Annotated in this window: 55 protein-coding genes and 1 tRNA gene (2 of these 56 cut by a window edge); 20 read left to right on the top strand and 36 right to left on the bottom strand. The window is 49.5% G+C overall.

Annotated features, from left to right (window positions below; genetic code table 11):
- The 3 genes in view from FEK30_RS15380 to tatA are tightly spaced (at most 38 nt apart) and all read right to left on the bottom strand, a layout consistent with a single transcriptional unit that may run on beyond the window.
- Positions 1–283, bottom strand: the start of a protein-coding gene (locus FEK30_RS15380; protein WP_445260585.1) for an ABC transporter permease. 512 nt of this gene lie to the left of the window's left edge; the window shows 283 of its 795 coding nt (coding positions 1–283); its start codon is at positions 281–283; the stop codon falls past the left edge of the window.
- Positions 270–1,247: an ABC transporter ATP-binding protein gene (locus FEK30_RS15375; RefSeq protein ID WP_138073659.1), complete on the bottom strand. Its 978-nt coding sequence runs from the start codon at positions 1,245–1,247 to the stop codon at positions 270–272. The genes FEK30_RS15380 and FEK30_RS15375 overlap by 14 nt, the downstream gene beginning before the upstream one ends.
- 38 nt (positions 1,248–1,285) lie before the next feature.
- Positions 1,286–1,462 (bottom strand): twin-arginine translocase TatA/TatE family subunit, encoded by a 177-nt coding sequence (gene tatA, locus FEK30_RS15370; protein WP_041443593.1) that lies wholly within the window; start codon positions 1,460–1,462, stop codon positions 1,286–1,288.
- A 164-nt stretch (positions 1,463–1,626) separates the two neighbouring features.
- On the opposite strand from tatA, the gene FEK30_RS15365 reads away from it, so the two are divergent.
- Positions 1,627–2,358 carry a phycocyanobilin:ferredoxin oxidoreductase gene (locus FEK30_RS15365; protein ID WP_138073658.1) on the top strand — a complete coding sequence of 244 codons (732 nt, stop codon included), beginning with the start codon at positions 1,627–1,629 and terminating at the stop codon, positions 2,356–2,358.
- Between the two features lie 15 nt (positions 2,359–2,373).
- Here the strand turns inward: FEK30_RS15365 and FEK30_RS15360 are convergent, their stop codons facing one another.
- From FEK30_RS15360 to FEK30_RS16795, 9 genes are all read right to left on the bottom strand, one after another.
- On the bottom strand, positions 2,374–2,703 hold the full coding sequence (locus tag FEK30_RS15360; RefSeq protein ID WP_138073657.1) for a DUF8822 family protein: 330 nt from the start codon (positions 2,701–2,703) through the stop codon (positions 2,374–2,376).
- A 133-nt stretch (positions 2,704–2,836) separates the two neighbouring features.
- A tRNA-Arg gene (locus tag FEK30_RS15355) sits at positions 2,837–2,909 on the bottom strand.
- Positions 2,910–2,940: 31 nt separating this feature from the next.
- Positions 2,941–3,156, bottom strand: coding sequence for a hypothetical protein (locus FEK30_RS15350; RefSeq protein WP_138073656.1), 216 nt, complete (start codon positions 3,154–3,156; stop codon positions 2,941–2,943).
- Positions 3,157–3,175: 19 nt separating this feature from the next.
- Positions 3,176–4,054, bottom strand: coding sequence for an IS982 family transposase (locus FEK30_RS15345; protein WP_138071026.1), 879 nt, complete (start codon positions 4,052–4,054; stop codon positions 3,176–3,178).
- A gap of 56 nt (positions 4,055–4,110) precedes the next feature.
- A complete protein-coding gene (locus tag FEK30_RS15340; protein ID WP_138073655.1) occupies positions 4,111–5,589 on the bottom strand; it encodes a hypothetical protein in 1,479 nt (492 codons plus the stop codon).
- 75 nt (positions 5,590–5,664) lie between these two features.
- Positions 5,665–7,359 carry a hypothetical protein gene (locus FEK30_RS15335; RefSeq protein ID WP_138073654.1) on the bottom strand — a complete coding sequence of 565 codons (1,695 nt, stop codon included), beginning with the start codon at positions 7,357–7,359 and terminating at the stop codon, positions 5,665–5,667.
- 75 nt (positions 7,360–7,434) lie between these two features.
- Complete coding sequence (locus FEK30_RS15330) at positions 7,435–8,412, bottom strand: ABC transporter ATP-binding protein (protein WP_030007300.1); 978 nt, start codon at positions 8,410–8,412, stop codon at positions 7,435–7,437.
- A gap of 193 nt (positions 8,413–8,605) precedes the next feature.
- Positions 8,606–8,803 (bottom strand): DUF2949 domain-containing protein, encoded by a 198-nt coding sequence (locus tag FEK30_RS15325; RefSeq protein ID WP_012307821.1) that lies wholly within the window; start codon positions 8,801–8,803, stop codon positions 8,606–8,608.
- A gap of 445 nt (positions 8,804–9,248) precedes the next feature.
- A complete protein-coding gene (locus FEK30_RS16795) occupies positions 9,249–9,386 on the bottom strand; it encodes a hypothetical protein (protein ID WP_157072221.1) in 138 nt (45 codons plus the stop codon).
- Here FEK30_RS16795 and FEK30_RS15320 point away from each other — a divergent pair.
- The 5 genes from FEK30_RS15320 (at position 9,385) to FEK30_RS15300 (ending at position 13,386) form a co-directional block, all read left to right on the top strand.
- On the top strand, positions 9,385–9,726 hold the full coding sequence (locus FEK30_RS15320; RefSeq protein ID WP_012307820.1) for a histidine triad nucleotide-binding protein: 342 nt from the start codon (positions 9,385–9,387) through the stop codon (positions 9,724–9,726). The two genes, FEK30_RS16795 and FEK30_RS15320, sit on opposite strands and share 2 nt — an antisense overlap.
- Before the next feature lie 49 nt (positions 9,727–9,775).
- On the top strand, positions 9,776–10,336 hold the full coding sequence (locus tag FEK30_RS15315) for a gamma-glutamylcyclotransferase family protein (RefSeq protein WP_041443592.1): 561 nt from the start codon (positions 9,776–9,778) through the stop codon (positions 10,334–10,336).
- A 42-nt stretch (positions 10,337–10,378) separates the two neighbouring features.
- Positions 10,379–10,867, top strand: coding sequence for an acyl-CoA thioesterase (locus FEK30_RS15310; RefSeq protein WP_012307817.1), 489 nt, complete (start codon positions 10,379–10,381; stop codon positions 10,865–10,867).
- 73 nt (positions 10,868–10,940) lie between these two features.
- Positions 10,941–11,927, top strand: a complete 987-nt coding sequence (gene bioU / locus FEK30_RS15305; RefSeq protein ID WP_138073653.1) for a (S)-8-amino-7-oxononanoate synthase BioU — start codon at positions 10,941–10,943, stop codon at positions 11,925–11,927.
- A 208-nt stretch (positions 11,928–12,135) separates the two neighbouring features.
- Positions 12,136–13,386 (top strand): RNA-guided endonuclease InsQ/TnpB family protein, encoded by a 1,251-nt coding sequence (locus FEK30_RS15300; RefSeq protein WP_138073652.1) that lies wholly within the window; start codon positions 12,136–12,138, stop codon positions 13,384–13,386.
- Positions 13,387–13,427: 41 nt separating this feature from the next.
- Here FEK30_RS15300 and cpcF read toward each other — a convergent pair whose 3' ends face one another.
- The 8 genes from cpcF to FEK30_RS15260 all read right to left on the bottom strand — a co-directional run bounded on the left by cpcF (position 13,428) and on the right by FEK30_RS15260 (position 20,557).
- Positions 13,428–14,045, bottom strand: coding sequence for a C-phycocyanin alpha-cysteine-84 phycocyanobilin lyase subunit CpcF (gene cpcF, locus FEK30_RS15295; protein WP_138073651.1), 618 nt, complete (start codon positions 14,043–14,045; stop codon positions 13,428–13,430).
- Between the two features lie 54 nt (positions 14,046–14,099).
- Positions 14,100–14,906 (bottom strand): C-phycocyanin alpha-cysteine-84 phycocyanobilin lyase subunit CpcE, encoded by an 807-nt coding sequence (gene cpcE / locus FEK30_RS15290; protein WP_138073650.1) that lies wholly within the window; start codon positions 14,904–14,906, stop codon positions 14,100–14,102.
- Between the two features lie 136 nt (positions 14,907–15,042).
- Positions 15,043–15,285 carry a rod-capping linker protein CpcD gene (cpcD, locus tag FEK30_RS15285; RefSeq protein ID WP_012307811.1) on the bottom strand — a complete coding sequence of 81 codons (243 nt, stop codon included), beginning with the start codon at positions 15,283–15,285 and terminating at the stop codon, positions 15,043–15,045.
- Positions 15,286–15,463: 178 nt separating this feature from the next.
- On the bottom strand, positions 15,464–16,336 hold the full coding sequence (locus FEK30_RS15280) for a phycobilisome linker polypeptide (protein WP_012307810.1): 873 nt from the start codon (positions 16,334–16,336) through the stop codon (positions 15,464–15,466).
- 118 nt (positions 16,337–16,454) lie between these two features.
- Complete coding sequence (gene cpcA / locus FEK30_RS15275; RefSeq protein ID WP_012307809.1) at positions 16,455–16,943, bottom strand: C-phycocyanin subunit alpha; 489 nt, start codon at positions 16,941–16,943, stop codon at positions 16,455–16,457.
- Between the two features lie 105 nt (positions 16,944–17,048).
- The gene (cpcB, locus tag FEK30_RS15270; RefSeq protein ID WP_062435379.1) at positions 17,049–17,567 is read right to left on the bottom strand and encodes a C-phycocyanin subunit beta; all 519 of its coding nucleotides are present in this window, start codon (positions 17,565–17,567) and stop codon (positions 17,049–17,051) included.
- 743 nt (positions 17,568–18,310) lie between these two features.
- A complete protein-coding gene (locus tag FEK30_RS15265; protein WP_168191154.1) occupies positions 18,311–19,840 on the bottom strand; it encodes an ammonium transporter in 1,530 nt (509 codons plus the stop codon).
- 474 nt (positions 19,841–20,314) lie between these two features.
- Positions 20,315–20,557, bottom strand: a complete 243-nt coding sequence (locus FEK30_RS15260; RefSeq protein ID WP_012307806.1) for a 2Fe-2S iron-sulfur cluster-binding protein — start codon at positions 20,555–20,557, stop codon at positions 20,315–20,317.
- Between the two features lie 226 nt (positions 20,558–20,783).
- Between FEK30_RS15260 and hemL the strand changes: the two genes are divergently transcribed.
- Both hemL and FEK30_RS15250 read left to right on the top strand, forming a co-directional pair.
- Positions 20,784–22,082 (top strand): glutamate-1-semialdehyde 2,1-aminomutase, encoded by a 1,299-nt coding sequence (hemL, locus tag FEK30_RS15255; RefSeq protein WP_030007293.1) that lies wholly within the window; start codon positions 20,784–20,786, stop codon positions 22,080–22,082.
- A gap of 129 nt (positions 22,083–22,211) precedes the next feature.
- Complete coding sequence (locus FEK30_RS15250) at positions 22,212–23,474, top strand: pentapeptide repeat-containing protein (protein WP_138073648.1); 1,263 nt, start codon at positions 22,212–22,214, stop codon at positions 23,472–23,474.
- Positions 23,475–23,495: 21 nt separating this feature from the next.
- Here the strand turns inward: FEK30_RS15250 and FEK30_RS15245 are convergent, their stop codons facing one another.
- Both FEK30_RS15245 and trpD read right to left on the bottom strand, forming a co-directional pair.
- Positions 23,496–24,098, bottom strand: a complete 603-nt coding sequence (locus FEK30_RS15245; protein ID WP_138073647.1) for a hypothetical protein — start codon at positions 24,096–24,098, stop codon at positions 23,496–23,498.
- A 106-nt stretch (positions 24,099–24,204) separates the two neighbouring features.
- A complete protein-coding gene (trpD, locus tag FEK30_RS15240; protein ID WP_138073646.1) occupies positions 24,205–25,239 on the bottom strand; it encodes an anthranilate phosphoribosyltransferase in 1,035 nt (344 codons plus the stop codon).
- A gap of 122 nt (positions 25,240–25,361) precedes the next feature.
- On the opposite strand from trpD, the gene FEK30_RS15235 reads away from it, so the two are divergent.
- Positions 25,362–25,859, top strand: a complete 498-nt coding sequence (locus tag FEK30_RS15235) for a pentapeptide repeat-containing protein (RefSeq protein ID WP_030007289.1) — start codon at positions 25,362–25,364, stop codon at positions 25,857–25,859.
- Positions 25,860–25,939: 80 nt separating this feature from the next.
- Here the strand turns inward: FEK30_RS15235 and FEK30_RS15230 are convergent, their stop codons facing one another.
- On the bottom strand, positions 25,940–27,244 hold the full coding sequence (locus FEK30_RS15230; protein ID WP_138073645.1) for an ABC transporter substrate-binding protein: 1,305 nt from the start codon (positions 27,242–27,244) through the stop codon (positions 25,940–25,942).
- 126 nt (positions 27,245–27,370) lie between these two features.
- Between FEK30_RS15230 and FEK30_RS15225 the strand changes: the two genes are divergently transcribed.
- Positions 27,371–28,825, top strand: coding sequence for a carotenoid oxygenase family protein (locus tag FEK30_RS15225; RefSeq protein WP_138073644.1), 1,455 nt, complete (start codon positions 27,371–27,373; stop codon positions 28,823–28,825).
- Between the two features lie 81 nt (positions 28,826–28,906).
- Here the strand turns inward: FEK30_RS15225 and psbD are convergent, their stop codons facing one another.
- On the bottom strand, positions 28,907–29,965 hold the full coding sequence (psbD, locus tag FEK30_RS15220) for a photosystem II D2 protein (photosystem q(a) protein) (RefSeq protein WP_012307174.1): 1,059 nt from the start codon (positions 29,963–29,965) through the stop codon (positions 28,907–28,909).
- 399 nt (positions 29,966–30,364) lie between these two features.
- On the bottom strand, positions 30,365–31,198 hold the full coding sequence (locus FEK30_RS15215) for an acyl-CoA desaturase (RefSeq protein WP_041443588.1): 834 nt from the start codon (positions 31,196–31,198) through the stop codon (positions 30,365–30,367).
- Between the two features lie 407 nt (positions 31,199–31,605).
- On the opposite strand from FEK30_RS15215, the gene FEK30_RS15210 reads away from it, so the two are divergent.
- Positions 31,606–32,835, top strand: a complete 1,230-nt coding sequence (locus FEK30_RS15210; RefSeq protein WP_138073643.1) for a methionine gamma-lyase family protein — start codon at positions 31,606–31,608, stop codon at positions 32,833–32,835.
- Here the strand turns inward: FEK30_RS15210 and rodA are convergent.
- The 4 genes from rodA to FEK30_RS15190 form a co-directional block, all read right to left on the bottom strand.
- A complete protein-coding gene (gene rodA, locus FEK30_RS15205) occupies positions 32,832–34,094 on the bottom strand; it encodes a rod shape-determining protein RodA (RefSeq protein ID WP_181445666.1) in 1,263 nt (420 codons plus the stop codon). The genes FEK30_RS15210 and rodA overlap by 4 nt on opposite strands.
- 64 nt (positions 34,095–34,158) lie before the next feature.
- The gene (locus tag FEK30_RS15200) at positions 34,159–35,304 is read right to left on the bottom strand and encodes a quinone-dependent dihydroorotate dehydrogenase (RefSeq protein ID WP_138073642.1); all 1,146 of its coding nucleotides are present in this window, start codon (positions 35,302–35,304) and stop codon (positions 34,159–34,161) included.
- A 93-nt stretch (positions 35,305–35,397) separates the two neighbouring features.
- Complete coding sequence (locus FEK30_RS15195) at positions 35,398–35,934, bottom strand: DUF2062 domain-containing protein (protein WP_012307793.1); 537 nt, start codon at positions 35,932–35,934, stop codon at positions 35,398–35,400.
- Positions 35,935–36,001: 67 nt separating this feature from the next.
- Positions 36,002–36,322 (bottom strand): 2Fe-2S iron-sulfur cluster-binding protein, encoded by a 321-nt coding sequence (locus FEK30_RS15190; RefSeq protein WP_012307792.1) that lies wholly within the window; start codon positions 36,320–36,322, stop codon positions 36,002–36,004.
- Between the two features lie 205 nt (positions 36,323–36,527).
- Between FEK30_RS15190 and FEK30_RS16790 the strand changes: the two genes are divergently transcribed.
- Both FEK30_RS16790 and FEK30_RS15185 read left to right on the top strand, forming a co-directional pair.
- A complete protein-coding gene (locus FEK30_RS16790; protein ID WP_012307791.1) occupies positions 36,528–36,704 on the top strand; it encodes a hypothetical protein in 177 nt (58 codons plus the stop codon).
- Between the two features lie 34 nt (positions 36,705–36,738).
- A complete protein-coding gene (locus FEK30_RS15185) occupies positions 36,739–37,740 on the top strand; it encodes a zinc-dependent alcohol dehydrogenase family protein (protein WP_138073641.1) in 1,002 nt (333 codons plus the stop codon).
- Here the strand turns inward: FEK30_RS15185 and FEK30_RS15180 are convergent.
- Positions 37,737–39,467 (bottom strand): ABC transporter ATP-binding protein, encoded by a 1,731-nt coding sequence (locus FEK30_RS15180; RefSeq protein WP_138073640.1) that lies wholly within the window; start codon positions 39,465–39,467, stop codon positions 37,737–37,739. The genes FEK30_RS15185 and FEK30_RS15180 overlap by 4 nt on opposite strands.
- A 135-nt stretch (positions 39,468–39,602) precedes the next feature.
- Between FEK30_RS15180 and FEK30_RS15175 the strand changes: the two genes are divergently transcribed.
- Both FEK30_RS15175 and FEK30_RS15170 read left to right on the top strand, forming a co-directional pair.
- Positions 39,603–40,808, top strand: a complete 1,206-nt coding sequence (locus FEK30_RS15175) for an aspartate aminotransferase (RefSeq protein ID WP_138073639.1) — start codon at positions 39,603–39,605, stop codon at positions 40,806–40,808.
- A gap of 202 nt (positions 40,809–41,010) precedes the next feature.
- Positions 41,011–42,186: a TRC40/GET3/ArsA family transport-energizing ATPase gene (locus tag FEK30_RS15170; RefSeq protein WP_138073638.1), complete on the top strand. Its 1,176-nt coding sequence runs from the start codon at positions 41,011–41,013 to the stop codon at positions 42,184–42,186.
- A 67-nt stretch (positions 42,187–42,253) separates the two neighbouring features.
- On the opposite strand, the gene FEK30_RS15165 is transcribed toward FEK30_RS15170, so the two are convergent.
- From FEK30_RS15165 to FEK30_RS15150, 4 genes are all read right to left on the bottom strand, one after another.
- On the bottom strand, positions 42,254–43,258 hold the full coding sequence (locus FEK30_RS15165) for a glycosyltransferase family 2 protein (protein ID WP_065711106.1): 1,005 nt from the start codon (positions 43,256–43,258) through the stop codon (positions 42,254–42,256).
- Between the two features lie 9 nt (positions 43,259–43,267).
- Positions 43,268–43,966 (bottom strand): C40 family peptidase, encoded by a 699-nt coding sequence (locus tag FEK30_RS15160; RefSeq protein WP_030006592.1) that lies wholly within the window; start codon positions 43,964–43,966, stop codon positions 43,268–43,270.
- 69 nt (positions 43,967–44,035) lie between these two features.
- Positions 44,036–44,485 (bottom strand): hypothetical protein, encoded by a 450-nt coding sequence (locus tag FEK30_RS15155; protein ID WP_012307783.1) that lies wholly within the window; start codon positions 44,483–44,485, stop codon positions 44,036–44,038.
- Positions 44,486–44,489: 4 nt separating this feature from the next.
- Positions 44,490–45,242, bottom strand: coding sequence for an ABC transporter permease (locus FEK30_RS15150; RefSeq protein ID WP_315862722.1), 753 nt, complete (start codon positions 45,240–45,242; stop codon positions 44,490–44,492).
- 284 nt (positions 45,243–45,526) lie between these two features.
- Here FEK30_RS15150 and rpmI point away from each other — a divergent pair, with 284 nt between their 5' ends.
- The 3 genes from rpmI (at position 45,527) to FEK30_RS15135 (ending at position 47,041) form a co-directional block, all read left to right on the top strand.
- Positions 45,527–45,730: a 50S ribosomal protein L35 gene (rpmI, locus tag FEK30_RS15145; protein WP_065711104.1), complete on the top strand. Its 204-nt coding sequence runs from the start codon at positions 45,527–45,529 to the stop codon at positions 45,728–45,730.
- A 78-nt stretch (positions 45,731–45,808) separates the two neighbouring features.
- Positions 45,809–46,159, top strand: coding sequence for a 50S ribosomal protein L20 (gene rplT, locus FEK30_RS15140; protein WP_012307780.1), 351 nt, complete (start codon positions 45,809–45,811; stop codon positions 46,157–46,159).
- A 99-nt stretch (positions 46,160–46,258) separates the two neighbouring features.
- On the top strand, positions 46,259–47,041 hold the full coding sequence (locus tag FEK30_RS15135; RefSeq protein ID WP_138073636.1) for a transporter substrate-binding domain-containing protein: 783 nt from the start codon (positions 46,259–46,261) through the stop codon (positions 47,039–47,041).
- Between the two features lie 20 nt (positions 47,042–47,061).
- Here FEK30_RS15135 and FEK30_RS15130 read toward each other — a convergent pair whose 3' ends face one another.
- Positions 47,062–49,734: a hypothetical protein gene (locus tag FEK30_RS15130; protein WP_138073635.1), complete on the bottom strand. Its 2,673-nt coding sequence runs from the start codon at positions 49,732–49,734 to the stop codon at positions 47,062–47,064.
- A gap of 610 nt (positions 49,735–50,344) precedes the next feature.
- Here FEK30_RS15130 and FEK30_RS15125 point away from each other — a divergent pair.
- Both FEK30_RS15125 and FEK30_RS15120 read left to right on the top strand, forming a co-directional pair.
- On the top strand, positions 50,345–50,923 hold the full coding sequence (locus FEK30_RS15125) for a hypothetical protein (RefSeq protein ID WP_138073634.1): 579 nt from the start codon (positions 50,345–50,347) through the stop codon (positions 50,921–50,923).
- Between the two features lie 313 nt (positions 50,924–51,236).
- Positions 51,237–51,767: a tetratricopeptide repeat protein gene (locus FEK30_RS15120; protein WP_012307776.1), complete on the top strand. Its 531-nt coding sequence runs from the start codon at positions 51,237–51,239 to the stop codon at positions 51,765–51,767.
- Positions 51,768–51,833: 66 nt separating this feature from the next.
- On the opposite strand, the gene FEK30_RS15115 is transcribed toward FEK30_RS15120, so the two are convergent.
- A protein-coding gene (locus FEK30_RS15115; RefSeq protein WP_138073633.1) for a DUF11 domain-containing protein crosses the window boundary here: on the bottom strand, positions 51,834–56,665 show its 3' portion. Its footprint extends 1,261 nt past the window's final position; the window shows 4,832 of its 6,093 coding nt (coding positions 1,262–6,093); the start codon falls outside the window, past its right edge — the gene reads right to left on this strand; its stop codon occupies positions 51,834–51,836.

The raw sequence follows: 56,665 nt of genomic DNA, 5'->3' as shown, positions 1-56,665 counted from the left end.
AGAGACCCATGGAGAGCAACGGCAACAGAAACAAGACTAAAATGCCCAGGATGCCCCAAAAAGCCTGGAGAAATTCCGTGGCCACATCAATAGGTGGTAAGGCAACGCCCATCTGTTCTTGGGTCGCGACAAAGGTAACAATGCCCTGGGGGCCAATCAGGAGCATCAGGAAGAAAAATCCCCCCAAAAACCACAGCAACGTCGCAAAAATATAGGCGAGAGGAGCGGTGAAGTAGCTCTGTAGTTCCCGGCGAAAAATCGCCACAATGTTATTCAGCATCAGCATGGAGTTGTTCAGACATCGGATCGTTCGCCTCAGCGTCTAATAATTCTAAAAAAACGTCCTCAAGGCTGGGGCGCAGTCGCTGCATTTCATAGAGACCGACCCCTGCATTGACAAGGATTCTGGCAATGTCTTTGCCCCATTCGGGATTGTCCGCAGTGGTGATCCGGAGGCGGGGACGACGGGGATTCATTGGTGCCAATGATTCGATATGAATAACACCAGGTAAGGGATCGAGGAGACGTTGGATTTGCGCTAGTTCGCCATCGGTCTCTAGTTCGTAACCGTGGTAATTGAGGAAATGATTCTGGAGATTGTGGGGGGTATCGGTGGCGACGAGGTGGCCTTGGTTAATCATTACCACCCGGTCACAGGTGAGACTGACTTCTGAGAGGAGATGGGTGGATAGCAAAATAGTGCGATCGCCGCCTAAGGATTTAATTAGGTGCCGCACTTCGATCATCTGGGCGGGATCTAAACCAACGGTGGGTTCATCGAGAATGATCACCGGGGGGTCATGGACGATCGCCTGGGCAATGCCGACCCGTTGCCGATAGCCCTTAGACAGATTACGGATGTGGTTGTTGGCTTTGGTTTGTAATTGGCACTGGGCGAGGGCAGCTTGGATTTTGTGGGGGCGATCGCCAGCATTGACCCCTTTGAGCTGTGCGACAAAATTGAGATAGCCAGCCACGGTCATATTGGGATAGAGGGGCGGATTTTCCGGGAGATAGCCCAGGTGTCGCCGCACCGTCATGGATTCGGTATGGACATCATAGCCCGCAATTTTTGCCGTTCCCGTCGTCGCTGGCAGATAGGCACTGAGAATGCGGAGAGTCGTGGTTTTCCCTGCGCCGTTTGGCCCCAAGAAACCGACAATTTCCCCTGTTTCTACCCGAAAACTAAGATCGGCGATCGCCTCTGTTTGGCCATAGGTTTTGCCAAGCTGCTCAACTTCAATCATGGTGCACTAAAAAATTCGCCAACCCCAAATAACTGAGCCTAACGTTGGTCGGAGTCAAGATAATCCTCTTCTGTCTCTGGAGTTTCCATTTCTTCTTTGAAGCCCCGCAGGGTTTTTCCTAGGGCACTGCCCACTTCAGGGATTTTCTTTGGGCCAAAGATCAACACCACCACCCCTAAAATAATCAACACTTCAGGCCAACCTAAGCCGAACATGAGCGTACCCCTCACAAACATTAATTTATGGGACAATTGTGCCGCATTTGCGGCGGTTCCAGTATATCTTTGGTTCTAAATTCTGGGTCTAGGTCACCACTCGCGTTACCTACAGGGATCTAGAACATTGTTTCAAACCACTTTTTAAGATTGCTTTTTCGCCCATGACTGCCCCTGCAACCAAGCCAAAATTTTATCCCCTCATCGAACAGCTCGCTGGTGTCATCCTCGAAACCTGGCATCAACACTTAGAGCTAGAACCCTTTACCCTGCCGGAAGGCCTCGGCTACATCGAAGGGAAATTAGAAGGGGAACGGCTCACCATCGAAAATACCTGCTACCAGAGCCAGCACTTCCGCAAAATGCACCTGGAAATGGCCAAAGTGGGCGAAAACCTCGATATTCTCCATTGTGTGATGTTTCCCCGCGCGGAATATGCCCTACCAATGTTTGGCTGCGATTTAGTCGGTAATCCCCGTGGTGTGAGTGCGGCGATCGCCGATTTATCCCCGACCAGTGCCGATAAAACTTTGTCTACGGCTTACCAAACACGACTACGACAAAATCAAGACAACTTAAACTTTTCCCAGCCCCGTGATCTCCCGGAATGGGGCGCAATTTTTTCGGAATTTTGCCTCTTTATTCGTCCCAGTAGTCCCAGCGAAGAACAGCAGTTTTTGGAACGGGTGCGGGAATTTCTGACGATTCATTGTCAGTTGGCCTTGGGTTTAGAAAAGCTTTCTCCGGCTGACCAGGCCATTTATCTGGCTGGACAACGGCACTATTGCCAAGAACAACAGCGGAATGACAAAACGCGCCGTGTTTTAGAAAAGGCCTTTAACCTTGACTGGGCCGAGCGCTACATGAGTCAGGTGCTGTTTGATATTCCAGCCTAGATCGCGAACAAAGCTTTAATTACCGCAGCAACGGTCAATGCCCAGGCTATCAAGGATTAAATCACTCACGGCATTGGCCACCGCAAATTCGCCATAAAACGATTCTTTAAAGTTGAAGGATCGCATTTCTGTGACGATGGCAATCACGAGGGAACCGAGGTCGTTTTCCCCTTCGAGACGTTGACGCACGTAAATTTCCCGGGCGCGATTGGCAATTTTTTTGTTGGCCGGTTCTGGTAAAAACTCCGTATCAAGCCAATGCTGTAGGGATTTTTCTAACCATTGTCCCTCAATGGCGGGATCAGTAATCGGTGGTAAGGTGATCGGCGGAATCGGTTCAGCCATATAAATTGCGAAAAAGGTGCACAGTAGCGGATTGACCCTCAGTATATCAATTTCCCTTAGACCTGGGGGCCTTTAAGAAAAACGACCTGCACCTTACGGAAGACAAGTCGTTGATGTTTTTTCTTTTTTTTCACGAGCACGGAGGGATTCGAACCCCCGACCCTCAGAACCGGAATCTGATGCTCTATCCACTGAGCCACGTGCCCATACAGGAATACAAGAATAACATGTTTTAGATCATTCGGTAGGGGTCGGCTGAAAAGTTTTCAGGTCGGACTGTCCGAGGCGTTGGATCTGTTGTTGCAGTCCCCAAAGACAACCGAGAATCATGCCCCACTGGGCGATCGCACTCCAGATCACCATACTGGGCACCGCCATGGCAACGGCACTGAGGGGAAACGCCGAAAAGAGGCCGAGGGTAATGGGCAAGGTAAAGCGTCCATGGAAGACCATAAACAGACGTGAGTTCGGGTTAAGCCGAAGGCTGTAATGCCCAGTCTAACTGTAGCGAGGGCTTTTTCGGCTGATGGCAGTAGGCGATTAAGCCACAAAGTATATTCACAAAGCAATTCACCGGACTACGATGGCGGGAATGCTCAATTTGTGAAATATTCTTTAACTGGTCAATCACTGTCTCAATAATGAAGCGCTTTCTCGATAATAATTTATCTGTCAAACGCATTAATCTGTTCTTCATGTTGCGTTTTGGCTTCGCAAAAAACTCAATCCCATAGGTTTCCCGTAACTTCTCCGTTAACGGTTGAGAAACGTAGCCTCTGTCTGCAAAGACTTTGCCAAATAATTGCTGCACTAACTCCTCTACGGGTTTTCTGTCATCTACATTACCTGCGGTGATTTGAACATTGAGCAACTCTCCCAGTTCATTGACCACTAAATGAAGCTTAAAACCATAGAACCAACCCACGGAAGTTTTGCCGAGAGCCACAAGACCATCAAAGACCTTGTGACTGTGAATACGCCTACTGTGACAGACTTTTAGGCTTGTCGCATCAATGAAACTGATACCTGTGCAGCTCCCGAAACAATGCTTTAAATACACACATAAAGGCACAATCGTCGAAGGTATCCACTCGATAAAACGCTGATAGCTGACGAGGTGTGGAAAGGCTTCTCGCCAATGTTGACAAACATACTTTTCGTAGAAATGTTTGAAATTACGGTAGGATTCGCGATGAAAGGAGATCAAGATTGTCAGAATTTCGCTGAGGCATAAACGACGGGAGCGAAGTCGAGTCACTGTACCGCCTTGAATTAACTCTTGATGCCAGAGAGGCTCAAAGATTTGACAGAAGTCATCCACATTACAGAAAAGTTCTTCTAGACTAGACATGGGGTGAGTAGATTGGTTTAGTTTGGACACTTCCAGACTACTCTACCCCTCTTCCCTTATCCCGAACTCACGTTAAACAGGATAAAAGGGACAACACTAGGCCCGATGACGGCAACGCCAAACCAAATGGCCCGTTTTTGACGACGGAGAAAGATCCATTGGGTTAAAACGGCCAGAAGGAAAAGGCAACCTCCCTGGAGTCCTAAAGCTGCGATCACGAGCAATTTTTGGCTGGGCAGGGGGGACAAGAGGACAATGACCATTTGGTAGCCCGTGGTGAGGAGCAACATCAAGGCGATCGCCCCTAGGGCCGGAGATCGATCCTCCCTGAAAAAAGACCATTTAAACCGTCGGTGAGAAGTATTTTGATGCCGAAATCTCGCCCAATCCTGTACCCGCTGCCGGGTCGGTGTTAACAAAAGAATTAACCCCAACATTACCACCCAATAGAAGCCTTGTAGGGTTTGAAAATTGGCAAACAGACGTTCGGGGCGATCGCCAGCCCAAACAAACCCAGTCATAAAAATCGTGCTGCTAACGGCGACCCCGCAGCCCATGACTTTCGTGATCATCGTGGCCTGGGGATCATAAAAACGCCGCCGAATCCCTTGCCAAGCCAAGGCCCCTAAAAGAGCATAATGGATCGCCATAAACCCAAGGCCCCCCAGCCCGATCACCCAAAGGGAAGAGCCATACCATTGGGTCTGAAACCAGTTGTGGGGTGAAAAATAACCGATGGTTTCCGGGGCGAGGGAATTTTGGTCAACGAGGTAATAAAAGATATTGCCCGGATAGAACAGCCGCACCCAATCAAAGGGGGTATAGCTGGGAAAATTATCCTCAAAGCAAGCCACAGACATCCCAAAGAGATAGAGGCCGAGGCCACCACTATAGAGCCAGGTGTGGAAGCCCCCCAACAGGTCGCGCCCCACGAAACTCCATAGAACCGCCCCCGTAAAGGCCGTGAAACTAGCCGCGATCGCCACCCCATAAAGCACCATTAGCCAACCCAGAGCAATGCCACCTTGAAAACCGAGCCACAGGTGCCAGGGCAGGACAAAAGCTAAACCAACATAAATCAGGCTAGGCACTCCCAACAGTTTACCGAGCAAAATTTTTGAGACGGGTTGGGGACTGAGGCGCACAAAACCCAGGGTGCCCCGTTGTTCTTCCTTCGCGACATCGGCCCCAATTAAATGGGTACCAACCACTAAGAGAATCCCCAGGCCGATCAGGGTCAGGGCCACAAACACATCAAAATGCCACAGTTGCCAGTTGATCAGCCAGTCGTTGCCATCCCTCAAACATTGATAGGTAAACCGCCAGTAGTCATCTTCCGGGCCGGTGCAGTAACGGTTGTAGGGTTGATCAACCAGGGCATTTGGCAATTCCCCCAGGTAGAAAAGGTACAGGAAGAATTGGGTAAAGCAAGCAAGACCAAAGGCGATCGCCACATTTTTACGGGTGAAGCGGCCTTTTAATTCCCGAAAAAGTTGGGGATTCCAATCACCGAGGGGGTTGAGGATTCTATCCATGGTTGATACCTGGGATTATGGTTCTTAGCAAGGGAGAAGCATTTTCGACCGACGAGACTTCAGGTAATTTAGGGATTAACCTGCTGGGGTCAGGGTTTGCTTTAGCTCTGAGGTGCTAAGCTGCTGAATCCGGCGACCCACAACCCGATGCAGCACGGCGATCGCCCCCATTTGGCCCAAAATGGTGAGAAAAATGCTGGCTAAACTGGCGTTTTCAGTGGCGACCATCGGGATAATTGTCCAGAACCAAGGGGCCGCCTGTAATTCTGGGTTAACGCCATTAATACCGAGGAAAATGAAGGGCAAAATCACCCCACTAGTGACGAGAATCGTGGCGCCGATGCCTTGCCGCTTGCCTTTTTTCAGGAGTACCCGCTGGGCCACAACACAAAGCAGAACAACCATTAAGCCCTGCATCACCACCCCAAGCGCAAAGGAGATTTTGTAGGGAGAAGCAACAATCACAGCCACAGCCAAGGCGATCGCCCCGGTGACAATGGCAACATTCATCATCACTGCACCAATGGCAGGACTTCGTTCCCCAAAGAACCAATCTTGCCATTCTCCTTTTTGGTAACGGCTCCAATCTTGGAGGGACTGGAACGACGGCGAAAGCACCGCCATCAGCGTAAATAAGTAACAACTACCGGCCAGGGAAAGCAGCAGAAAATTAAATAACCAATCGTTGTGGTTGGCGATCGCCCCCAGGGGAGATTGCACCGTAAAGCCAAGCCCAAAAATGGTAAGCAACGCCGTTAAGCCATAACTCTGTTTCTTGCTAAGGAGGGTGCCATTGAGATAATGAAATTTCCGGCGGAACGCTTGGAGAAACCAGTAGATCCCCATTCCATAAAGCAACAGATAAATCAGAGCGGCGATCGCCCCATTCTCCCAAAGATAAACCCGGAAAAAGGAAACATCGGCGAGGCTATCGTAGTTAAACGTGAGCAGTTGTTCCGCGGCGGCACTGGCTTGACCCAAATACACCAACATGTGCAGCGGATTAAACAAATTGACGCCATCCATGAGATTGCCGACGTGGCTATTTTCCTGGAGGAGAAACGTCGTGCTCCCCATCATCAAGTAAAAAAGTCCCCCCGTCGCTAACCAAGCTTTGAGGGCGGGTTGGGTTGGATTCACCAAACTATACAGCGCCGCACCACTATAGAAAAAGCCGTAACTAGCTGTGATCACACCGTAGAAAAGCAGGATTAACGGCAACGGAATGCCGCCCCTGAGTCCGGCCCAAAAGTGTAAGGGAAAAACCAAGGCCAGACCGACATAAATGAGACTGGGAACCCCTAAAATCTTGCCAATGGCGATCGCCTGGGCCGACTGGGGACTCAATTTGACGAAGTTCAAAGTGCCTGCCTTTTGCTCTTTGCCCAAATCTTGGATTAGTAAATAAACGCCCCCCAACAGCGCCACGAAAAATCCCACCACACTGAGGGTAATAAATAGGTCAGTCCACCACAGGGGCCAATTTAGGTTCAAATTTCCCGTCGCATCAGCCACACAAAAGTTTTGGCTATGGATTAAATGGCTATTGGAATCAAAGTCTGCCGGGGCGCGACCAATGCAGTAATGGTTGGTGGTGCTAATCCCAGCACTGGGGAGGGCGATTCTCAGACTTAAATAAAATATTCCCTGCGTGAAAAAAGAGGCGATCGCCACTAAACCGAGGGCTTTTTTAGACAGTCGGCCTTTTAGCTCCCGAAAAAGCTGAGGATTCCAGTCACCGATGCGGTCTAGCCATTGATGAAAAACCATGATGTTTTGGAGATGGAGATCAATAAACGATTAAAAAATGTGGGCAAACTTATAGATAAATTCAAACGGCCACTGCTAGGTTGTTTGTTGGTGGCCCAGCTTCAGGAAAATGCTTTCTAGATCCTCCGTTTTGCCATAAAACTCAGACACTGGGATTCCCGCGGCGATGAGATCTTTTAAAAGTGCCGTGCTTTCTGCGGGAGTTCCCGCAAATTCTACTTGCAAACGATTGGGGGCGCAGCTTTCCCAACCCCGAACCAGGGGCTGCTGCTTTAGTTCCCCCACGAGTCCGTCTAGGTTATCCAGGGTACTAACCACTAAATATTGCCGGGAGAGCCGCTGGTACAAATCCTCTAGGGAGGTACTCTCGACGAGATAACCCAATTCCATAATGCCCACAGAAGAACAGAGTTCTGCCAAATCACTGAGGACATGGGAGGAGATCAGGATGGTCATGCCAGCTTCCTGGAGTACCTTAATGATTTCGCGAAACTGCATCCGCGCAATGGGATCTAAACCCGACACCGGCTCATCCAGGAGCAATAGGAGCGGTTCGTGAATAATGGTGCGGGCCAGGCTGAGGCGCTGTTTCATTCCCCGGGAAAGGGTGGCAATCTTGTCGTCCCGCTTGTGGGTAAGTTGCACCAGCTCTAGGACTTCACTCAAACGACGTCGGCGACGGGGTTGGTGGAGATTATAAAGGCGCGCGAAGTAGTCCAGATAATCCCAAACATTGAGGTCATCGTAGAGGGGAAAATCATCGGGGAGATAGCCGAGGCGTTGCTTCAGGTGGGGGTTACTGTCATCCCGCAGGAGGCGATCGCCATGGATATAAATTTCGCCGAGGGTGGGTTCCTCTGCCGTTGCCAACATCCGAATTAATGTGGTTTTCCCGGCACCATTAGGGCCAATCAAGCCGTACACTTCCCCCGGTTGTACCTGAAGTTCCACATCACTCACAGCCACCTGTCGGTCAAACTGTTTCGTCAAATTAAAGGTGGCGATCGCCATTTGGTCAACGGGTGGCGATGATGCCGATTGCGCAGTAAGCATAGGCCTTGGAATTCTTAACCCAATTTGCCCCTAGCTTAACCACAGTTAACCGCCGCTGCCCTGGGCCGTTACAAAATTGAAACAGCATCTCCCCAAGGGTTTTTTCACTAAAAAGCAGGCCCCACTCGTGCGAGAACCTGCACCACGTATCATCCGTTGTGATTGGGTCAATCCAATTCAGCTTGAATTCTTTTTACGCTGTCTCCAGCCATTCATAAATGCGGTCTAACTGCTCTAGGGTCACCAGGCCATACTGCCACAGCACCATGGGTAAAGGATGATGGGCAGAGGTATTACTCCGATGGCGTTCCATCACAGAAATAGATTCCCCAGGGATGGCCAGTTCTTCTTGCAGGAAGTGAATAAATTTTGAGTAGGTGATCGGCGTCATATATGGTTTTGCGCTCCATAACTTATGGAAATTTCACTAATACTTAGCGGTGAGGGAGAGGAGGATATGCGTTGACTGGGGTGAGGGGAAAATTGAAATTATCCTAAAGGACTTTGAGACAAACAAACATTATCTTAAAGGTGAATTTTTGATAAGTCTGTAGTAGAGATCACAAGGGGTTAGATTTCGCCTAGGGAGATGGGAACTCAGTAAAAAAAGGTGACCCATGCTCTGCTCATCAATACTCCAGCCTTTATAAGTTTCCCCGATTATAGGGAGTGTTTTTCCCTTGTGGTGTGCTGTTTCTGTTTTTGCAACCCCAGATTGGTTAGGATAAAAAGAACCGAATTTCACCGGCAAACCTAGAGGCCCTATTTAGGTCGATGGTGAACGAAAAAGTGGAACTGATAAGGTTAAGGCCCATATCCTACTGTGCTTTTTTGCATTAAGCAAGAATCTTAATATCTTTTTCGGTTTGTTTGCGGTAGCGGGGATTTGCTTCACTGAACTTAATACTCAAGCGCCCCAGGCGAGCAACCCGATAAAATAACTCCCCAGAGACTTTCACAAGGCGATAGCCCATGAGCGATACGATTTTTGGCAAAATTATTCGGCGAGAGATTCCGGCGGATATTGTCTATGAGGACGATCTAGCCCTGGCTTTCCGTGATGTCAACCCCCAAGCCCCTGTGCATATCTTGGTGATTCCCAAAAAGCCAATTCCCATGCTGACAGCGGCCGATGATACAGATCAAGCGCTTTTGGGTCATTTATTATTGACCGTTAAAAAGATTGCCCGCCAGGAAAACCTCGATAAAGGCTACCGTGTCGTGATTAATACCGGTGAAGATGGGGGCCAAACGGTGTTCCATCTCCATCTGCATCTCCTCGGCGATCGCCCCCTAGCTTGGCCTCCTGGCTAAATCCTTGTAGCGTAAACCCCAGGCTTTTATTCCCTTGAGGTAGCGGCCCATGTCCTTTGACCCTTCTGCGCCCCCTTTCCAAACCCACACAGCGTCCCAACCCCGCACCATCACCCACACAGACAGGGCTTTCTATTATTTCGCCTATGGGTCTTGTATGTGTCCTGTCGATTTGGCCCGCACCATTGAGGAGGATGCCCACCAATTCGTTGTGGGTCGGGGCATTTTACAGAATTATCGTCTGGCGTTTAATCGTCTTTCTCCCAAACGCAAAAGCTGTGGTGTTTTGGATGTGGTGCCCCACGCAGGCAGTCATGTGGAAGGCGTTCTCTACCATTTGCCCTGGCGAGTCAGTGAAAAGCTCGATCTGCGGGAGGAAGTCCCCACCAATGGTTATCGCCAAACCCAGGTGACCGTTGAATGCCAAGGCCAGCGGTTCCCCTCGGTGCGTACCTACGTCGTCGTCAATAAAACGCCCCAGGAAGTTCCCCCAGACGATTGGTATTTTTATATTGTGATGCGGGGGGCAATGACCGCTGGCCTTTCCCGCGACTATTCTTGGCGATTGTTTAACCACATGAAACGTCTCCAACGGGGTCAGACCCTTTAAAATTTTTGATGCTGTGCGCTTAGGAAGAAGGATTGATATTTTATGGTTGCCCCTAAACAAGAAGAACTCCCCACAACGGCGATCGCCCGTTCCCCGGCCTTACATGCCACCAGTGAACCCTGGTTTGACTATCCAATTACGGTTTATCCCCATCACACCGATTATGCTGGCGTCGTTTGGCACGGCACCTATATTAAATGGCTAGAGGAAGCCCGGATCGCCTGTCTCCAATCCATTGGCCTCGACTACGCCGATCTGGTTCAACTGGGTTGCGAATTACCCGTGATCGCCCTATCAACCCGCTACCATAGTTTTCTGAAGATGGGGATGACCGCGATTATCAAAACCCGCATGCAAGAAATGAAAGGCGTCCGCATGGAGTGGGACTACCGCATTGAATCCCCAGACGGGCAAGAACTGTACTTCACCGGTCAAGTGACCCTGGTTAGCGTTGACCGAGAAAAAGGCAAAATTATGCGCCAATTGCCACCCGCCGTGGAAGAAGTCTTCAAGAAAATTCGTGGGATTTAAGGCCATTTCTGCCGATAATAGACAGTCTATGCTGGACTAACAGACAAAATTTTGACGTTTATCGAAAATCACTATGAGTAATATTATTCGCGTGGGTGTCCTGGGCTTTGGGGGCCTCGGTCAAGCTGCAGCCCGATTACTAGCTCCAAAATCAGAAATGCGCCTCGTCGCCGCTGCCGACCATAAAGGTTATATCTATAATCCTGAAGGCCTCGATACCCAAGCCTGCATCAGCACCTACAATCAGCAGGGTTCCGTGGGTCATGTGCCAGAATATGGCGTCCTCAGTCAAAACAGTATTGCCGATCTGATCGCTAATGCTCAAGTGGATGGTTTTTTCCTCGCTCTGCCAAACTTGCCCAACACGTTTATAGCTGATGTGACCCGGCAATTTATTGCTTCTGGTTGGCAAGGGGTGTTGGTGGATGCCCTGAAGCGCACCAGTGCCATGGAACAAATCCTCTCCCTCAAGGACGAGGTGAAAAACGCAGGTATTACCTACATGACGGGTTGCGGCGCGACGCCTGGTTTGTTGACGGCAGCGGCGGCGATCGCGGCCCAAAGCTATGCAGAGGTTCACAGCGTTAAAATCACCTTCGGGGTGGGTATTGCGAACTGGGAAGCTTACCGGGCGACCATCCGGGAAGATATTGCCCACATGCCTGGTTATGATGTGGACAAAGCGCGGGCCATGAGCGATGCAGAGGTTGAAGCCCTATTGGATGAAACCAATGGCATTATTTCCCTCGAAAATATGGAACATGCCGATGATCTCATGCTGGAATTGGCCGGGATTTGTTCCCGTGATCAAGTTAGTGTCGGCGGTGTGGTAGATACGCGCAATCCGAAAAAACCCCTCAGCACCAATGTGCAATTGACGGGCCGTACCTTTGAAGGCAAGATTGCGACCCATACGTTTACCCTTGGGGATGAAACTAGCATGGCCGCCAATGTTTGTGGCCCCGCTTTCGGTTATCTCAAAACGGGGGTTTGGTTGCAAAAGCAAGGTTTAACAGGCATCTTCACAGCGGCGGATATGATGCCCCAATTTGTGAAGTAGTTTCGCTTGGAGAATGACATTCCCACAAATCCTCCTGGGTCAGGGGGATTTTTTTTGCTTAGCTTAACAGCGGGGAAGCCCCGCGTTGTATGTGAAATATCAACGTCGGGATGAGGAGCGAGCGACTGACCAGCGGGAAGCAGCAAACTCCTAGTTAAGCGTCTTAGAAAAAGTGTGCGATTTCCCTAAGTCTTACTATGGTACAGGTATGATTAACCTGACTTACGAGTACAGAGTCTATCCGACTGCCGACCAAGCCATCAAAATGGATGAATGGTTGGACACGTGCAAGCGCGTCTATAACTACGCCTTAGCTGAACGTCGTGATTGGATTCAGTCCCGTAAGTGCCCGATTAATGCTTGCAGTATTCAGCGGGAATTTATTTACCCAATGGATTCAGAAAAGCCGACCTATTACAGTCAAAAGCGCAATTTGACCGCCGCAAGGAAAACTAATTCTTTTCTGCAAGCGGTGCATTCTCAAGTGCTTCAGGATGTGATGGGCAGGCTGGAAAAGGCGTTTAATGCATTGTGGAATAGTGGGTTCGGATTCCCAAGGTTTAAGAAGCGTTTTCGCAGCTTTAACTTCCCGCAGTTGGGCAAAAACCCAATTGGTGACAATCAAATTAAGTTGCCTGTATTTGGTTGGGTTAAGACCGTGATGCACCGCCCGCTCCCTGATGGGTTTGAGGTGAAGCAAGCACGGGTAGTTAAACGCGCTTCTGGTTGGTATATCCAGCTAGTTATCCAAAGCGACGTAAAGATTCCAGATCCCCCGATTGGTGGTTATGCCATTGGGATTGATGTGGGATTAACGGATTTTGTTGCGACATCAGAAGGCGAGTTGATTGGGAGACCCCGATTCTTTGTGGAGGCACAACACAGGCTGAAAGTGCTGAACCGTGCCGTTGCCAGAAAGCAGAAAGGTTCAAAGAACCAGCAAAAAGCTCGTCAACGAGTCGCCAGATTCTATGAACGAATTGTGAACCGACGCAAAGATTTTCACCGTAAGTTAGCCCATCATCTCTGCGACCAAGCAGGGATGATATTTGCGGAGGAGTTGAACCTAAAAGGACTGGCAAAAGGAATGCTGGGGAAGCATTGTCTGGATGCTGGTTGGGGGCAGTTCCTCGAGACATTGAGATGGGTCTGCTTTAAGCGTGGTGTGCATTTCCAAAAGGTTGCTGCTAATGGCACGAGTCAGGAATGCCCATCCTGTGGTGTAGCGGTGAAAAAAGACTTGTCCATGCGTCGGCATGAATGCCCAGAATGTGGCTACACCACCAATCGAGATGTGGCCAGTGGTCAAGTAATTCGCAATCGTGGACTAGCTAGCACTGAGCATGTTGCTGAGCTTGTCGAAGCATGTCGAAGTGTAGCGGTTGGACAGACCGTTCAATCCTGTGGAGCTACGCCCAGTAGGGAGGCTTTGAAGCAGGAATTTCTTAAAGCGATTTAAGAAGCCCGCGCTGTAATCTTTGATTCAGCGTCGGGAGTATGTCACGGAAGACTCAGGATTGCTTTTTGGATTCGGGCACGGATTGCGGCTTCTGGTTCTGTGGTGAGAAATTCAGTGAGTTTGTTTTTGATGACGATTTTTTTAGCTTCTGGAATGGCTTGCGACAAACCCTCTAGTCCGGCGATCGCCCCATAGCGAACCACCCATTCTCCGTCTTCAAGGGCCAGGAATAGACAGTCACAGACCTTTTGCTGCTGCACTTCTCGCTCAGAATCTGGCACTTTATGCCATTGAATATTTCCTAATCCTTTGGCCGCAGAGCGCCGCACACTAAAGGCAAAATCCTTATTCGCCGCCTCAATTAGCAGGTCTAAGGCTCTGGGGTCACCAATCCCGGCAAAGATTCGTAGCATCCATGCCCGCGCCCCGTAGTTATAGCCATCGACATTTTCGAGGAGGTAGGGTACAACGGCCTCGCCAATATTGATCAAACCATTGACCGCCGCGACGGCCGCCCCCGGATTATTAAATTTCAGCACTTCTACTAAAGTTGGGATAGCTTGTTCATCTTTTGTTGCGGCGAGTTGGGCCACATTTTTGACCAGGTCTTGGGCTGAGGTGGGGTTGTTAACGGCACGAATTAAAACGTCGACGGTCATGGGTTCAGAAGTTAGCGATCGCAAAAAATGTAGGGATTTGGTTTATTAAGGTTCCTAGAGCAGACTATCCATTAATTCGAGCAATTGTAAACCGTCCGCATCGAGGGTTGCGGCTGTCCGTTGTAAATGGGATTCGAGAATGCCCTTGAGGGAAATTAACTTTAAGCTATTTTCGGCATAGGCTTTGGCGATCGCCTGACCCGCCGGAACATAGCCGATAGCGCCCAAATCTAATAGGGCAGACCGTCGCAACTGTAACTGATTTCCGTTCAGGGCTTCCATCAACTGTTTGGCGTAGTGGGCTTCTTGGGTCAGTTGATATAAGGCCCGTAGTGCTGCGTAGCGAATTTTTGCGAATTCGTGATCTAAAAATGGCTCAATCTCGGTGATCGCCGCCGTGGCACCAATCGTCCCTAACGCCTCAATCACCGCTTCATAGGGCTGCACTAAATGGGGTTTGCCCTCAGCCTTGACTGCCGCCGCAACCCCTCCTGCGAGTAGCGCTTGTAACGCAGGAATTGCCTGCCGATCTCCCAACATCTCCAACGATTGGGCCGCCGATTCCCGCACATAATAATCAGGACTTTCTAAACTCTCAATTAACGGTTGCACCGCTGCCGGATTACCCAGCTTGCCCAACGCCTTTGCTGCGTTCCGACGTAGGGGATAACCTCCATCCGGCGACCGATCCGTCTCATCTTTTAACGCTGCTAGCAACGCATTTACGGCCCGCTCATCCTGCACCCGGAACTTGCCAAACCACCAAGCCGCATAATAACGTTTGCCTGTATCTTCCGTTTGTTGGATGTTGGCGATCGCCTCCTCTAGGGTCCAGGCCTCAGCCATCTGCCAGTCCGACATAAATTCTCCTTTAAATAGCCCCCACAACAAGTCGGAGCAACAGCACTAAAACCAAAGCACTGCTACCCCGTCTAGAAAAAATATTCAAAACAACAATGTTATTAAGCTTATTCAGCGACAGAAAGAAGCAACAAAATTATTCCTCGTCAGAAGCAGTCGCACCCGTATAAGGTTTAATCGAAACAATCTTGCCGCCTAGACGCAAAATCCGTTGCATCTCTTGATTCATCCGAGCATAGGGCACATTGATAAAAACACTGCCACTGCGACGAAAGGCGTATTCTTGATTGTCTGTTTCTTCTGTCTGGCGCAGCCCTTGCACTTCGTAGGTAAAAACACGCGAAGCCGCTTCCGTTCCATTCGCAAATTGACTCAACATGGTTCTTTCTTGGAACTCCGTAAAAGATTTATGTACAATAAACGCTTAAGGTAAAGTCGCCAAAACCAGGCACAAAATCGAGAAGCTTAGACCCCCTCTCAAATTTTGTCCCTGATTTTCATCAATTACCCACTCCGGTAACAACTCAGAGATCACGCGCAAACGAGACCTCTAACCTTTACTGGCCAGCAGGTGAAATACTGGCGACTCTACCGCCCATCCGCTGAATTTCTTGCAGCTTCTGAGACAGACGAGATACCGGTACGAAGAAAACGCGACTGCTACGGCGAATCCGAGGATAACGAGGCGTAGACAACGCAGCAACTTCAACCCGGACAACTTGGTCATCCGCACTTAAGCCAGTGGAACCACCAAGGGATTGACCAGGATGATAATCATCAGCTGCAGACCGGAAAGCCCAACCTTCGTTAACACCAGAAGGCCCAACCACCGCAGAGGTAGTATTACGAGCGAGCTCTTGGGCTAAGCGAGAAGCATTCCCCGCAATCTGAGCGCGATCGCTATTGGCATAACCCCGTTGTAGACTAAACATCCGGGTAAAACCAACGGTACGATGTCCAGTCTGAACAACATAACTACGGATGTAGGGCACAATGTTGTCCCCGAAGTTTTCCGTATATTCAGCGCTATCAATGTAAGAATTGATATCAGCTTCAAACCCTTCATTTTGATAGCGATCGAGGTGCTCAATCACCTCTGCTTCATCGTAGGGGGCCCGACCCAACAAGTGCTTGAAGTTCAGTTCAATCACACGGGTTTGGAAATTGTTGTATAAAAACTTTTCTTTATATAGCTCAGACTGGGCCACGGCACGGACAAAATCCCGCACAGAAATAAACCCATTCGTGAACAAAGATTCCGCAGCTGTTAAGCGCTCAGAAGACATGACATAGTCATTGCCTAAAACCTGGCGATAAACGGCGCGGATGACGGTTTGTGCATCATCTCGAGAATAGTTAGCGCGCAGTTCGACGGGTGATTGGTCAAACGCAGCGGTTCCCAAGCGAGAGGCAGCGACAGTAACTGGCATTTGCCTAATACTCCTTGTTAAACCAATGTTTTTAGATAGAGCAAGACCCGGAGAAGTAAGTAGAACCCAACACTTAAGCTGAAAACCACTTACCCATCCGGGCCTAGACTAAGCAAAATTAGCTGAGGGCGTTAATTGCGTAGTCGATGTAGTTGTTAGTTTCAGTAGCAGCATCGCCAGTCAAACCATGGTTTGCTTTGATGTGCTTGAGAGCTTCAACATACCAGCTGGGAGAAAGATCGAAAGTACGGTTGATTTCGTCAACACCAGCGATGAGGTACTCATCCATGGGGCCAGTACCACCAGCAACTAGGCAGTAGGTAACCATGCGGAGGTAGTAACCGATGTCACGAGCACACTTGTCTTTACCGCGCTGGTCAGCAGCGAAGTTGTTGCCAGGAGTGCTGGTGGTGTAGGGGAACTTGCTGTAAACCGCTTGAGCAGCACCATTAACGAGGGTGTCAGCTTTTGCAGTCAACGTTTGAGCCGCTTCAAGGGCGAAAGCACCTTGACGAAGACGACCATAGAGGTACTGGAGCTCAGTGTTGCTGAGGAAACGGCCTTGAGAATCAGCGAGTGCTACTGCTTCGGTAAGAGGGGTTTTCATTGTCAGATTATCTCCCTATGGATTATCAATAATTTTCTTTAAAAGGGCGCCTTACGGTATCAGTAAGACTTAAAACGAAAAATGTCAGAGTTGAATTAAAAAAGATTATTCAACAGCTTTTGCAGCAGTTTCGAAGTAGAGTTCGATTTCCTGTTGGAGAGAGCTGCAGTCACCGGGAGTTACACCAGCGGGATCCATAACAATCGCTACAGCAGCTTTACCCATTGCACGTACACCAGCAGCAACGGAAGCACCGGGAACACCAAGCGCAACGTAGGTTTCACGGAGGCCATTGAGGCAGCGGTCGTTGAGTACAGACGCATCACCAGTGAAGGTTGCGTAGGTTACATAACGGAGGATGATTTCCATGTCGCGAAGACAAGCAGCCATGCGACGGTTGGTGTAAGCATTTCCACCGGGAGCGATGAGTTGGGGCTGGTCAGCGAAGAGTTGACGAGCAGCGTTGGTAACGATGGAAGACGCATTGTTGGTCATGCGGCTTACGGCATCAGAACGCTTGGTACCTTCGGCAACAACTTTTTTGAGAGCTTCGAGCTTGTCGCTAGAAATGAACTCACCTCGGGCATCAGCCTGAGAAACAACCCGGGTAAAAATATCAAACATGTTTTTATCTCCTACTTATATTTTGATGAGTGGGATTTATTTTGTGCGGTTTGCTTACTAACAAGAGTGAAGCAAGTGCTGAGGGGCTCTCTTGCTGAAAACAAAATCCTAGAGTCGATAAAAGGTTTTGTTTTCGAGTTGGAAACTTAATCCCCAAAGCCAATTAAGAGTGTCAGCTATTTTTGCTTGTTTTTCACCTTGGCATTTAAGAAACTTTACATTCATTGAATTTCTCAGATTCTCAAAGTTGCCAGATAAAGTTCATGCTAGTTCCTTGGAACCTATGGGGTTTCTAAGGAGTACTGCGAGTGACTCTTAATCTTAGGTAAATGTTATACAACGTCTGCCGGCATTTAAACATTACATCTTGTAAAAAGATCTGTCACAAAACTTCATGATTATAGGCGATCGCCGCTAATTTTCTCAGGGAGTGCTTGGGCTAGACAGAAGAAGAGTAGGGCATTTGCAGGGTTGAGCAGAGCCGTTTTTAAGTAGACTCCCCCTAAGGTTAGATCTCTGAATTTCCAAAATTCCGCAGAAAATCAACTCAGGAAACCAAGTAGAAAGACCGGATTAATGAGTCGATATACTCAGGGACTTTCTGCTCTAGGTCAGACTTTTTGAGCGGCTCAAGTATTGACTGGGTAACGTAACAAAATGTGAACTCACATAAAAAACCTCCCTTGGGTAAGGAAGGTTAGGAAAAATTTCTTTAGATTGTTTTAAGGATTTCCTGGGAGGATTTATCCTTCGGTTTCGGAACCAGTGGCAGTCCCTCGGAAGATAACATCGGACTCTTTAACAAAGCCACTGTAAGCTTCCATGCCGTGTTCACCAATGTCGAGACCCCGGAGTTCCTCGTCTTTTTCGACGCGAATTCCACCAAGGACTGCTGATAGGGCATACCAAACAATAAAGCTAAAGGCGACGGTAAAGCCACCAATGGAAAGAATTCCGACGATTTGGGCAATCAGCTGTTGGATGCCACCGCCAGTGAATAAACCCCCATCCATCTTGAACAGACCAACGGCAAGAGTTCCCCAGATACCGCAGACGAGGTGTACAGAGGTCGCACCAACGGGGTCATCGATTTTAATAGCATCGAAGAAGGCCACAGAGAAGACGACGAGTACACCGGCGATCGCCCCGATGATCACAGCAGAAAAGAAACTGACGCCATCACAACCGGCCGTAATCCCAACGAGACCAGCCAAAATACCGTTAATAATCATAGATAGGTCTGGCTTTCCATCTTTGATCCAAGAGGTTGCGGTTGCTGTGATTCCCCCAGCTGCAGCCGAAAGGTTTGTCGTGATTGCGATGTAAGGCACCGCAGCATCTGCTGCCAATTGAGAACCGGGGTTAAAACCAAACCAGCCAATCCAAAGAATTAGACAGCCTAAGGTCGCAATACTCATGTTGTGACCAGGAATGGCGTGGACTTGACCATCACGGTATTTGCCGAGGCGAGGCCCGACTACTGCAGCACCCACAAGGGCAGCCCAACCACCAACGGAGTGAACAATGGTTGAACCAGCAAAATCATGGAAACCAAATAAAGCAGCCCCTTCTTCATCCACACCGAGGAAAGGAAGTGCAGACAGCCATTCGCCATCCCACTGCCAGTGACCTGTAATGGGATAGGAAATCGCCACTAAAAGGAAGCTGAAAATCAAGAAAGCGTCGAATTTAATCCTCTCAGCGACAGCCCCAGAGACGATGGTGGCAGCGGTGGCGGCGAAGGCAACCTGGAACAGGAAGGAGACACTTTCCGGTACGAACTGAAGAATTTGAACTGTTTCACCATCAATAACTTCTTCGATGTACCATTCACTACCATCTCCACTGTAGGGAATACTACTACCGTTGAAGAAAAAGCCCTTCAGACCGATAAAAGCATTTCCATCGCCATACATAAAGGCATAACCAACCGCCCAATAAGCAATGGTGGCAACGGCGAAGACAATCAAGTTCTTGGAGAGGATATTGACCGCATTTTTTTGACGACAAAAACCAGCTTCAAGCATTCCGAACCCTGCATTCATGAAAATAACAAGGACGGACGCAATCAACAGGAAGATCGTGTCTAGGATAATTTGGACTTGACCTGCGGCATCGACGGCGTCGGATTGTGCCATTGCTGCAGTTCCCCAAACGACGGTGATAATCGCCGCTAAGGGAATACAGGCAAGCCAGGCAGGGGAGAAATGACGGGAGAGCTGACGGGCAAAGCGAAGCACCACACTGTTATCTGTTGTGTGGGGAGACCGCATGTCTTCCCGTGCCCATCCACGTTGTTGAAAAGTTGACTTAGGCATTAGTTTGAGATGTTGTTTAGGCATTCACTCAATGGAATAACACAGGCAAAATTCGCTAATGGTAGCAGAAGTAACCTTTTGAAAAGCCATCAACGAAAGTTGCCGAAAAATCATCTATGGTCTGAAGCTGCACCAAGCTCGGTCTGGCACCTAAGGGCCTTAAAGTTTTCATGGTGATGGGATTTGGGGTTTTCACCATTGAGGACTTGCTGACATTTATTCAGAGCAAAGATGTTTTCAAAAAATCAAATCCCAACGCAAGTTTAAGGACTGATTGCGGTTATTCTAAGGCACCCTGGTTTTTAAAATGTTTACCACTAACATTCTGTATAAAATGATACGCTTCAGACAGATTAAAGGGAGAATTAGAATAGCTCTAACCCTTACGACACAGGCTTTTTGGAAGGTCTGTTCTAAGACTGCTGCAATTTACCAAACGGGGTCACTGAAGAGATGAATGGTGATCTCAGGGCGATCGCCAGGGATGCCACTAATGCAAGCGCAGAGATTTGTACCATCGTCTAATTCCACTTCGCAAGCATGGCATGAGCCCATCAAGCAGCCTGTGGGGATCGCCACCCCAGCCCGCCGCGCCACTTCGATCATCGGTTCCCCTGCGGTGGCGGTGACGGTAACATCATTGGGCATAAAGTGAACGGCGATCGCGGACATAAAAGCGTAAAACTCCAGGAGTTGAAGACAATAAACTAAACTAGGAAATCCCCACTAACCACAGGCGAAAAGAATTCCAGCGGAAAACATTTTAGGGACCGTTACTGCGTAAAATGATAATCCGTTATAATGGCTCCCTGCATTGGGATGCTTTCCACAAAGCCATCAGAGCCACTCATTTTAACAAAAATAAGCTTTAAGAAAATTTGCGACAAGGAGAAAACGTTTGGTGACTACAGCCTTAAACACAACCAAATCCGAAGAGATTTTTAGTGCCGCCCAAAAGCTGATGCCTGGTGGTGTTAGTTCCCCGGTGCGGGCCTTTAAATCCGTTGGCGGACAGCCCATTGTTTTTGATCGCGTCAAAGGCTCCCGCGTTTGGGACGTCGATGGCAACGAGTACATTGACTATGTGGGCACTTGGGGGCCAGCCATCTGCGGCCATGCCAATGATGAAGTTAATGCAGCACTCCGGGAAACCCTCGAAAAAGGAACAAGCTTTGGTGCCCCTTGCCTCAAAGAAAATATCTTGGCTGAAATGGTGATCAATGCAGTTCCCAGCATTGAAATGGTGCGCTTTGTGAATTCCGGTACGGAAGCTTGCATGTCGGTGTTACGTTTGATGCGAGCTTTCACGGGGCGAGAAAAAATCATCAAATTTGAAGGTTGCTACCACGGCCATGCTGATATGTTCCTGGTGCAGGCCGGATCTGGGGTGGCAACCCTCGGTTTACCTGATTCTCCTGGTGTGCCCAAAACCACCACTGCCGCCACATTGACTGCCCCTTATAACGACCTTGAAGCGGTCAAAAAATTATTCGCAGAAAATCCCGGTGAAATTGCCGGGGTGATCCTAGAGCCTGTGGTCGGTAATTCTGGGTTTGTGGTTCCCGATGCCGGTTTCCTCGAAGGATTGCGGGAAATTACCAAAGAACATGACGCCTTACTGGTTTTTGATGAGGTGATGACGGGCTTCCGAATTTCCTATGGTGGTGCCCAAGAAAAATTTGGGGTAACACCGGATCTCACCACTCTGGGTAAAGTGATTGGTGGGGGGCTGCCTGTAGGAGCCTATGGTGGCCGCAAAGACATTATGTCCATGGTGGCTCCGGCGGGGCCGATGTACCAAGCAGGCACCCTCTCAGGGAACCCCTTGGCGATGACAGCGGGCATTAAAACCCTTGAATTACTCCAACGTCCTGGTATGTACGGGCAATTGGAAACCATCACGAAAAAGTTAATTGATGGCTTGTTGAGCATTGCCCGGGAAGCGGGTCATGAAGTCACGGGTGGTAACATCAGTGGTATGTTCGGCATGTTTTTCACGGGAGAACCTGTCCGTAATTACGAAGATGCGAAGAAATCGGACTTACACAAGTTCAGCCGCTATCACCGTGGGATGTTGGAACAGGGAATTTATCTCGCCCCCTCTCAGTTTGAGGCTGGTTTTACCTCCCTTGCCCACACCGATGAAGATATTGAAAAAACCTTGGCCGCAGCTAAAGTGGTCTTGAATAATCTCTAAAGCCTAAATTTCGGTTCTATTTTTGAGATATAGCGTTCCCTCTTTCTGTCACGAAAGGGGGAATTTTTCTGGGAATCGCGAGGGGATGAATCCGCTACAATTGCTTAAAAATTCTGTTTTCAGGGGTTTATGAGCCAAGGGAAACCAAATCCATCGCCTGAGGGGACTGAGCTTGAAGGAAAGTCTCCCGAATCTGAATTAACAACGGCCTCGGAGCAGGCGGGATCTCAACCGGTAAAAATTCCACCACCCCGTTCGGATTTGGCGGCACGGCACTTTTATCTGCGCAAAATTGATCCTGGTAGTCCTTGGCTCATCGTCACGGCGATCGCCGTGACGATGTTGGGGTTATTAAGCCATTGGCTTTGGCTCGGACTATCCGGCACCCTCGTCACCCTCTTACTCTCGCTGCGGATTATTTTGCCTTCCCTGAAAAATTGGCTAGGGACTTTTTTGACCCCTGAAGAACGTCGCACCCTCATTGGCGTAGTGGCTTTTGTGGTGGCGATCGCCAGTTTGTTGAGATTTCTCGGTTTTTATCGATTGGTGAGCCATTGGCTCAACCAGATTGTCTGGGATGAATTTGGCTCCTGGGCGGACTGGGTAGGGGCTTTGGGGCAAATTATGATTGCTGTGCTGGCCGTTTATGTCGCCTGGGAACAATACGTGATCTCCCGTGATTTGACCATCCAACAAAACCGCATTACCCAGCAGCAAACCATTGACACCTATTTCCAAGGGATTTCTGACCTCGCCCTGAACGAAGAAGGACTTTTAGAAGACTGGCCCCAAGAAAGGGCGATCGCCGAAGGGAGAACCGCCGCCATTTTGAGCAGTGTCGATGCTGGTGGGAAAGCAAAAATTCTGCGATTTCTTTCCCAATCCCGATTTTTGACCCCCCTGAAGCGGGATGGTCGTTTGGGGCGTGCGATCCTCGATGGCACGGGTAGCTATGCCGAAGACCGAGAATGGGGCGTCCGCGTGATCGATTTAGGGGTAATGCTGGCAGGGGCAAATCTCGCCAACATGGATCTGCGCTGGACAGAGCTCAGTGAAGCCAATTTAGTCCGGGCGAACTTACAAAACTGCGACCTAGTCCGGGCAAATCTTTCTCGCACCATTTTGGTGGATGCAAATCTGCGGCTGGCGGACGTGAAAGGCACAATTTTCTTTTATGGCCCCTTTGAAACGGCGAGTCCCCGCATTAAAGCAAAGTTACCCAACTACCGCACTGGCGAATATACGGGGGCTGTGGTGGAAAATGTTGACTTTACAAACGTAAAGCGCATGAGTGAAGAGCTACGTTATTATTGCTGTGCTTGGTGCGGCGAAAAAAGTCGGGCCACGGTTCCTGGGGGCTGCGAGGGAATTCCAAATAAGTTGGGCCGTTAAATTAGCCGTAAAAGTAACTGTCTAACTCGTTTCAGCTTTAACCCAGAGGGCTAAACCACCGCCACGACCACGGGCCGCAATCACATCGGGGGAGACGTAAAAGTAACTGAAAAAGGCCTGTTTCCCAATGGTTGTTGCGTAGAAATCTTGCCTGGCCGTTTCACCGCCCCGGATTTGGCCTCGATAAAGCCTCAAACCACCCAAGCTTACGGTGAGTTGGGTAAAGTCAAAAGCCAGTAGCCGCTTCTGAGCCTGAAATTTCACTGGGCCAGTTAAGGATAAATGCAGTGGCCCCAAGTGAACGTTGTTAGTAACGCTGCCCCGCTGCCAGGGCGTTGTTGAGTCTTGATCCGTCAGAGCGTCATAGGCGATCGCCACCGTGACCCACTGGGGTAAATAACGTCCCTGACCCAGCACTTTTCCCGCTTGTTTTTGGGCTTTTTTGGTGCCCGTAATAAAGGTGAGCTGCCAGGTACCCAAGAGAGACACAAAAGGATAAGTCCGCTTCTCCCGTTTTGCTGTTTTTTCCAGGCCAAGCAACTGTGCCGTGAGGGCCTCTGGGGTAGGTCGCCGCTGCGAATTCAAAAGAACAGCACGGGTCAAAATGTCGGCTTGGGCAGTCATAAAAAAAAGGGATTCATCCTTGGTATATGGTTTTCCGGTGAAAATTTAACTGTGGTAGTCACAACCATTGGCGCTAGATTTTCTAGGGCGGCGATCGCCATAAAAATTATTTTAAGAAATTGACTAAGGTCTGGAGTTTGTCCCAAGCTGCCCCGCTAGCCATTACCGTTTGAGCTTTTTGAACGCCCGCGAGATGATCCCCCCAAGGCACCACTTCCGCCACCTGGAGCGCCAACCCCGCATTCAAAGCCACCGCATCCCGTTGGGCCTGGGTTCCTTTCCCCTGGAGAATATTCGTTAAAATCTCCTGGTTTACAGGCACATCGCCGCCCTTCAACGCTTGCAAGGAAACAGGCGTTAAACCCAAAGTGACGGGATCTAAAACGCTAGTCATGACTGCACCACCATTCACAAGGGCCAAATCCGTTTTATCCCCAAGACCCGCTTCATCTAAGCCTTCCCGACCATGGAGCACCATCGCCTTAGGGGTTCCCAGTTGATTGAGCGCTTGGGCCATCCGTTCAATAAACTGCGAATCATAAACACCAATAATCTGGCCTGTGGGCTGGAGGGGATTGACCAACGGCCCCAACAGATTAAACACCGTGCGAATCTTGAGTTCGCGGCGGATCGGGGCCACACTTTTCATCGCTGGATGCCAGCCAGGGGCAAACAGGAACGTAATGCCCACCGCATCAAGGGCCCCATGGACTTTTTCCGTAGGAGCGCCAAGGTTGACCCCTAGGGCTTCTAAAACATCCGCAGAGCCGACTTTGCTCGAAGCTGAGCGATTACCATGTTTGGCAACTTTGACCCCAGCGGCTGCTGTCACGAAGGCCACCGCCGTCGAAATATTAAAGGTAGAAGAACCATCTCCCCCGGTGCCGCAGGTATCAATCACCGGTTGCCCATGGCTTAACAGCTGTTGTTGCCGGGATTGGGCTTTGAGGACTTGGGCCATCCCCGTCAGCTCATCAGCCGAAACCCCCTTTGTTTGTAGGGCCGCAAGTATAGCTCCAGATAGGGCTGGAGAAATCGCCTCTTGTAGCCAACCTTCCATGAGTTGAGAGGCTTGGGTTTGGCTTAGGGATTCGCCATTGATGAGTTGTTGGAGGAGAGCAGACCAATTTGGAGTTGTCATAGATTCGAGGCAAACGTGCTAGAGAGGTTTTCCAAAAACTCTATCGGATTTCCTCCCTTTCCGAGAATCTTTTAGAATATCCTTTGGAAAAATTTTGTTAAATGTCAGGCGAGTTGAGGGTTATGAAGGTTTTAGCGCGCATTGTTGTTTTAGGTTTCGTCATTTTCGGGCTTTGTTGGGGGACACCGGCTTACGGGGCCAGTCCTGCGGCCACATCCCGGTCGGCGATCGACAGTGAAGATCTCGCCGGCAGCAATTTTGCGGGGCAAAACCTCCAGGGGGTTGAATTTTCCCAGGTGAACCTTACCAACGCAGATTTAAGCGGCAGTGATCTCCGGGGGGCTGTTTTTAACAGCACGTTATTGGAAACGACCAACCTCCACGGGGCCGATTTTACCAATGGCATCGCCTATCTCTCCAAGTTTACTGGGGCCGATTTGACCGATGCGATTTTTGTGGAGGCGATTCTCCTGCGATCTACCTTTGAGAATGCCAAGATTGATGGCGCAGATTTCAGTTTTGCCGTGTTAGATGGGCCACAACAGAAAAAGCTCTGTGCCGCCGCCACAGGGGTTAATCCGGTGACGGGCATTGCCACGGCTGACTCTTTGGGTTGTTAATCAAAGCCCGAACATTCGATTTTCATGGGGATGAACTGGGGGAAATGCTCCCCCTTTTTTATGTTGTATTCCAGATAACCCTAGAGGGCTTCTAGGGGGTTAACGGTATCAATCACCGAGAGACTGGCATCTTCATTAACGGTCCAAACGTCGTAGTTTCCAGCCACGTCACCATTTTCATCAAAGTCAACGTTCCCGCTGGCACCTTGGTAGTTAATCGCTTGGCCTTCGCGGACAAGGGCGATCGCCTCACAGGGATCACTCACTTCTTGGCCGTCCCCACTGGTAACTTCCCGGAGGTAATTTTTAATGCCTTCGCCAGTATTCACATCCGCTGCTTCGGCGGCCAACATCATGGCGATCGCCGCATCCCAGGAATGGGGCACATAGGCCGTAACCTCCTTACCTGTTTTTTCTTGCCAGAGAGCTGTAAAAGCTTCTAAGGCCGGGCCATCCGCACCGGGAACCGTCCCTAGAGCCCCCGCAATAATTGACTGACCAGCGGCGGTCGTACCTACCTGTTGGGTAAAGTCTTCGCTGTAGACGCCATCGGTTAATAGAACAGTGATCCCTTCGCTCAAGCCCTGTTCATAGGCGGCTTTGAGCAATAAACTACCAGTCTCTGCGTAGAGCACCCCAAGGACGGCATCGGGTTCCCCGGCAAAAGCGGCTGCCGCTTCACTATCGAGGGTGGCGGCTTTCGGGTCATAGCGCACCGGATTATCTTTGTTGACAATGGTGCCCCCAAGGTTTTCAAAGGCTTTGATAAATTCTTGCTCAAAGCCCACACCATAATCGTTATTAATCACCACGGTAGAAACCCGTTCAAAGCCTTGTTTTTGCGCTAAAACAGCCAAAGCAGGGGCTTGGTAGCTGTCGGGGGGCGCAGTTCTAGCCCAATAGCCATCGAAATCACCATTCGCGGCCCGTTCTGTAAACACAGGACTGGTACTGCCGGGGGAAACGAGCATCACTTGGTTTCGCACCGCAACATCAACAGCGGCACTAGACACACTACTGGCAAAGGCCCCCACAACCCCGGCGACTCTATCGACTTCCGCCAGCTTTGTCATCGCTGCTCCTCCGGCGGTGGGGTCTGTTTGGGAATCTTCTTGGATGAGGGTAACGGGTTGCTCATTGACGCCCCCGCAAGCGTTAATCGTCTCCACGGCCAGTTCTACGGCGATCGGCATATTTTGCCCAATGGAGGAAAGGTCGCCAGTGGTTGGCGTCAGGGAGCCTAACTTCAGGCCCTCAGTACCAGTATTTGTACTGGTTTCGCCGTTGCCATCGGTGGGGGCAGTGGTGTCTTGGCAGGCTCCGGTGAAGGTTGCGATCGCCACCAGGGAAAGGGCGATCGTCAAATTAAATTTCGATGTTTGCATGGTTCAGATTTTTTCAAAAAAAGATTAAAATCTCCCTCATTTTATGCACAAACCCCAGGATGCAACCCCAAGAAAGGGGAGAGGGCGATTTACAATAGTTAACATTGCTTGAGGGTAAAACTGACTATGGTTGCTGCGCCAAATTCTCCACAACTATCGACCCAACCGGCTTGGTCACGACTTTTTGCGAACCCCGCCCAACCGTTTGATTTAACGCCTCTGCCCGTTCTAGAGGGGGCAATTCCACCAGGATTGCGGGGGAGCTTGTTCCGCAATGGCCCCGGACGTTTGACACGGGGAGGGCAAGCCATGGGCCATTGGTTTGACGGCGATGGTGGCATTCTAGGGGTGTACTTTACAGAAGCAGGTGCCCAGGCCCAATATCGCTATGTAGAAACCCCCTACTTTCAGCAGGAAGCAGCAGCAGAAACCTTACTCTATCCCAACTACGGCACCCTCGCGCCGGGAAAAATTTGGCAGCGGTGGGGGAAACCCGCCAAAAATTCGGCTAATACTTCTGTGTTGCCCCTGGGCGATCGCCTTTTAGCCCTGTGGGAAGGGGGGAAACCCTATGGCCTCAATGCCCAGACTCTTAAAACCTTGGGAGAGATGGATCTTGGCTTTGCCCACTCTAGCGATACCTTTTCGGCCCACCACAAAATCCAGCCTGAAACTGGGGAAATTTACAATTTTGGCGTGACCTTCGGCCCCAAGGCGACATTCCAGCTTTACCGTTGTCACCCCCAGGGCGAAGTTTCACAGCAGACTCATTTTTCTGTACCAGGCTTAAAAGGATTGCCGCTGGTGCATGATTTTGTCTTGGCCGGAGATTACCTCGTGTTTTGTATTCCGCCGGTGCGCTTGCAGCTGGTGCCGACACTATTGGGCCTAAAAACCGTTAGCGATGCCCTTCAATGGCGGCCAGAACTGGGAACGACGATTGTGATCATTGATCGCCATACCCTCCAACCGATCAGCTTTTGCCAACAGGAGACTTGGTTCCAGTGGCATTTTACCAATGGCTATGTTGATGATCATGGCGAAATTGTGCTGGAAATGGTGCGGTTTCCGGATTTTGCCAGCAACCAGCAGTTTGTGGAAATTCCCCAGGGCAAAATTCAAACCTATACAAAGGGCACCCTCTGGCGCTACCGACTGGCACCGAAAACAGCCAAGGTCATCGAAGCCTACGAAATTTGCGATCGCTCCTGTGAATTTCCGATTACCCTCGAATCTCACACCGGGCAGCCTTGGCCCAAAACCTTTATGGGTGTCCACCGCCGAGAATCAGATATTGGTCACGAGATCATTAATGCGATCGCCGCCTTTGACCACCGTACAGAAACCTTCACCATGGCAGATATGGGCGCCAACCATTACCCCTCCGAACCCATCCCCGTCCAAAATCCCCAGAATCCCGATGAAATCTGGCTCTTAACTGTTGTCTTTAATGCCCCAGCTAACCGGAGTGAACTCAGAATCTACGGTGGCGATCGCCTAGAGGCTGAACCCCTTTGTATCCTAGAATTTCCTGAAATTATTCCCCCCAGCTTCCATGGCAAATGGCAGCCCGCTCTTTAAAATTCCGAAGTAAAAGTTCCAAGAAAAAACCCTCCAAGTTGGAGGGTAAGGGCTAAACAATTGAATCTTTGAAAAATGTTCTTAGAGCGCGTTACCACGGGGTAGAACTTCTTCAGGGAATACAAATTGTTCGTGAATTTGGTCTTGCGGTGCCATCCATGCACGCATACCTTCGTTCAACAGAATGTTCTTCGTGTAGAACGTTTCAAATTCGGGGTCTTCCGCCGCGCGGATTTCCTGGGATACAAAGTCATAGGCACGCAGGTTCAATGCTAAACCCACAATCCCCACAGAACTCATCCATAGCCCAGTCACCGGCACAAACAGCATGAAGAAGTGCAACCAACGCTTGTTGGAAAACGCAATCCCGAAAATCTGAGACCAGAAACGGTTCGCGGTCACCATCGAGTAGGTTTCTTCTGCCTGGGTCGGCTCAAAAGCGCGGAAGGTATTCGCTTGGTCACTGTCTTCAAACAGGGTGTTCTCTACCGTTGCACCGTGGATCGCACAGAGCAGCGCACCACCGAGAATCCCTGCAACACCCATCATGTGGAAGGGGTTCAGGGTCCAGTTGTGGAAACCTTGTAAAAACAGAATGAAACGGAAGATACCAGCGACGCCAAAGCTGGGGGCAAAGAACCAGCTAGACTGACCCAAGGGGTACATCAGAAATACACTGACGAATACCGCGATGGGGCCAGAGAAGGCGATCGCATTGTAGGGGCGGATACCCACCAAACGGGCAATTTCAAACTGACGCAGCATGAAGCCGATCAGACCAAAAGCACCGTGGAGGGCAACAAAGCTCCAGAGTCCACCGAGTTGGCACCAACGGGCAAAGTTCCAGTTGGCTTCGGGGCCCCAGAGGAAAAGGAGGGAGTGACCGAGGCTGTCAGCAGGGCTGGATACAGCAACAGTCAGGAAGTTACACCCTTCGAGATAAGAGGATGCTAATCCGTGGGTGTACCAAGAAGTAACGAAGGTGGTACCAGTCAACCAGCCACCGAGAGCCATGAAGGCGCAGGGGAACAGGAGGATACCGGACCAACCGACGAAGACAAATCGATCTCGCTTCAACCAGTCATCGAGGACATCAAACCAGCCTCGTTCCTGGGGCGCGCGTCCGACTGCAATAGTCATAAGGACGAAGTCTCCAAAATAGTAAGCAACAAAAAATTACATATAATTTCGGGTGTTTACTTGATGAAACACCTTACTTTCGTCTAGGTTCTAGGCAAAAAATGATAGTGAATCTAGACAAATGTGAGAAAAGTTTACCTTTCTTAATAACCTATTTTAGGGGATAAAGGCTGATTTTGCCAAATATTTTTGCCGCCCTCACTCCCCTAAGACCCTTGAAATTGCCTTGATCTCGCCCCTAAATGACACCGCTGTTCACGGCGTTGGAGCGGGGCTTTGGGGCGGCATAGATTCTTCAATATCCAAGAAGTAATGAGTCTTGCCAAAAAAATAAAAAGATGCCCCCTTTTCAAAGGACATCTACAACAACTTAACTTTCCAGGATGGTCGTTATTTTTGTTACTTAGCCGGAGCGAGACGAATATTTTTGGCCAATCCCAAGGCTTGTAGGAAACGAATTGTCATCCAAGTCATATCAATTTCCCACCAATTGAGGCCATGGCGCGCGGAATATTGATAGGCATGGTGATTGTTGTGCCAACCTTCGCCGTAGGTGACAAGGGCAACCCACCAGCAGTTCTTGGAGTGGTCATTGGACTCATGGCTTTTATAGCCAAATTTATGGGTGGCACTATTCACAAACCAGGTACAGTGGAAAACCACGGCAAGGCGGAGAAACACGCCCCAAATCACGAAAGACCAGCCGTTACCGACCCAGGCTTCTCCCCAGGCATAAAGGGCTAAACCCAAGGCCACCTGGATGAGAACCATGTATTTTTGGCAAAAATTGTAGAAAGGATCGTCTTTGATATCTTTGATGTAGCGATCAATGTCGCCACGGGCAGGAATTTCAAACAGCATCCAGCCGATGTGACTCCACCAGAAGCCTTTGTTCGAGTCATGGGGATCGGGTGTGTTGTCAGAATGTTTGTGGTGGATGCGGTGTAGCCCAATCCAATCAATCGGCCCCCCCTGACAGGCGAGGGTGCCACAGAAAATCAAGAAATACTCAAGCCACTTTGGTACTTCAAAGCTACGGTGGGACACGAGGCGATGGAACCCTAGGGTAATTCCAATGCCACCGGTAATCCAGTGAAACAATAAAAAGACGCCCACGGCTTGCCAACTAAAGTTACCGGGTAAAAAGGCAAGGAGGGCGACTAGATGGATCAAGCTGAAGTAGATAATCGTTGTCCAATCTAGGGGGAGTTTTTGGGAAGTGGCAACAGTCATGAAATATCCTTTCTGGAAATTGTACTGTGGGACATGGTATGCGGAGGCTCCGTATTTTTTCCACTGTCCTACATGATAAACACAAGCACGGCTCAGCAAAGGGAAGATAAGAACACTTTAGAAAGACGGTGCCTATCGTCGGAGAAGTCTTTCAAAGCGAAGCACAAAAATCTTGAAAATTCGGAACTTTGGGCTGAAATAGCGCTTGGGTGTTTTCTAAACTTTACTTTTAGATGTAACCGGGTATTTTCTTCGTTAAATCAGATTTAAATTTAACATTTATTTACGAATTTAATCAAGATTTGCTGAATTTTAGCGCGGAATTATCGGGGCGTCCATTCCCTAGGTTAGAAGTTTGGGGCTTGGTATGATTGGCTCGCTCTTAATTTTTTGCTGTTCGTTTTTTTATGAATTCTGCTGAGATTGTTCGCCGGGCGATCGCCACCCTGACCCCCACCTTCCAAACCATTGACCAACAAACCCAAACCAATCTCCGCAAAGTTTTGGGAGCCTTTCAAAAATACCGGGTAGGCGTCCACCATTTCAGCAGTGTCAGCGGCTATGGCCACGGGGATCTGGGGCGGGATACCCTCGATCAGGTTTACGCGGAGGTGATGGGTGCAGAAGCGGCTCTGGTGCGAGTGCAGTTGGTTTCAGGAACCCATGCGATCGCCGCTGCCTTGTACGGTGTCTTGCGCCCAGGGGATGAAATGCTCGCCGTGGCGGGTGCCCCCTATGACACCCTTGAGGAAGTGATTGGTTTGCGGGAGGAAGGTCAAGGTTCCCTGGCAGAATTTGGCATTGGTTATCGGCAGTTAGAACTCACCCCCACGGGAGAAATCGATTGGGAGGCCCTCAAGATCGCAATTCGCCCAGAAACTCGTTTGGCTCTAATACAACGTTCCTGTGGCTATTCCTGGCGCAAAAGTTTGTCTACAGCAGAAATTCAGCGCATTGTTGAAATTGTCAAAGCCCAAAATCCGGACACCGTTTGCTTTGTGGACAATTGCTATGGAGAATTTATCGAAACCCAGGAACCCACCGCCGTAGGCGCGGATCTCATGGCGGGATCACTCATCAAAAATCCGGGGGGAACCATTGTCACGGGCGGCGGTTATCTAGCGGGTAAAGCAGATCTGGTTGAAAAAGCGGCCTGTCGGCTTACGGCACCGGGCATTGGGAGTCACGGGGGGGCAACCTATGATCAAAATCGGCTGTTATATCAGGGATTATTTCTTGCACCCCAGATGGTAGCTGAAGCTGTGAAATGCACTCATTTGGTGGCCACGGTGTTTGCTGACCTGGGCTATGAGGTGCAGCCCAATCCCCTAGAAAAACGCCAGGATGTAATTCAGGCGATTCGCTTGGGTTCTCCGGAGAAATTGTTGGCCTTTTGTCGGGCTTGGCAACAATTTTCACCCATCGGTTCTTACCTCGATCCGGTGCCAGCACCAATGCCCGGTTATGCCAGTGATTTAGTGATGGCTGGGGGGACATTTATTGATGGCAGTACTTCGGAGTTATCGGCGGATGGGCCACTGCGGGAGCCCTATGTTGTCTTTTGCCAGGGGGGCACCCATTTCACCCATGCGGCGATCGCCCTCGAAGCGGTACTAGATGCCTTCAGGGATCTCTAGGGGGTACGGTTGGCGACGGACTGCACCAGACCAATGGCGATGAAATTGGTGAGGAGAGAGGATCGACCATAGCTCAGCCAGGGGAGGGGAATCCCGGTAATGGGCGCAATGCCAATGGTCATACCGACATTAATCAAGACCTGGAACAACACCATCGACAGCACCCCGACAGCGATCAGGGAACCGAAATTATCCTCGGTTTTGCAGGCAATGCGGATCAGGCGTAGGCACAACAGCCAAAATAAAAACATCACGGCGATCGCCCCCATAAAGCCTAATTCTTCGCCAACCACCGAAAAAATAAAGTCCGTGTGTTGTTCCGGGACGTAGTTAAGCTGGGTTTGGGAGCCATGGTAAAGACCCGTGCCCCATAGTTGACCAGAGCCAATGGCAATGCGCGATTGGATGAGGTGATAGCCGCCCCCAAGGGCATCCTGCTCTGGATTGAGGAAAAGGGTGAGACGGTCTTTTTGGTAGGGTTGGAGCATATTCCAGAGGATGCCAGCCCCGACCCCGGCGATCGCATTGCCCGCCATTGCCCCAACGGTGCCGAGCCAGCGCCAAGGGAGGGTTAACCAAGCCGTCAGGCCCATTAAGCCAAACCAAATCAGCCAGACGGGAAAAGCAACCCCAAACAAAATAGCCGACACAATGGGCGAGATAATCAGGAGAATCCAGCCAAAATTGGCATTGGCCCAGTAGAGCATCCCCAGGGTGATCGCCCCGAAAACTAGCGAGGTGCCAAGATCCTGGAGCAAAATTAGACTGCCAGGGATCGCCGCAATCATAAACACCTTTAGTAACATGGGCAACCGTGCCGCCGTATCTTGGTGGAGAGTCGCCGCCAGGGAAAGAATTAAACTCACCTTGGCAAATTCCGAGGGTTGCACGTGGAAGCCCGCAACATTAATCCAGCTCTGGGCACCGTTGGCACTCACCCCAATGAACAACACAGCGATCAGGGACAGAATACTCAGGGCATAGACTAACCAATGGCCGACAATCATCGTTTGGTAACGGGAACGGGCGATCGCCAAACAAACCCCTAGACCCACACCACCAGTGACCCAATGTTGCCACCAGTCCGTCGAACCAATATTGAGCTGGGCACTGCGGATCGCCAGACCAGCCAAGATCGTGAGGCCAACGGTGACCGTCATGAGCCACCAATCGATCCCCCACCAGGGGGCTAAAGCATTCACCAGGGGTTCCGCAATATAAGTCTTGAACGGATGACGACGTTGGGAGCGACGAAACATAGAATCATGTCCGAAAAAATCACTCCTATCTTGCCATAGACAGATGGCAGTCAACAGTAATTTGCTAGTTGCGCTTGTTGGCCATCCCAATCGCCTCGGAAATGTGATTGAGATTGTGGGTCTCTAATTTTTCCAACAGACCCCGGAGGATATTGGGGATAATCCAAGGGCCTTTGTAAATCCAGCCCGTATAAAGCTGCAACAAACTCGCGCCAGCCGTAATTTTTTCCCAGGCATGGTCAGCGGTAAAAATCCCCCCAACACCGATAATCGGCAAGCTGCCTTGGGTTTGTTCGTAGATAAAACGAATTACTTCAGTGGAACGTTGACGCACAGGCGCGCCACTGATCCCCCCCGCTTCCTCGGTGACGGGATTGCCAGTTTTTTCGAGGATTTGGGTCTTGAGGCCGTCCCGTCTGGTGGTGGTGTTGGTGGCAATAATCCCAGCAAGTTGATAGTCCTGGGCAATTTTTACGATATTGGCGATCGCCTCCCAGTCGAGATCCGGAGAAATTTTGATAAAAATCGGCTGTTGTTTGTGATTGGCTTGCTGAAGTGCTTCAAGGATCGGTTGAATTTGTTCCCCACCTTGGAGCGATCGCAAGCCTGGAGTATTGGGAGAACTCACATTCACCACAAAGTAATCGGCCACCGCTTGCAATGCCTCAAAGCTCCCCAGATAATCCTGGGCCGCGGCCTCAAGGGGCGTCACCTTTGACTTACAGAGGTTAATGCCGATGGGAATGGTGCGGGGTTCGATTTGCCAACTTTCCCCTAGGGTTTTCGCCATCACGGCGGCCCCTAGATTATTGGCCCCCAAACGATTAAGGGCCGCTTGGTCAGCAGGTAAACGAAACAGCCTTGGTAGGGGATTTCCCGGTTGGGCATGGAGCGTCACTGCGCCCATTTCCGCAAACCCGAAACCAAAGCGCGACCACATCCCTGCCGCCATTGCATCTTTATCACAGCCCGCCGAAAGTCCCACCGGATTCGGAAAATCGAGGCCCCAGAGGGTCTGACTTAAGCGCGGATCTTGGACGCAAAATTCCGCGACCATCTGCTCCTTTGCCAGGCGACTCCAAAGCAAATCCGGCGATCGCTCCAACCAATGGAGGGCGTTAATGAGTTGACGGTGTCCCTGTTCTGGATTGTCCTTAAATGCCGCCAGGACGAGGGGATAACCGGGTTTTGCAAAGTTCAGGAATGCCATGGGCTTGGGAAGAAAAAAAATGTTGGCTTGAGGAATCGCTTGTCGGGGAACGAGGCCCCAGGAAAATCCTTGAGATGTTGATTAATTAATTTTCTATCGATGATGGTCATGGGGAGGTTGCCGCCGCTGGAACTGCCGGGTCGCCCGGAGCGATCGCCAACGATATATTAGCCAGAGAGAGAGGAAATAGACCGCTACCGCCAAACCCACACCAACCACCGTACAGCCGATAAATAGGGTGCTGATAAAATTCATCCCCGCCAGACTCAAGTCAGACCAGGATTCTAGCTGGGCTTCATCAAAGGTGATCGGCTGTTGGAGTAGCACTTCTCCCACCTGGAAGTTGAAGTAAAAAATGGGCACATAGGTCAAGGGATTACTCACCCAGGTGCCCGCCGCTGCCGTCAGTTTGTTGCCATTAAAAACCGTGGCCAGAAGTAGACCAATGATTGTCTGGAGACCGAAAAGCGGAAAACTCCCGGCAAATGCCCCGCAAGCCCAACCCCTGGCGATCGCCTCTGGCGTGCCTTCTTGCCGTAACACTTTGAGGTACCAATACCGGATCCAACGACGCCAACGGGACAATACATACTTGAACTGTTTGTGAGGCAGCGGTTTCACAGTAACCATACGGATCTCAGCTAAAAAAAATGGGGAATCACTCCCCGAATTGGATGGGTTGAAGTGGAGAAAGAACTTAGGCGCTCTTACCAAATTGGCGATCGTAGACCATTTCTTCCTTATCTGATTCTAGCTTGACGTCAGAACGGGGGTAAGCAACGCAGAGCAGTGCATAGCCTTCGTCTTGTAGCTCAGGAGAAAGCCCGATCCCCTCTTCACGACTGACACTGCCTTCGGTAATCAGTGCCGCACAGGTCGTACAAACCCCAGCACCACAGGAGGTGGGGAGATCAATATTGTTGGCATGGGCAACATCGAGGATTGTTTGATCTTCTGGAACGTCGATGGTGTAGGTGTTGCCGCGATGTTTAATCTCTACTTTATAGGAGGTGGTCATAGGGGGGATTTTAACAATTATTTTAAGGTTTCTTTCGCTACATATTTTAAAGGATCGCCGCGCTTATTAAGAAATGTCGCTAAATCTAAACCTTAATTGCGTGGTCGCTGAGGCCGCAAAGTTCGGGTGTTAATTTGAAGGGCGAAATTCCCATTGGAAAATCCTTTTAAAACGCTTTAATTCGTCCATTTCAAGATTAATTCCTATGTATAACGGCAATACTAAAAAAGACTATATCCAAGCTGGCCTTGTAGCTGGTTTAGGGGCTGGGGTGGCCACTTCCTTTGCGGTGGGCCAGGGGCAACATCCGGCGATCGCCTTGGGGATTACCCTGATGGCGGCGGTGTTTGCGATGGTTTGTCACCGTTATGATCTGATTTAGATTGAAATCGCAGTTTAGTGTTTAAAAATCCGCAATGAAGGCGATCGCCATGACCGCAGCGGGGCGCCCCGATGTCCTCCAGCTTATTGAGGTGCCGCAACCGCAGATCACAACCCCCCAGCAAGTCCTTGTGAAACTCCAGGCGGCGGGGGTGAATCCCATTGATACAAAAGTCCGTAGTCGAGGCACGTTTTACGATGATCCCCTCCCGGCAATTCTCGGTTGTGACGGGGCCGGGATAATTGAGGCGGCGGGCCGTGATGTCGAAAATTTTGCCGTGGGTGATGCTGTCTATTTCTGCGATGGCGGATTGGGGAAAGCAGGCACCGGAAATTACGCCGAATATGCGGTGGTCGATGCCCGATTTATTGCGAAAAAACCAGAAAATTTATCCTTTGCGGCGGCAGCAGCAGCTCCCCTCGTCTTGCTCACGGCCTGGGAAGCTTTAGGCGATCGCGCCCGGTTGCAGTCTGGCCAAACAGTACTGATCCATGCCGGGGCGGGTGGCGTGGGCCATGTGGCAATTCAACTGGCAAAACTGTGGGGCGCAACGGTCTTTACCACAGTGAGTACCCCCGACAAAGCGCGGTTGGCCCGGCAATATGGCGCCGATGAAGCAATTTTGTACCGCGACGTGGATGTGGCCGAAACAGTACACAAGTTAACCGATGGGGCTGGGGTCGATGTGGCCTTTGATACTGTCGGCGGTCAAGTCTTTTGGGAGACAGTGCCAGCGGTGAAAACCTACGGGGATTTAGTGACGATCCTGGAACCAGATTTTCAGCTTGGCAATCTTAAACAAGCACGCTTTAAAAATTTACGGATTAGCTTGGAATTGATGCTAACGCCCATGCTTACCGGGGATGTGGCGGCCCAAATGCACCAGGCCGAGATTCTGCAGCAATGTACCCAATGGTTTGAGGCCGGGAAACTCAATCTTCACCTAGGCCAAACCTTTCCCCTGACTGAAGCGGCAAAAGCCCACCAAATCATCGAACAGGGTTCTACCACAGGAAAAATTGCCCTTACCATTTAGGCAAACTGTTGGGCATGGAATTGAGCATAGCGACCTTGGTGGGCGAGCAACTCCTCGTGGGTGCCCGATTCAACAATTTCCCCTTGGTCTAAAACGATAATGCGATCGCTGCTGCGGACAGTGGCGAGGCGGTGGGCAATTACAAACACGGTGCGGTCTTGCATAATCCGTTCCAAGGCTTCCTGCACCAGGGCTTCCGACTCCGCATCGAGGGCAGAGGTGGCCTCATCCAAAATTAAAATGCGGGGATTGAGTAAAACAGCCCTGGCGATCGCCACCCGTTGCCGTTGACCACCAGAGAGATTAACACCCCGTTCCCCCACATAGGTGTGGTAGCCCTGGGAAAATTCCGAGATAAATTGGTGGGCATTGGCAATTTTGGCCGCCGCCTCCACCTGTTCTAAGCTAAATTCCGTTTGACCGAAAGCAATATTTTGGGCGATCGTTCCGGAAAAAAGTACCGTTTCCTGGGGGACAATGCCGATCTGCTGGCGCAAACTTTTGAGGGTGACGGTGCTGGTATCAATGCCATCAATAAAAATTCTTCCGGCCACCGGATTATAAAAACGAGGTAATAAATTGACTAAGGTCGTTTTGCCCGCCCCCGACGACCCCACTAAAGCGATCATTTCTCCCGGTTGCACTGTCAAATTGATATTTTTTAAAACGGGCTTATCTGCTTCGTAGGCAAAGGAAACATTCTGATAGTCTACTTTCCCCGTCACAGCGGGCAATACCTGGGCGTCGGCTGCTTCTAAAACCGTTGGCTGCACGGCCATCAGTTCAAATACCCGGTCAACGGAGGCTTCCCCTTCCTTAAACTCGTTGAAATTGCTGGTGGTAATTTGGATCGGGTCAATCAGCAAGGCCACTGCGGCCACATAACTGACGAATTCCGCCGCCGTTAAATTTTCCTGGGCAATCTGCCAGCCCCCCAAGAAAAACAGGAAAATCACCGCCATCGCTTCCAGGAAACCCACCACGACAAATTGCAAGGCTTTAATCTGGGCAGTGCGGAACTTAGCGCGACGGTTTTGTTCGGCTTCCTCGGTGAACCGTTGCAACTCATAATCTTCAGCGGCAAAGGCTTGCACAAGACGAATCCCATTAAACACTTCAGTTAATAGAGAGGAAAGGTTGGAGGTGCGGGTTTGGCTGCGGCGGGAAAAATCCAGAAGTTTCTCCCCAAAGGAACCAATCAAAATCGCCATCAATGGCCCAATGATCAAAGCTGCCAGGGTGAGTTGCCAGTTGACATAGAACATATAGCCCAGCACCACGATTAACTGGAGGATGCTAGGCACAAATTGATGGAAAATTTTGTTAATTACTTCCCCAACTCGGTCTACATCCTCGGTTAGACGGTAGGAGAGATCGCCGGTTTTTGTCCCCTCAAAGTAATTCAAACTGAGACGATGGAGGTGGCCATAGACCTGGGTGCGGAGTTGGAGGGCAATTTTTAGGGCGGCCTTGGCCATTAGGGTATCTTGGCCGTATTGCACCGCCCCTCGGATGAGAAAGATGATCGCCGCCTGGCCTGCTAAGTTGACGATGCCCTGGATATTCCCCGCACCAATGTCATTGGCCATATCACCCGCCAGGATCGCCAAAATCGGCCAAAAGACGGTGAAGCCGACGGTACAAATGAGGGCTTGGCCAATGGTGAGCCGCTCGGCCTTGAGATAGGGCAATAACTGGAAATAGCTAGAACGGGGACGGGGTTTCAAGGGAATAGGTCTTTAAAAGGGTGGGCAGACCCATGGTAAGCGAATTCGGCGGCAATTCTTTAAGGAAAAATACATCCTGGGGACTATCGGTGCGATGATGATAGGCTATACCTTTATCTATTTTTTCCGGCTTCGATGAGTGTAGATTGGATTACGAGAGCAGATCGTCTCAGTGCTTTACCGCCCTATGTGTTTGCCCGGTTAGATGAGCTGAAAGCAAGGGCACGGGAACAGGGTATTGATTTAATTGACTTGGGGATGGGTAATCCAGATGGGTTCGCCCCACAAGAAGCCATTGATGCGGCGATCGCCGCCTTTGAGACGGCCCAATTTCACGGGTATCCGCCCTTTGAGGGTACTGCGAGCTTTCGTAAGGCGATCGCCACTTGGTACAAACGCCGCTATGCCGTTGAACTCAATCCCGACAGTGAAGCTCTGCCTCTGTTGGGATCGAAAGAAGGTCTTGCTCACCTGGCCCTCGCCTACGTGAATCCGGGAGATACGGTATTGGTGCCGAGTCCCGCTTACCCGGCTCATTTTCGCGGCCCATTAATTGCCGGGGCCAAGATCCACGAAATTATCCTCAAGCCGGAACAGGATTGGGTGATTGATCTCAGCAGCATCCCGGAAGAAGTGGCAAAAAAAGCCAAAATTCTCTACTTCAACTATCCCAGCAACCCCACCACCGCCACAGCCCCCCGGTCTTTCTTTGAGGAAGTGGTGGCGTGGGCGCACAAGTATCAGGTAATGCTCGTCCATGACCTGTGTTACGCCGAGCTTTCCTTTGACGGTTACAAGCCCACCAGCTTGCTCGAAATTCCTGGAGGGAACGAGATCGGCGTCGAATTCCATACTCTCTCCAAAACCTACAATATGGCCGGTTGGCGCGTCGGGTTTGTGGTGGGCAACGCAGACATCATCCAAGGTCTACGCACCCTCAAAACCAACTTGGACTACGGCATTTTCTCCGCGATTCAAAAGGCCGCTGAAGCAGCATTGGGACTACCAGACAGTTATATCCAAGGGGTGCAGGAACGCTATCGGGAACGGCGTGATGCGCTGATCGAAGCCCTGGGGGAAATTGGCTGGAATATTAAACCTTCCAAAGCGACGATGTATCTCTGGGTTCCCTGTCCGCCGAGTATGAATTCCACGGACTTTGCGCTTTATGTGTTGCGAACTACCGGGGTTGTTGTGACTCCAGGCAGTGCCTTTGGGGCTGGTGGGGAAGGTTATGTACGGATGAGTTTGATTGCGCCCGTGGATCGACTCCGTTATGCCATTAGCCTCTGGAAAAAAGCGGGCATTCGCTTTGATATGTCTGCACCAGATAACCACTAGATTCATAATATTTTCTAGGATGCATCCTCAATTTTTTAGAAAAGTTGGGGATTTTTTGTTGCCATACTGTTTCTGATAAAGGCGATCGCCTTTTTCCCTTGATCGCCTTTCCCCAAAAAGCCAGCCATAGCGAAAACCCAAGGCAATGGGAGATAATCAGTAAAGAAATGTAAAAACCTCTCAGCAAAGGACAAACGCAACCATGCGCGTAATTTTAATGACGGGAAAAGGAGGCGTCGGCAAAACCTCTGTCGCAGCAGCTACAGGACTCCGCTGTGCCGAGTTGGGCTATCGTACCCTAGTGCTCAGTACCGATCCCGCCCACTCCCTCGCCGATAGTTTTGATATAGAGCTTGGCCACGACCCCATCGAAGTGAAACCAAACCTCTGGGGCGCAGAACTCGATGCCCTGCGGGAGCTGGAAGGCAACTGGGGCGCAGTGAAACGCTACATTACCGAAGTTTTGCAAGCGCGCGGCCTTGATGGTGTTCAAGCAGAAGAACTCGCAATTCTGCCGGGCATGGATGAAATTTTTGGCCTGGTGCGCATGAAACGCCACTACGACGAAGGCACCTATGATGTTTTAATCATCGACTCGGCCCCTACAGGCACAGCTTTACGTTTATTGAGTCTGCCGGAAGTGGGCGGCTGGTATATGCGCCGTTTCTATAAGCCCCTCCAGGGAATGTCTGTGGCCTTGCGTCCCCTCGTTGAACCCATTTGGAAGCCCCTCACGGGTTTTTCGTTGCCTAACAAAGAAGTAATGGATGCGCCCTATGAATTTTATGAGCAGATCGAAGCCCTCGAAAAAGTGCTGACGGATAACACCGTTACTTCCGTGCGCCTCGTGACGAATCCAGAGCGAATGGTGATTAAAGAATCTCTCCGCGCCCATGCTTACCTGAGTTTGTACAACGTTTCGACAGATATGGTGGTGGCCAACCGGATTATCCCCGACAGTGTGAATGATCCGTTTTTTGCCAACTGGAAAGACAATCAACAGACCTATAAGCAAGAAATTCACGACAATTTCCACCCTCTGCCCGTGAAGGAAGTGCCCCTCTACCAGGAGGAATTATGCGGTTTGGCGGCCCTCGAACGACTCAAGGAAACCCTTTATGGCGAGGAAGATCCGACCCAGGTCTATTACAAAGAAGATACGGTGCGGATGATCCAAGGGGATGGCGGTTACAGCCTCGAACTTTACCTTCCCGGCATTCCCAAGGAACAGATCCAGCTCAATAAAACGGGTGATGAACTGAATATTCGCATCGGCAACCACCGCCGGAATTTAGTCTTACCCCAAGCTCTTGCTGCCCTGAAACCCTCTGGGGCAAAGATAGAGGAAGATTTCCTGAAGATTAAGTTTGCGGCCTAGATTGCCCAGGATTTTTTAAATAAAAATCACTCAACTCTCTGTTCTGTCTCTGGAATGGAGAGTTTTTTTAGTGAGAGGCAAAATGTTTAGACTGCCCGACAATCGAACGAACCCGGTAAATGGGCCGCCCCTGGGATTCGTGGTAGGTGCGGATCAGCAGTTCTCCCAGGAGGCCAAAGCCAAAGAGTTGCACCCCGGCTAATAAAAGGATCGCTACCAGGAGCAACAAAGGGCGATCGCCAATCGCTTGGCCCAAAAAGAGCTTGAGGAACGATAAATAGCCCCCCAAAATAAAGCCGACGAGCATAAAAATAATGCCGAGGTAGCCAAAAACGTGCATCGGGCGGGTGAGGAATTTTTTCATAAACCACACCGTCAGCAAATCCAGCAGCACCCGAAACGTCCGGTCTAGGCCGTATTTACTGCTGCCAAACTGGCGGGCATGGTGCCGCACGGGAATTTCAGAAATAGTCGCCCCTTCAATAAACGCTAGGGCGGGGATGAAGCGGTGCAATTCCCCATAGAGATTCAGATCTGCCAAAATTTCCGTCCGGTAAGCCTTGAGGGAACAGCCATAATCATGGAGATTGACCCCCGTTACCCGACGGATCAGGGCATTGGCAATTTTTGAAGGGAGAAGCCGCGTCCACTGGTTATCCTGTCGTTCCTTGCGCCAACCGCTGACGAGATCATAACCTTCGTTCATTTTTTGGAGCAGGTTGGGGATATCCGCCGGATCATTTTGTAAATCTGCATCTAGGGAAATAATGATCTCCCCTTGGGCGTGTTGGAATCCCGCTGCCATTGCTGGAGTTTGGCCGTAGTTACGCCGCAAAATAATTGCCCGTAGATCTTCCCGTTCGGTGGCTAATTTTTTTAAGAGTGCCGTGGAGCCATCCTTCGAGCCATCGTCCACACAGATAATTTCGTAGGCATAGTTGTGGGCTTGCATCACCGAGGCGATCGCCTGGATCAGGTGCGGCAGACTTTCCACTTCGTTGTAGATGGGCACCACAATCGATAGGGTTTGGGTGGTGGCAGGCGCTTCGGTAATCGGGGCTGGGCTAGACATCAATGGTGGTTAAATTTGACAGGCTAAGGACGGTGGGGCGTAACTTTCCATGACACGACCAAAGCCACAGAGGGTCTGGTGGTAGGCGCGACTAATCATGTCCCACGGCTCCCAGAGGCGATCGATGCCAATGCCATTGCGGCCCATCTCGATGCCGGAGCTATGGATATAATAGCCTTCTCCGAGGTACAGGGCGACGTGATCAATGCGTTGCTCTTTGGCAAAGAAAATCAAATCGCCGAGTTCCAGTTCTTCTTGGGAGATAGGCTCCACGAAATCCCCCTGTTGATAGGAGTTGCGCGGTAACCAAATCCCCTGGGAAGCATAGGCCGCCTGGATAAACCCAGAACAATCATAATTCGGCGCGGTGGTGCCCCCCCATAGATAGGTATTACTCACTCGTTTCGCAGCGTGGGCAAAGATCAAAATATTTTCCATGCGCGCTTCGATTTCCGGGCGATCAACCGGGACAAATTCGTAGGGTTCTTCGGCGACTTCGAGGTGTTGTAAATCTGCTTTTTTGAGCCAAGTACAATAGCCATCTTCGACGGTCATCACCCGCACAGCCTGGTCTGTTTCTTTATTGAGCATTTGCACCCGACGACCAGCGGCAGCTTGGGTACCGAGGGACTGACATTCGGCGTCGTCATATAGATCGAGGGTTTGCAGGCAAAAGTATTCACCACTGGGAGAAGGGGACAGTTGCATAGATTTCAAAGGGGTTAGGGGGGATGGATGCGGGAGGAGAGAAATCAACGGTGCAGCCGTCTTTGCCGCCTATTCTATCCTGACCTCGGCCCGGTGCAGCGATAATTGGAGGCGATCGCCATAGGTGAGATCCAGAATCAGGGGAGCAAGGACTTCGAGGGTGGCAGGCGCTTGGAAATGGCCCAGTTTCGTTTCGGGGTGCGGGTAATAAATTAGGCCATCATACCGCTGCTGGCGGTGCTCAATGTAACAGGGACTAAAAGAAAAGGTCTCTGGGGAAAAATCCGGGTGCCATTGCAGATTTGTGAACGTATAACGGGGTTGAATCAGAGTAAAGGTTTTGGGCGCAATGGAAATATTGAGAGTACCCGGAAAATAACCAGATAAATCTAGGCCCAGGTTACGAAAATGAGGTGTTTGCAGCGCAATGGTACCCGCTTCGTAGGGACTATTTTTCGCTTGCCCCGAAGCCACTTGATGACCCCGTGTAAGCAAGCCCGTCACCGTTTGCCAGGTCATGGTTTTAATCCCGCTGGTGGGAAAATTGGTAAGCACCGACAAAGGCTAGGGCGATCGCCACCCCTGCCAAAATGGGAATCGCGTGCCAGGGAAATTCCGAAAGGGGCAAATAGGCCGCCGCCCGCAGTCCGGTGGTGGTGTAGGTCAGCGGGATGCAATAGACAATCGCCCGGAACAGACGGGGTAAAGTTTCCGGGTCGAAAAAGGTCGCCCCCAAAAAGGACATCGGCACAATCAAGAAATTATTAAAAATCCCCACACTTTCCAGGGATTTGACCCGTAGACCGACAATCACCCCTAACCCCGCAAACACAGCGCAGTTCAACAGCAGCAACAGAATGAACAGAGGATTGATAAAGCTAAAAACTTTGCCCGTAAAGAGGACTGCCACAATCAGCACCGACCCCGCCGTCATCAGTCCCCGCAGGATGCCAGCCATCATTTTCCCTAGGTGTAAAGCGAGGGGATGGACAGGCAACAGGAGCAATTCTTCAAAGGTTTTGCTGTAGAGGCGATCGCCACAGATCGAGAAGGTTGTCCCCCCGAAACTAATGGTCATCGAAGACAGGGCAACCATCCCCGGCAAGATAAATTCTAGGTAAGTATCCCCGGCGGGGGGAGTAATCGCTTGATCTAGGGCACTACCGAGTCCCAGACCAAAGGCCAAAATGTAGATGAGTGGCGAAACCAGGCCCGTTGCTGCCACCTGTTTGAGGCGCACCCGCAACTTTAACCAGTCCCCCCAAAAAACACCCAGGGTATCACCCCAAAGATGAGCTAGTTCAGAGCGTTGACGAGGCGGTGGGGTCGTGGTGGTACGGACTTGATCGGAGACGGCTTCTAGGTTAGTCACGGTGCTTTTTAGGACAACTTTACATCGCTTCACATTATCGAATTTTAGGCGAACTTGCTAGGGTTCATCATTTAGGTAGCTAATGATTCGGGGCTAGATTCGTAAACCAAATCAAACTGCCATGGGCCTTGAAGGATTTGGCATAAACGAGGTATTATTGTAAGCTGTGTCGATTTATAGAAACTTATATGCCTAAATTAAAGACTCGCCGTGCAGCTGCGAAACGATTTAAGCTGACTGGCAGCGGCAAGAAAATCGCCCGTCGCAAAGCGTTTAAGAATCACCTTTTGAACCATAAGAGTTCAGAACAGAAGCGTCGTCGTCTGTCTGGGATGGCCCTCGTGGACAAGAGCGATGAGAAAAATGTTCGTCTGATGCTTCCCTACGCCTAGAGACAGCGAACGGTAGAAACTGTCTGGTTTCTGAAAAATCGAGAGTTTTATTACTTAAATTATATATAGGTAAAGTTTATGCCAAGAGTAAAGCGCGGTAACGTCGCCCGTAAGCGTCGTAAAAAAATCCTTAAGTTAGCGAAAGGTTTCCGGGGTTCCCACTCCAAGCTCTTCCGCACTGCAAACCAGCAGGTCATGAAGGCACTCCGGAATGCCTACCGCGATCGCCGCAAGAAAAAGCGTGATTTTCGTCGTCTGTGGATCGTGCGGGTTAATGCCGCAGCTCGGTTGAATGGTCTGAGCTACAGCAAACTGACCCACCAACTCAAAAAAGCGAACATTGAGATCAACCGGAAGATGCTGGCTGAACTGGCTGTTGTTGACCCCCAAGCCTTTGCCCAGGTGGTTGAAGTGGCAAAAAGTGCCTAGACAGTAACACCATTTCGTCGGTTGTGGCATTATTAAAAGTGAAGAATTGAATTAGCCCCCAGAGTAGCCATTCTGGGGTTTTTTTGTTAGGGGGAAGTCATGGCGCGCGGTGGAGTATTTGGATATGGATTGGCGATCGCCGCTAGCTTCTTTTTCGGGTCAACATCTTTAACCCAAGCCACCCCCCTCGAAACCCTCCAAGCACGAGGAATCCTCCGGGTCGCGGTCAAGGACAATGTGCGGCCCTTGGGATTTCGGGATGAAGCAGGAAATTTACAGGGCTTGGAAATCGATATTGCGCACCAACTGGCGGCGGAATTATTAGGCGATCGCCAAGCAGTAGAATTGATTCCCCTCACCAACCAGGAACGCCTCGATGCGGTGCTGACCGGGGAAGTGGATCTCGTCATTGCCCAACTCGGTCTCAATGCTTCCCGTCAACGGCTCGTGAATTTTAGTCCCTACTATTACCTCGATGGGATTGGCTTCGTGACACGGGATCGCGAGATCCAATCCCTAAATCAAATCAATGATCAACGGGTCGTTGTCCTCGAAGGTTCCGAGGCGATCGCCGCCGTGCGGGCCTATTTTCCTGGAGTCACTCTTGTTGGCGTCAACTCTTACCAAGAGGCGTTAAATTACCTCGAAAATAACGAAACCGCCCTCTTTGCAGGGGATCATTCCGTCCTCACGGGTTGGGTACAAGAATATCCAGAATATCAACTCCTCCCCGCTTGGCTCACGGGAAATCCTTTGGCGATCGCCTTTCCCAAGGGAAGACAACACCAAAGCCTGAGTCAAGCCCTCCAGAAAACAGTAACCGATTGGCAAAATAGCAATTGGTTAACGGAACGTATCAATTATTGGGGTCTACCCCAATAGCAACTTAGTCTCAAAAGTAACTAGCGGCGAGTGCCCGTCACAAAAGGAGCATTAGGCTGACCCGTGCTAAAGGAGACCGTGAAACGATCATCCGTAAATTTTCCTGTGGCAAACTTATACTCGTCCTGACTCCAACCAAAGACTAAGCTGGGACTATTGTAAAAAGATCCAAATTTAATCCCTGCGTTCACACCATATCTAGCAACCACAGTATCCTCATCAAAAGGTGTGTAATAACCAGACAGAGAGAAGTTATCTCCTAATTGAGTTCCTAATCTGAGCGTCAAGTTACTTTCATCAGAGTTGGGCAAAAGACCACCGAAGTTTTGATCTGCCGATAAAGTCACTCCCCCAAGTCGGGCCGCCGCACTTACCGTTGCTCGACTCCCGGTCGAACCCACAAAAATATCGCCAATCTGCTGATCTTGGTCAATCGCGTAATCCAAGCCTGCCGCTAAAGTAAACGAATTGCCATTATTTGCCGAAAAAGTTTTTGCAACATTGCCCCAGAGACGACTGTAGTAGTCTTTATCAGGATTGAGGTAGCCAATACCACCCACTTCTGCGCGCACCCCAGCATTCACATTTTGATAGCGATAATCCCCTCCGACATAGGCCTTGAGCCAATCTTGGGTATCTTCGGCTGTGTAATCAATTAAAGCTCCTAGATAGTAACGAGTCCGGTTGCGATTATCTGTGCGGTTGCCTGTAAAGCTAAGGTGAGGCACATAATTTGTTCGCTCACTGTAGCGAGTTTTGATGATTTGTGTTGCATCCCGCTCAAAAAAGGCCAAGCCAATTTGAGTATAGGCATCCTGAATATCATCAAAGTCCAATAATAGCTGCTGATCAACACCACCAACCTCGTTGAGTAATGTCGCTGCTACTTGAGCACTCAGATTATCTGCATCTGTGGCTCCCCCTTCACCATAAGCGGCTGCCACCAGACGCGGCCCACTAAAATCCTTAAAACGACTGCCATCTTCTAAGATTTCAATCTCACGATCAACCACAGGAGAAAGACCGACCCAAAAACTGTTCGAGGTTGCTGCGGGAATATCCTCTGGCGGAGTACTTAGATCCGTAACGCTTTCTGCACGGGAAACACTCCCTTGATAAGCCGTGAAGCTATTGGCAGGTAAGCGAGAATTGTTCGCAGCGCTAAACAAGTTAGCGTTAACATTCGGATTTGGTGGTGCATCTCCCCCTTCTAGGGCTGGGTCAACATCCGGCAAGAGTAAGGTTGCTAGCTGCACTGCACTATCGAGGCCAAAATCTTCATCGTTGGGAATCGCTGCAAACCCGCGTACTGTTCGCCCTAAAACGGCTTCCTGGTCATTTTGCTTGAGCACTTGCCGTACATTGGCAATTCCAACACTGTAGGTATTATCTAAATTTTCGCGACGAATGGTTTGGCCCTGGCGACCTGTCTCTGGGCCAACGGCAACAATTCCAGAATTGGGTACGTTTAGTTCAATACCGACTTCTTGACCGGGTAATCCCCGTTGGAAACCAGGTTGCTTGATAAAGGCTAAGTTTTCTTCTGAAACGACCCCACCAAAAGCAATACCCGAATCTAGGAGCCGACTAGGAAGAAGGGTATCTGGGTCATAGCTTTGGGGATCGAAGGCAACTGGGGGTAAAAAACTACAAGTCTCGTCACTGTTTCCTCCTCCGGGATCAAGAATGTCGCATCCTCCTGTGAGGGTGAACTGGTATAAATAGCCCCCCAGAGTTACAGGCTGATCAATCTCAGTTTCCACTTCCCGGTCTTGGGCGGCAGATCGCAGGCGTACGTAAGTTCCCCGAAAATCTGTCACCGCCACATTATCAGCGGTTGTTCCTTGGAAAATGTCAGAATCCAGCCGAGCAAAGCCGTCTACATTCACATCGCTCGTTGTGGAATCGGACAGGAGGCCAGATGCGGCAATTTCCCAATCGGAAAAATGAGAAATCGGTGTTCCATCCAGATTTTGTGTCGTGATTAAGGGATTAACACGATTGAGAGGCATTTTTTGAAGAAGACCGTCAGTCTCAGGGGCTGGTGTCTCTTCTTCTAAAGTTGGATCTGGCGTTGGAACAGGAATTTGCGCGACGTCACTGTCTGTTTCTGTGCTGGCTTCTGTACTAGGAACTGGTGACGATGTTGCTACAGGACGCGAATTTTCTTGATTCGTCGCAACCCTCTCTTGCTGCTGTATTGGTTCAGATAAGCGAGGGGGGGCCTGAGAGTTAATGACACTCTCCTGTTGGAGATCACGAACCACCGATCGAATTTCACTCAACTCTTGTTGGATATTGCTGAGTTGCTCTTGGAGTGCGGAGAGATCGCCGAGCTGCGAAAGGAGCTGGGCTAACTGGATTAACTCAGCCGACGAGAGACCTGTTGCTGGGGCTCCAGAGCTACCTGTGGTAGGGACTTGGGCAATTAGTTGTTCTGTTGGAGGAGCTGCGGCTGATGGCTTTGATTCATCTTGTGCTGTGGTGGCAGGGGCGCGGGCAATGAGTTGCTGCTTTGGATTAGGCCCAGGGACAGTATTCTGAACTACGGTTGAAACTTCTGCTGGAGACTGGACTGCTTGGGCTTCTGGTGCAGAAGTGGGGGATAAATTGACCTGCTCAAGGGAATTATCAACGCTGACATTAGTCGCTTCCATTGCGGTGGCGAGGGTGGCGAAGGGAGTGGAGGCCATCGCACAAAGAAGACTACGGAGAATGGGGCGAGATCTAGGCAAGGTCATTTTGCTGTGGATTGTAAAAAATAGATGGTCACTATAAAGATCTACAACAGGAACACAAAAGTAGCACGGCGCAATACAACTGGGCCTGAAGTTGGGCTTTGCTTTTAGCTCAACACCATTCTGCTGTGCCAATCGATAAAATTCAAGGCAGAGATTACTCGATATTATTTCACAATGTTAAATTTGAGTTATCGACAAGATGACCTTATCGAAACAACAGTATCAATGATGTCTCTCGCCAGAAGATAGCTAAATTTGCTGAAAAAAGCAATATCTTAGATGGACTCACAGCAAGAAATCATTTTTTTGGGAAAGACAAAAATTTAAGATGTGAACACAAAGCTCAAATGCTGTTGTATTTTTATGATAAATGGGTATATTGTCTAACAGGACAAGATTAAATGCTAAAAGTCGTGATGGCTTTTAGATACTTTATCCCTTGTTGTTCGCTCTTCTTCTCATATACTTACGTCTTCAGAACTAGCAGTGATTTTTTCCTATTAACTAGGTCACTGCTAGGCATGACAAAACAATCAACTCAACTTGGAAATATCCTAAATCCATGAAAAAATTTTCTTTTGCTTTAGCCGCCGCTAGTGCGCTCTCCCTCGGTCTCGTTTCCACTGCCCAAGCTGGTCAAGGTGGGATTGCCGCTGGTGCCGCTGCCACTTTCCGCGCCAATGGTAATGTCGAAAGCTTGTCTGTTGCTGCCGCTGTTGGTAAGGATTCCGCCGCTGTCGCCGTCCGTAGCCAAATCTTAGAAGGAACCAGCACTGAAACGCCTGTTTTAAATAACGGTACACCAGTTCGCGAAAATGTTGTTACTGATCCAAGCAGTGGTATTACTACTGACACAGGTAATATTGCTACGGTAACTGTAACTACTCCAGGCTCTGTGACAAATGAAGCCTATGCTCTTGGTGGAGGTAGCGACATCGAAGTTAACAGTATTGCCTCTTCTGAAGCGCTTAATGCAAACAACGTAGCACCGAACTCTGTCTTGTTTGGTGGCAACGACGACAACTTGAGTACTCCACAGGCTAACGCTCTTGCCGGTGGTGGTGGCAGCTTTGTCGTTTTCGATCCTGATACTGGTACAGTTATCTTTGTAGATGGCAACGGTCTCTCCCCGCTAAATTAATCTCTGATAGTGATCCTAGACAAATTAAGTCTATAGGAATTTGAAACTAATCAGATAAGGTGTATTGCTTAAGGGTAATGCACCTTTTTTTGTGCTTTTCACTAAGATCTATAGTTGTATTACCAAAGCCTCAGCCAAACCCAACAAGAAACCACGGCAAAGCAGCGGATGGTTAACGGAACGTATCAATCATTGGGGACGCCCCTAAAGACCTGATACACTAGCAGGGCTTAGGTTTCTGTTGATTTTGCCGCAGCAGACTTAGGGAACAATAAAAATTTTTTATAAAACCTGCTATCAATCATTTCCTATTATGGATCAAGAGTTTCTGCCAATCTTTTATCTGTCTATCCTCGTTGCTCTGCTAGGGGGATTAGCCTTTTTTCTATTCCGTCAAGTTATTAAGACCCGCCGCGTTGAAAACACCTTTTCTAAGCTACAAACCAAACTCAAGCAAGGCTCTGGCACTGCCAAAGAATATTACGAACTCGGTAGTCTCTATCTCGACAAAAAACTCTACGTCCAGGCGGCCCAACTGCTCCAAAAAGCACTGAAGGTAGAAGACGAGTTGGAACCAGAAAATCAGGCATTAGTATATAACGCCCTCGGCTATGCTTATTTTGCCCAGGAACAATACGACCTCGCCATTCGCCAGTACAAAGCAGCCCTAAAGGAAGTCCCGGATTACGTCACAGCTTTAAACAATCTGGCCAATGTGTACGAAAAAAAGCAAATGACAGCGAAAGCCCTGGAAACCTATGAACTTGCCCTAAAAGCAGAACCAGAGAATAAAACAGCGAAAAAACGGGCCGAATCACTCCGCAAACGGTTTGTTTCTCCTTAGACCTCTTCCGGCCTTCGGCCACCTTCCCCAGAGAAGGATGTGCTGGGGCCTTTTTTGGCGGCTGAATTATTTCACACGAGCCCGGAAGCGGATATAGCCATAGGAATTAGCTGGAGTCGCAGGGCTAGTCGCGGGGTCAACATTAGCTAGCTCAACTCTCAGGGTTCCATTTGGATTATCGGCGGCGGTCATGGGTTGTAGGTTGTCTGGACGAATACATCCGCTAGGGGTAAGGTCAGGGCCGAAAAATTGTCCCGCATCAACATCAGCAACGCCCGTTAAATTGGTTTCACTGTTGTTAAAGTTCAGTTTAATACCCATAGATGAACCGTAAGCATCTGGCGAATAATCTAAGTATTGGGATAGGCGATCGCAAATTTTGATATTGCTGGCCGGGGCATTGCCTTGATTGAGGAAATAAATAGTGTATTCAACTGTATCATTCGGTTTAGCCTCAAGGCCTAACTCTCCCACTGTGAAGGTGTTACTTTGATTGCCCGCACTATAACCAGGCCAAAACGGCGCATTATCATTAGCTGCGGTACTGTCACTACTCGTATCATCCCTATACACAGTGTAATTTGTAGTATTGTTTTCGCTGATAACCGCAGTAATACGTTTTACAAGAATTAAATCAGGAGCGTTAGCAACACCATCAGTAATCGTTGTCCGGTCTAAATCCGTATTATTGTCGTCATTGGGATCGGGTTGATCGCCAAAGACTGTAACAAAATTTTCGAGAGTACTGGGGGCGGTGTCTTGGACATACACCGTAATCGTCAAGGTTGGTGCCGTGGCTCCTGGGGTAAGGGTTCCGTTGTAACTGCATTCAATATCCCTCAGATCTTCGGGGGCTGGGGCGGTAAAGCTCACAAGCGGACAAGTCCAATCTGTGCCTGTGCCCGAAACATAATAAAGACCATCAGGCAACTGATCGATTAACTGTATCCCTGTTGCGTCGGCTGTACTGGCGCTTTCATTTTTTACGGTCAATGTATAAACTCCTTGGGCTTCTTTTGTGAAATTGCCGCTATGAGCTTTGTCAACAGACAGATCTGCACTGCCTGTAATACTGGTGGGATCGGTGTCAGTGTTATTATTCGTATCAGCATCTCCCGGCGTTGTGACGATGGCACTGTTGGTGATGGAATTAGTCCCTGTTGGTGTAGTTGGGCCGATATCTACAACAATATCAACGGTATTTGTTTGACCGGGGGCCAAATCATCATTACTTATGCAAGTGACGACCTCTTGGGTACTGGTATTTCCTTGGGTTGTAACACTACAGCTCCAGCCCTGACCAACTGCACTGTTATAGGACAACTCCAGAGGAAGCGTGTCTGTAATGGTGATCGGATTTGTAATGGTGATATTGCCGACATTTTTCACTTCTAAGCTATAGGTTCCTTGGTGACCAATGGCAAAGCTACTAGCCAGGTGGCTTTTGGTGAGCGCCAAATCAAGGTTGCGGGTTTGTACAGGATCTGTTGTACTACTATTGTCATTATTGGGGTTGGGATCTGGAGTGGTCGCAGCATCGACGCTAGCTAAATTCGTAATAGTGCCAGTGGCGGCGCTATTTACATTGACAACTAAAGTGATCGTAGCGTTTTGGCCGACTGTTAGGCCGTTAGTTTTCGTGCAAGTAATAGCTTGACCAGAGGCATTACAACTAAAGCCATCGCCAGAACCGGAAACAAAATTCAAGTTGCTTGGCAAATTATCTATAACAGTGATCGCTTCGCCATCAGAAATATTAGAAAGGCCATTATTCGTTATTTCTAGTTCGTAGACTGCTTGTTCTCCGGCAACTAAACCAGGAATAGTTTCTGGGGGGGGAGAGGTATTTGTGATCGTCGAAATTAATGTTTTAGTGATGCTGAGGTCTGCGGCCTGTTGAACGGCTGTTGAGATGGTATGACGATTTCGACTATTGGAATTATTATCATTTAAAACAATATTGGCGCTGGGTTCTCCTGTTAGGTTTACTTGCGCAGTATTTGAAGTGGGATTAGTGGCAGTACCATCGACGAAAACATTTAGGTTAATCGATGTTGTTGCGCCTGCTGCGAGGTTGCTGCTTCGCGTACAAGTCACATTTTGACCGGAAGCATTACAAGTCCAACCGGATCCGGTGCCGGAAATAAAAGTAAAACCTGTCGGCAAGGTATCCGTTACAGTAATCGGATTTGTCGTCGAGGCGATCGCCTCCGTTGGGCCATTGTTAAGAATATCCAACCGATAAGAAGACGTCTGTCCAATAGCAAAGCTACCGCCAGGGACACTTTTCGTAACCTTGAGATCGAAATTTGGTGCCACAACTAGAGTTTGTTCATAGCCAAAAAATTCTGCTAATCCAGTCGTTGTACCTGGTGCATAACCATTATTCGCCGTATTCGTATCCCCCGTTGTTGTGACCTGGGCAATATTATTAAAACTAAGTGGTAACGTTTCGGTTCCGGCGGGAATCCAAGTAGCAATGGGCTTGACACGAATCCTGATCGTACTAGAAGTACCAGCCGCCATAGCCGTACTACGAGCGCAACGCACAATATTGTTATTAATGCTATCTGCTGCCGGATTACTAATAGGATTAGCAGGGGTTGGATTTTCAACCAGGCAATTCCAGTTTGTTCCAGATGCCTCAAGTACTTGAAAACGATCCGGCACATCATCTACCACATTGATGTCATCAACCGTAGCATTAGTGCCCAGATTGTTCACCCTCAGAGTATAAACACCTTCTCCTCCAGTCGTGAAATTCGTCGTACCAGGATCTGTTGTTCCATCCACTGCATCTGTTTTGGTAATACTCAGATCAGTAACATTTAAACGAATCGAAGTAGAAGAAAGATTATCATTTGAATCTGTATCAACAAAAGTTCCATCAGTCTTCGGTGCGCTAACTCGGTTAACAATATTGCTGTTGACAATACCTAATGCTTGTAATTGAGCTAGAGTTTTAATGCTGCCAGTGAATGTATAAGTAACAATCCCCGTATTTTTGTTTAAAAAAGCTGTTTTATCAACTTGATATCTTGGGGGATTAGTATTAGGCACTAAATTAAAATTGACGGCTATGGGACTTGTACGCCCTGAATTAGCAACTTGATTATCACAGACTGTTAAGGTTTGGCCCTGGCTACCAGTTGCAGAACAAGTTACCCCCGTTATGTTAATTTCAGGCGGGATAAAGTCTGAAATAGCCACATTAACACCATTTGGCCCACCGTTATTATTATTAGCGACCGTAACAGTATATTGAATGGGATTGCCGGGGCTTACTGTCGCCGTACAGCTTTCGGTGGTTCCATAATTGCTAGTTCCACCAGATAAAGTACAAGCAGGACTTGGAGTGACTCCGTTAATCTGAGTTAATTGCTTCCGAATCCCAATGTTGTATTTGTCATTATTACCAATCAAAACAGGTGTAGATTCAGTTGCTGTCTTTGATTGTGTTACCCCGTCATTAGCGCTATAAACTCCAACCGTATTAATCAGCGCAGTACTCGTCCCTGGGACTGTATTTGTCTGTCTTCCTCGCACAATTAGGCGCAATGTTGCAGTCTGACCAGGATTTAAAGTTCCAGGATAGACAAATGTAAAAAGTCCGCTATTGCCAACAGCACAAGTTGTTCCACTTGCGGGTAAAACTGGATTATTAATCCCTTGGTTACAAGTCCAGTTAATAACTGAACCATCTGGCCCTACTCCAGCAAAGGTTGTTGAAGCTAATTCAATAATATTGTTATTGCTGTTCGGCAAAGTTTCAGTGATGGCGATGGGGCCGACAGTTGGTGCAACGCCATTATTTCTTACAGCGATTTCATAGGTTAAATTTTCTCCGGTATAAGTTTGACCAGAAAGATTGTAAGTAAAAGCTGCCTCAAAATCATTTTTTGTAATCGTCAAATCAGAAACTGGCAATGTAATCAGAAAATCATCGCTGCTGGTGTTATCACTGCTATTTGCTTCTGTCGTGGCACTGGTAACGGTCGCTGTGTTTCTGACAACGGCGCTAGTACCCGAAGTAATCACACCACCATTTGCCCGAAAAACCAAGGGTAAAGCCGTCGCAGTTGTATTGCCGGGTAAAGGGATAGGATTAGTACCAGAAACGTAGGTACAGGTTAGATTTTGACCATCGATCGTACAATTCCAGACCGTAGGAATATTCGGATTATCAGCCAAGCTAAAAGTAAGTCCCTCCGGTAGCGTATCGGTAATGATCACTGGCGCTGCCGCTGTTAGGCTACTCTGATTTTGTACAGTGAAGGTATAGGTAATCGGAGATCCAGAGAGAACCACCGGGGCATTATTACTGGCTGGATTTGCGGCCGCATCAGGACTACTATCTGCTTTTGTGAGTTTCAGATTTGTGGCTTGGATAATGCTCGTGGGGTCAATATCTGTATTGTTGGCAAGATTAGGATCGGTGGTTGGACTACTTACTGTTGCTTGGTTAAAGGTATTCGCTGCGGCAGTTTCAGCAACATTAACACGGATACTTAAGGTTGTTACTCCTCCATTTGCTAAGTCATTAGGATTGGCACAGGTGATATTACGTGTTCCTGCACCGATACAAGTCCAACCGACAATCGTCCCTGATTGACTTTCTACGCCAATGTTGGAATTGGAAGGATTGAAAATAAAACCTTGGGGTAATGTGTCTGTGATAACAAGATCACTACGGGCTGTATTCAAGCCATTGTTGGTCACTTGGAAAGTATAGATGTTGTCTCCCGGTGTAAAGTTGCCAATATGGCTTTTGTTGATTACTAAATCAGCGCTAGGGTTTGTGACATTAAAATCGACAACCCCAAGACCTGACCCAAAGCCGCCATTGTAGTGAAAGCTACCACCAGAAAAATCAAGGATCAGGTGGTTAATTGTGTAGT

Source organism: Picosynechococcus sp. PCC 11901 (genome assembly GCF_005577135.1).
Lineage (GTDB): Bacteria > Cyanobacteriota > Cyanobacteriia > Cyanobacteriales > MRBY01 > MRBY01.
This window is presented reverse-complemented; position numbering and strand designations above follow the sequence as displayed.

Coding starts and splice junctions, on each gene's coding strand:
- FEK30_RS15375 (WP_138073659.1), bottom strand. CDS start 1,247: ATGATTGAAGTTGAGCAGCTTGGCAAAACCTATGGCCAAACAGAGGCG.
- tatA (WP_041443593.1), bottom strand. CDS start 1,462: ATGTTCGGCTTAGGTTGGCCTGAAGTGTTGATTATTTTAGGGGTGGTG.
- FEK30_RS15365 (WP_138073658.1), top strand. CDS start 1,627: ATGACTGCCCCTGCAACCAAGCCAAAATTTTATCCCCTCATCGAACAG.
- FEK30_RS15360 (WP_138073657.1), bottom strand. CDS start 2,703: ATGGCTGAACCGATTCCGCCGATCACCTTACCACCGATTACTGATCCC.
- FEK30_RS15350 (WP_138073656.1), bottom strand. CDS start 3,156: ATGGTCTTCCATGGACGCTTTACCTTGCCCATTACCCTCGGCCTCTTT.
- FEK30_RS15345 (WP_138071026.1), bottom strand. CDS start 4,054: ATGTCTAGTCTAGAAGAACTTTTCTGTAATGTGGATGACTTCTGTCAA.
- FEK30_RS15340 (WP_138073655.1), bottom strand. CDS start 5,589: ATGGATAGAATCCTCAACCCCCTCGGTGATTGGAATCCCCAACTTTTT.
- FEK30_RS15335 (WP_138073654.1), bottom strand. CDS start 7,359: ATGGTTTTTCATCAATGGCTAGACCGCATCGGTGACTGGAATCCTCAG.
- FEK30_RS15330 (WP_030007300.1), bottom strand. CDS start 8,412: ATGCTTACTGCGCAATCGGCATCATCGCCACCCGTTGACCAAATGGCG.
- FEK30_RS15325 (WP_012307821.1), bottom strand. CDS start 8,803: ATGACGCCGATCACCTACTCAAAATTTATTCACTTCCTGCAAGAAGAA.
- FEK30_RS15320 (WP_012307820.1), top strand. CDS start 9,385: ATGAGCGATACGATTTTTGGCAAAATTATTCGGCGAGAGATTCCGGCG.
- FEK30_RS16795 (WP_157072221.1), bottom strand. CDS start 9,386: ATGGGCTATCGCCTTGTGAAAGTCTCTGGGGAGTTATTTTATCGGGTT.
- FEK30_RS15315 (WP_041443592.1), top strand. CDS start 9,776: ATGTCCTTTGACCCTTCTGCGCCCCCTTTCCAAACCCACACAGCGTCC.
- FEK30_RS15310 (WP_012307817.1), top strand. CDS start 10,379: ATGGTTGCCCCTAAACAAGAAGAACTCCCCACAACGGCGATCGCCCGT.
- bioU (WP_138073653.1), top strand. CDS start 10,941: ATGAGTAATATTATTCGCGTGGGTGTCCTGGGCTTTGGGGGCCTCGGT.
- FEK30_RS15300 (WP_138073652.1), top strand. CDS start 12,136: ATGATTAACCTGACTTACGAGTACAGAGTCTATCCGACTGCCGACCAA.
- cpcF (WP_138073651.1), bottom strand. CDS start 14,045: ATGACCGTCGACGTTTTAATTCGTGCCGTTAACAACCCCACCTCAGCC.
- cpcE (WP_138073650.1), bottom strand. CDS start 14,906: ATGTCGGACTGGCAGATGGCTGAGGCCTGGACCCTAGAGGAGGCGATC.
- cpcD (WP_012307811.1), bottom strand. CDS start 15,285: ATGTTGAGTCAATTTGCGAATGGAACGGAAGCGGCTTCGCGTGTTTTT.
- FEK30_RS15280 (WP_012307810.1), bottom strand. CDS start 16,336: ATGCCAGTTACTGTCGCTGCCTCTCGCTTGGGAACCGCTGCGTTTGAC.
- cpcA (WP_012307809.1), bottom strand. CDS start 16,943: ATGAAAACCCCTCTTACCGAAGCAGTAGCACTCGCTGATTCTCAAGGC.
- cpcB (WP_062435379.1), bottom strand. CDS start 17,567: ATGTTTGATATTTTTACCCGGGTTGTTTCTCAGGCTGATGCCCGAGGT.
- FEK30_RS15265 (WP_168191154.1), bottom strand. CDS start 19,840: ATGCGGTCTCCCCACACAACAGATAACAGTGTGGTGCTTCGCTTTGCC.
- FEK30_RS15260 (WP_012307806.1), bottom strand. CDS start 20,557: ATGTCCGCGATCGCCGTTCACTTTATGCCCAATGATGTTACCGTCACC.
- FEK30_RS15250 (WP_138073648.1), top strand. CDS start 22,212: ATGAGCCAAGGGAAACCAAATCCATCGCCTGAGGGGACTGAGCTTGAA.
- FEK30_RS15245 (WP_138073647.1), bottom strand. CDS start 24,098: ATGACTGCCCAAGCCGACATTTTGACCCGTGCTGTTCTTTTGAATTCG.
- trpD (WP_138073646.1), bottom strand. CDS start 25,239: ATGACAACTCCAAATTGGTCTGCTCTCCTCCAACAACTCATCAATGGC.
- FEK30_RS15235 (WP_030007289.1), top strand. CDS start 25,362: ATGAAGGTTTTAGCGCGCATTGTTGTTTTAGGTTTCGTCATTTTCGGG.
- FEK30_RS15230 (WP_138073645.1), bottom strand. CDS start 27,244: ATGCAAACATCGAAATTTAATTTGACGATCGCCCTTTCCCTGGTGGCG.
- FEK30_RS15225 (WP_138073644.1), top strand. CDS start 27,371: ATGGTTGCTGCGCCAAATTCTCCACAACTATCGACCCAACCGGCTTGG.
- psbD (WP_012307174.1), bottom strand. CDS start 29,965: ATGACTATTGCAGTCGGACGCGCGCCCCAGGAACGAGGCTGGTTTGAT.
- FEK30_RS15215 (WP_041443588.1), bottom strand. CDS start 31,198: ATGACTGTTGCCACTTCCCAAAAACTCCCCCTAGATTGGACAACGATT.
- FEK30_RS15210 (WP_138073643.1), top strand. CDS start 31,606: ATGAATTCTGCTGAGATTGTTCGCCGGGCGATCGCCACCCTGACCCCC.
- rodA (WP_181445666.1), bottom strand. CDS start 34,094: ATGTTTCGTCGCTCCCAACGTCGTCATCCGTTCAAGACTTATATTGCG.
- FEK30_RS15200 (WP_138073642.1), bottom strand. CDS start 35,304: ATGGCATTCCTGAACTTTGCAAAACCCGGTTATCCCCTCGTCCTGGCG.
- FEK30_RS15195 (WP_012307793.1), bottom strand. CDS start 35,934: ATGGTTACTGTGAAACCGCTGCCTCACAAACAGTTCAAGTATGTATTG.
- FEK30_RS15190 (WP_012307792.1), bottom strand. CDS start 36,322: ATGACCACCTCCTATAAAGTAGAGATTAAACATCGCGGCAACACCTAC.
- FEK30_RS16790 (WP_012307791.1), top strand. CDS start 36,528: ATGTATAACGGCAATACTAAAAAAGACTATATCCAAGCTGGCCTTGTA.
- FEK30_RS15185 (WP_138073641.1), top strand. CDS start 36,739: ATGAAGGCGATCGCCATGACCGCAGCGGGGCGCCCCGATGTCCTCCAG.
- FEK30_RS15175 (WP_138073639.1), top strand. CDS start 39,603: ATGAGTGTAGATTGGATTACGAGAGCAGATCGTCTCAGTGCTTTACCG.
- FEK30_RS15170 (WP_138073638.1), top strand. CDS start 41,011: ATGCGCGTAATTTTAATGACGGGAAAAGGAGGCGTCGGCAAAACCTCT.
- FEK30_RS15165 (WP_065711106.1), bottom strand. CDS start 43,258: ATGTCTAGCCCAGCCCCGATTACCGAAGCGCCTGCCACCACCCAAACC.
- FEK30_RS15160 (WP_030006592.1), bottom strand. CDS start 43,966: ATGCAACTGTCCCCTTCTCCCAGTGGTGAATACTTTTGCCTGCAAACC.
- FEK30_RS15155 (WP_012307783.1), bottom strand. CDS start 44,485: ATGACCTGGCAAACGGTGACGGGCTTGCTTACACGGGGTCATCAAGTG.
- rpmI (WP_065711104.1), top strand. CDS start 45,527: ATGCCTAAATTAAAGACTCGCCGTGCAGCTGCGAAACGATTTAAGCTG.
- rplT (WP_012307780.1), top strand. CDS start 45,809: ATGCCAAGAGTAAAGCGCGGTAACGTCGCCCGTAAGCGTCGTAAAAAA.
- FEK30_RS15135 (WP_138073636.1), top strand. CDS start 46,259: ATGGCGCGCGGTGGAGTATTTGGATATGGATTGGCGATCGCCGCTAGC.
- FEK30_RS15130 (WP_138073635.1), bottom strand. CDS start 49,734: ATGGCCTCCACTCCCTTCGCCACCCTCGCCACCGCAATGGAAGCGACT.
- FEK30_RS15125 (WP_138073634.1), top strand. CDS start 50,345: ATGAAAAAATTTTCTTTTGCTTTAGCCGCCGCTAGTGCGCTCTCCCTC.
- FEK30_RS15120 (WP_012307776.1), top strand. CDS start 51,237: ATGGATCAAGAGTTTCTGCCAATCTTTTATCTGTCTATCCTCGTTGCT.